Source organism: Candidatus Colwellia aromaticivorans, assembly GCF_003333305.1.
GTDB classification, from domain to species: Bacteria; Pseudomonadota; Gammaproteobacteria; order Enterobacterales; family Alteromonadaceae; genus Colwellia; species Colwellia aromaticivorans.
The window spans coordinates 1-57671 of record NZ_QOLD01000098.1 but is presented as its reverse complement, the minus strand read 5'-3'; the positions used below and the strand labels follow the sequence as shown (position 1 = coordinate 57671).

Annotated in this window: 45 protein-coding genes (1 of these 45 running past the window's edge); 14 read left to right on the top strand and 31 right to left on the bottom strand. The window is 36.6% G+C overall.

Annotated elements, in window-relative coordinates; all coding sequences use genetic code 11:
* The 3 genes in view from DWA31_RS16280 to DWA31_RS16270 are tightly spaced (at most 26 nt apart) and all read right to left on the bottom strand, a layout consistent with a single transcriptional unit that may run on beyond the window.
* Positions 1–22 carry the 5' portion of a GNAT family N-acetyltransferase gene (locus DWA31_RS16280; RefSeq protein ID WP_114327621.1) on the bottom strand. Its footprint begins 2237 nt before the window's first position, so 22 of the gene's 2259 nt are visible here — the first part of the coding sequence; its start codon is at positions 20–22; the stop codon falls past the left edge of the window.
* A 26-nt stretch (positions 23–48) separates the two neighbouring features.
* On the bottom strand, positions 49–996 hold the full coding sequence (locus DWA31_RS16275; RefSeq protein WP_114327620.1) for a polysaccharide deacetylase family protein: 948 nt from the start codon (positions 994–996) through the stop codon (positions 49–51).
* Complete coding sequence (locus DWA31_RS16270; RefSeq protein WP_114327619.1) at positions 990–2750, bottom strand: asparagine synthetase B family protein; 1761 nt, start codon at positions 2748–2750, stop codon at positions 990–992. The genes DWA31_RS16275 and DWA31_RS16270 overlap by 7 nt, the downstream gene beginning before the upstream one ends.
* A gap of 634 nt (positions 2751–3384) precedes the next feature.
* Here DWA31_RS16270 and DWA31_RS16265 point away from each other — a divergent pair.
* Positions 3385–4632: a carboxylate--amine ligase gene (locus tag DWA31_RS16265; RefSeq protein WP_114327618.1), complete on the top strand. Its 1248-nt coding sequence runs from the start codon at positions 3385–3387 to the stop codon at positions 4630–4632.
* Between the two features lie 651 nt (positions 4633–5283).
* On the opposite strand, the gene DWA31_RS16260 is transcribed toward DWA31_RS16265, so the two are convergent.
* Together DWA31_RS16260 and DWA31_RS16255 are read right to left on the bottom strand one after the other, a co-directional pair.
* Positions 5284–5838, bottom strand: a complete 555-nt coding sequence (locus tag DWA31_RS16260; protein WP_114327617.1) for an arsenate-mycothiol transferase ArsC — start codon at positions 5836–5838, stop codon at positions 5284–5286.
* Positions 5839–5863: 25 nt separating this feature from the next.
* On the bottom strand, positions 5864–7147 hold the full coding sequence (locus tag DWA31_RS16255; protein ID WP_245942657.1) for a glycosyltransferase family protein: 1284 nt from the start codon (positions 7145–7147) through the stop codon (positions 5864–5866).
* A gap of 90 nt (positions 7148–7237) precedes the next feature.
* Between DWA31_RS16255 and DWA31_RS16250 the strand changes: the two genes are divergently transcribed.
* Positions 7238–7882, top strand: a complete 645-nt coding sequence (locus tag DWA31_RS16250) for a tetratricopeptide repeat protein (protein WP_114327616.1) — start codon at positions 7238–7240, stop codon at positions 7880–7882.
* On the opposite strand, the gene DWA31_RS16245 is transcribed toward DWA31_RS16250, so the two are convergent.
* The 16 genes from DWA31_RS16245 to DWA31_RS16170 form a co-directional block, all read right to left on the bottom strand.
* Positions 7866–8870, bottom strand: coding sequence for a polysaccharide deacetylase family protein (locus DWA31_RS16245; protein WP_114327615.1), 1005 nt, complete (start codon positions 8868–8870; stop codon positions 7866–7868). The two genes, DWA31_RS16250 and DWA31_RS16245, sit on opposite strands and share 17 nt — an antisense overlap.
* A 214-nt stretch (positions 8871–9084) precedes the next feature.
* On the bottom strand, positions 9085–10356 hold the full coding sequence (locus DWA31_RS16240) for a phenylacetate--CoA ligase family protein (protein ID WP_168427380.1): 1272 nt from the start codon (positions 10354–10356) through the stop codon (positions 9085–9087).
* 71 nt (positions 10357–10427) lie between these two features.
* Complete coding sequence (locus DWA31_RS16235) at positions 10428–11714, bottom strand: putative O-glycosylation ligase, exosortase A system-associated (protein WP_114327613.1); 1287 nt, start codon at positions 11712–11714, stop codon at positions 10428–10430.
* Positions 11715–11717: 3 nt separating this feature from the next.
* Positions 11718–12779: a glycosyltransferase family 4 protein gene (locus tag DWA31_RS16230; protein WP_114327612.1), complete on the bottom strand. Its 1062-nt coding sequence runs from the start codon at positions 12777–12779 to the stop codon at positions 11718–11720.
* Positions 12776–13984 carry a TIGR04063 family PEP-CTERM/XrtA system glycosyltransferase gene (locus tag DWA31_RS16225; RefSeq protein WP_114327611.1) on the bottom strand — a complete coding sequence of 403 codons (1209 nt, stop codon included), beginning with the start codon at positions 13982–13984 and terminating at the stop codon, positions 12776–12778. Before DWA31_RS16225 ends, DWA31_RS16230 begins: the two co-directional genes overlap by 4 nt.
* Positions 13985–14980 carry a hypothetical protein gene (locus tag DWA31_RS16220; RefSeq protein WP_114327610.1) on the bottom strand — a complete coding sequence of 332 codons (996 nt, stop codon included), beginning with the start codon at positions 14978–14980 and terminating at the stop codon, positions 13985–13987. It lies immediately after the preceding gene.
* Positions 14980–16296 carry a nucleotide sugar dehydrogenase gene (locus tag DWA31_RS16215; RefSeq protein WP_114327609.1) on the bottom strand — a complete coding sequence of 439 codons (1317 nt, stop codon included), beginning with the start codon at positions 16294–16296 and terminating at the stop codon, positions 14980–14982. The genes DWA31_RS16220 and DWA31_RS16215 overlap by 1 nt, the downstream gene beginning before the upstream one ends.
* Before the next feature lie 590 nt (positions 16297–16886).
* Positions 16887–18083 carry a TIGR03087 family PEP-CTERM/XrtA system glycosyltransferase gene (locus tag DWA31_RS16210; protein WP_114327608.1) on the bottom strand — a complete coding sequence of 399 codons (1197 nt, stop codon included), beginning with the start codon at positions 18081–18083 and terminating at the stop codon, positions 16887–16889.
* Positions 18083–20005, bottom strand: coding sequence for an asparagine synthase (glutamine-hydrolyzing) (gene asnB / locus DWA31_RS16205; protein WP_114327607.1), 1923 nt, complete (start codon positions 20003–20005; stop codon positions 18083–18085). The genes DWA31_RS16210 and asnB overlap by 1 nt, the downstream gene beginning before the upstream one ends.
* 1 nt (position 20006) lies before the next feature.
* Complete coding sequence (locus DWA31_RS16200) at positions 20007–21896, bottom strand: XrtA/PEP-CTERM system amidotransferase (protein WP_114327606.1); 1890 nt, start codon at positions 21894–21896, stop codon at positions 20007–20009.
* 33 nt (positions 21897–21929) lie between these two features.
* Positions 21930–23024 carry a glycosyltransferase gene (locus tag DWA31_RS16195; protein WP_114327605.1) on the bottom strand — a complete coding sequence of 365 codons (1095 nt, stop codon included), beginning with the start codon at positions 23022–23024 and terminating at the stop codon, positions 21930–21932.
* A complete protein-coding gene (gene xrtA, locus DWA31_RS16190) occupies positions 23021–24517 on the bottom strand; it encodes an exosortase A (RefSeq protein WP_114327604.1) in 1497 nt (498 codons plus the stop codon). The genes DWA31_RS16195 and xrtA overlap by 4 nt, the downstream gene beginning before the upstream one ends.
* Positions 24518–24524: 7 nt before the next feature.
* Positions 24525–25577 (bottom strand): FemAB family XrtA/PEP-CTERM system-associated protein, encoded by a 1053-nt coding sequence (locus DWA31_RS16185; protein ID WP_114327603.1) that lies wholly within the window; start codon positions 25575–25577, stop codon positions 24525–24527.
* 421 nt (positions 25578–25998) lie between these two features.
* On the bottom strand, positions 25999–26193 hold the full coding sequence (locus DWA31_RS16180; RefSeq protein WP_342766964.1) for a GIY-YIG nuclease family protein: 195 nt from the start codon (positions 26191–26193) through the stop codon (positions 25999–26001).
* Positions 26194–26372: 179 nt separating this feature from the next.
* Complete coding sequence (locus DWA31_RS16175) at positions 26373–27227, bottom strand: XrtA system polysaccharide deacetylase (protein ID WP_114327602.1); 855 nt, start codon at positions 27225–27227, stop codon at positions 26373–26375.
* 136 nt (positions 27228–27363) lie between these two features.
* Positions 27364–28767, bottom strand: a complete 1404-nt coding sequence (locus DWA31_RS16170; protein WP_114327601.1) for a TIGR03013 family XrtA/PEP-CTERM system glycosyltransferase — start codon at positions 28765–28767, stop codon at positions 27364–27366.
* Positions 28768–28982: 215 nt separating this feature from the next.
* On the opposite strand from DWA31_RS16170, the gene DWA31_RS16165 reads away from it, so the two are divergent.
* The 5 genes from DWA31_RS16165 to DWA31_RS16145 all read left to right on the top strand — a co-directional run bounded on the left by DWA31_RS16165 (position 28983) and on the right by DWA31_RS16145 (position 34780).
* Positions 28983–29621, top strand: coding sequence for an XrtA/PEP-CTERM system exopolysaccharide export protein (locus tag DWA31_RS16165; protein WP_114327600.1), 639 nt, complete (start codon positions 28983–28985; stop codon positions 29619–29621).
* 129 nt (positions 29622–29750) lie between these two features.
* Entirely contained in the window at positions 29751–31340 is a 1590-nt protein-coding gene (locus DWA31_RS16160; RefSeq protein WP_114327599.1) for an XrtA system polysaccharide chain length determinant, read from the top strand.
* Positions 31341–31343: 3 nt separating this feature from the next.
* Positions 31344–32249, top strand: a complete 906-nt coding sequence (locus tag DWA31_RS16155) for an XrtA-associated tyrosine autokinase (protein ID WP_114327598.1) — start codon at positions 31344–31346, stop codon at positions 32247–32249.
* Entirely contained in the window at positions 32209–33726 is a 1518-nt protein-coding gene (locus DWA31_RS16150) for a TIGR03016 family PEP-CTERM system-associated outer membrane protein (RefSeq protein ID WP_168427379.1), read from the top strand. The genes DWA31_RS16155 and DWA31_RS16150 overlap by 41 nt, the downstream gene beginning before the upstream one ends.
* Before the next feature lies 1 nt (position 33727).
* Positions 33728–34780, top strand: a complete 1053-nt coding sequence (locus DWA31_RS16145) for an XrtA/PEP-CTERM system-associated ATPase (protein WP_114327596.1) — start codon at positions 33728–33730, stop codon at positions 34778–34780.
* 176 nt (positions 34781–34956) lie between these two features.
* Here DWA31_RS16145 and prsT read toward each other — a convergent pair whose 3' ends face one another.
* Positions 34957–37731, bottom strand: coding sequence for an XrtA/PEP-CTERM system TPR-repeat protein PrsT (gene prsT / locus DWA31_RS16140; protein WP_168427378.1), 2775 nt, complete (start codon positions 37729–37731; stop codon positions 34957–34959).
* Positions 37732–37995: 264 nt separating this feature from the next.
* On the opposite strand from prsT, the gene DWA31_RS16135 reads away from it, so the two are divergent.
* Positions 37996–38703: a PEP-CTERM sorting domain-containing protein gene (locus DWA31_RS16135; RefSeq protein ID WP_114327594.1), complete on the top strand. Its 708-nt coding sequence runs from the start codon at positions 37996–37998 to the stop codon at positions 38701–38703.
* A 183-nt stretch (positions 38704–38886) separates the two neighbouring features.
* Here DWA31_RS16135 and prsR read toward each other — a convergent pair whose 3' ends face one another.
* Together prsR and prsK are read right to left on the bottom strand one after the other, a co-directional pair.
* Positions 38887–40236, bottom strand: a complete 1350-nt coding sequence (gene prsR, locus DWA31_RS16130; protein ID WP_114327684.1) for a PEP-CTERM-box response regulator transcription factor — start codon at positions 40234–40236, stop codon at positions 38887–38889.
* Positions 40237–40286: 50 nt separating this feature from the next.
* Positions 40287–42311: an XrtA/PEP-CTERM system histidine kinase PrsK gene (gene prsK, locus DWA31_RS16125; protein WP_114327593.1), complete on the bottom strand. Its 2025-nt coding sequence runs from the start codon at positions 42309–42311 to the stop codon at positions 40287–40289.
* Between the two features lie 393 nt (positions 42312–42704).
* On the opposite strand from prsK, the gene DWA31_RS16120 reads away from it, so the two are divergent.
* Genes DWA31_RS16120 through DWA31_RS16105 form a run of 4 tightly spaced genes read left to right on the top strand, consistent with a single transcriptional unit; the run spans position 42705 to position 45743 of the window.
* A complete protein-coding gene (locus DWA31_RS16120; protein WP_114327592.1) occupies positions 42705–43313 on the top strand; it encodes a hypothetical protein in 609 nt (202 codons plus the stop codon).
* 27 nt (positions 43314–43340) lie between these two features.
* A complete protein-coding gene (locus DWA31_RS16115) occupies positions 43341–43616 on the top strand; it encodes a hypothetical protein (RefSeq protein WP_114327591.1) in 276 nt (91 codons plus the stop codon).
* A gap of 44 nt (positions 43617–43660) precedes the next feature.
* Positions 43661–44578, top strand: coding sequence for an HprK-related kinase A (locus DWA31_RS16110; protein WP_114327590.1), 918 nt, complete (start codon positions 43661–43663; stop codon positions 44576–44578).
* 1 nt (position 44579) lies between these two features.
* A complete protein-coding gene (locus DWA31_RS16105) occupies positions 44580–45743 on the top strand; it encodes a nucleotidyltransferase domain-containing protein (protein WP_114327589.1) in 1164 nt (387 codons plus the stop codon).
* Positions 45744–45798: 55 nt separating this feature from the next.
* On the opposite strand, the gene DWA31_RS16100 is transcribed toward DWA31_RS16105, so the two are convergent.
* The 6 genes from DWA31_RS16100 to DWA31_RS16075 form a co-directional block, all read right to left on the bottom strand.
* On the bottom strand, positions 45799–48846 hold the full coding sequence (locus DWA31_RS16100) for an efflux RND transporter permease subunit (RefSeq protein WP_114327588.1): 3048 nt from the start codon (positions 48844–48846) through the stop codon (positions 45799–45801).
* A gap of 5 nt (positions 48847–48851) precedes the next feature.
* The gene (locus tag DWA31_RS16095; protein WP_245942656.1) at positions 48852–49868 is read right to left on the bottom strand and encodes an efflux RND transporter periplasmic adaptor subunit; all 1017 of its coding nucleotides are present in this window, start codon (positions 49866–49868) and stop codon (positions 48852–48854) included.
* A gap of 498 nt (positions 49869–50366) precedes the next feature.
* Positions 50367–50765: a CBS domain-containing protein gene (locus DWA31_RS16090; protein ID WP_210725624.1), complete on the bottom strand. Its 399-nt coding sequence runs from the start codon at positions 50763–50765 to the stop codon at positions 50367–50369.
* A gap of 574 nt (positions 50766–51339) precedes the next feature.
* Positions 51340–52704 (bottom strand): sigma 54-interacting transcriptional regulator, encoded by a 1365-nt coding sequence (locus DWA31_RS16085; RefSeq protein ID WP_114327586.1) that lies wholly within the window; start codon positions 52702–52704, stop codon positions 51340–51342.
* 6 nt (positions 52705–52710) lie between these two features.
* The gene (locus tag DWA31_RS16080) at positions 52711–53214 is read right to left on the bottom strand and encodes a hypothetical protein (RefSeq protein ID WP_114327585.1); all 504 of its coding nucleotides are present in this window, start codon (positions 53212–53214) and stop codon (positions 52711–52713) included.
* Positions 53215–53282: 68 nt separating this feature from the next.
* Entirely contained in the window at positions 53283–54761 is a 1479-nt protein-coding gene (locus tag DWA31_RS16075; RefSeq protein WP_136038009.1) for a HAMP domain-containing sensor histidine kinase, read from the bottom strand.
* A 375-nt stretch (positions 54762–55136) separates the two neighbouring features.
* Between DWA31_RS16075 and DWA31_RS16070 the strand changes: the two genes are divergently transcribed.
* Both DWA31_RS16070 and DWA31_RS16065 read left to right on the top strand, forming a co-directional pair.
* Complete coding sequence (locus tag DWA31_RS16070) at positions 55137–55421, top strand: EF-hand domain-containing protein (protein ID WP_114327682.1); 285 nt, start codon at positions 55137–55139, stop codon at positions 55419–55421.
* 124 nt (positions 55422–55545) lie between these two features.
* Positions 55546–55881, top strand: coding sequence for a hypothetical protein (locus DWA31_RS16065; RefSeq protein WP_114327583.1), 336 nt, complete (start codon positions 55546–55548; stop codon positions 55879–55881).
* Positions 55882–56079: 198 nt separating this feature from the next.
* Here DWA31_RS16065 and tnpC read toward each other — a convergent pair whose 3' ends face one another.
* A complete protein-coding gene (gene tnpC, locus DWA31_RS16060; RefSeq protein ID WP_114327582.1) occupies positions 56080–57588 on the bottom strand; it encodes an IS66 family transposase in 1509 nt (502 codons plus the stop codon).
* Between the last annotated feature and the right edge of the window lie 83 nt (positions 57589–57671).

Here is a 57671-nt window from a genome sequence, read left to right as displayed (position 1 = left end):
TATGATTATTATGATCATTCATCAATTACTGTCTACGTCCTTTAATTGCTATGGCTTGCCATTGATGTAATTCATAGCTATTCGTGCCTGAAATTTCCATGGCGTATTGTCCCACGGGGTAAATCGGTTTAGCGTGTAACGATTCGATTGCTGATTAACGTATCCCCATTCTGTAGATACGGCATAGTCAAATCCTAATTCTTTTACCACGTTAACTGTTTCTGCACTCAGATCTATACCCACTTTGCCATTTGGATAAGCAAAGCCTGTAACTGCTTTATTGGTCCAATGCGAGAGTAACTCTTGATTCTGTTTAATTTCTTGATATTGCTCTGCAACGGTCAGCGTATTCAAAATTGGGTGATTATGTGTATGCGCCCCTATTTCAATTCCCGCATCACTTATTTCTTTTATTTCAGAGGCGTTCATCATTTTGCGCGCTTCAACATATCCGCCGTTGCTCGTAATAAGTCGCTCTACTTTTTCATCACGAACTGATGGTTCAAAGTACTTTAGCTCTAGCACTGTTTTTTGTGCTGTTGCCAATTTTTTTTCTGGCGCTGAAACATCAACATGCCCCATTCCTGCAACTGATAGGTCCATCATGTCATTGTGCTGCGCAAACAGGTCAAGAATCCGATCATTCCACATGTTCTTCCCTTCGGAAAAAGCGCTAGCAATAAACACCGTTGCGGGGATCTTATGTTTTTTCAAAATTGGCAAAGCAACGGTTAAATTATTCAAATAACCATCATCAAATGTTACCGCTACAGATCGTGAAGGAAGCTGACCAGATTCAAGTAACTTCATACCTTGGCTTAATGATATCGGCCTAAAATACTTACGTAACAGTGCCATTTGCCAATTGAATTTTTCGCTGTCAGGCTCCCAAGGTCTTAATGCGTCTTTATGCGCTAAGACTTGATGAAAATTAAGAATAGTCAGTTTGTTTCTACTAATAGGACGCGAAAAGAAGCTAATGATATTGCTTAGCATAGTTCATCGTCTCTTTGGCCTAGCCATAACTCCAATACCGTCAGTATCCATATAAGTTCACCATAATAAGCTGAGTGCTCATTTTTCTGCATTTCAAGTACTTTATCGATGAACTGTGCTTGGATAATATTTCGATGTTTTAGCTGTTGCAAACTTTGCTCTGTTAGTGCGATTAAACTTGGCGTAGTACGCATCCAACGACCAAACGGCAAGCCAAAACCGTGTTTAGGTTTAGACAGCGTTTCATCTGCAAGAAAGTTTTTCATTGATTTTTTAAAAAAATCTCTGAGTTTATTTCCGGGTAATTTTTCTGAGGCAGGTATTTTACAACTAAAATCAACGAGTTCTTTTTCAAGCAATGGATATTTAACCGTAACACCAGCCATTTCACACATCTTGCTCACTTTAATCAAATCATTGTCAGCTAACGTAAATTTCCAATCCATATATAGCATACTATCAATAGCATTACTTGAACCGCTTTGCTGATAACGCTCACGTAATTGCTCAAGTGGCAAGCCTTGATCAACGTCTTTTAAAAAATCAGCAGTAAAAATTTCACTTGGCGAAAAACGATGTAAAAAGTTATAACTTTGCAACCTATCAGGCAACGGTGTGTCAGCTTGTTCAATATAACTTGCTAGTTTTTTGGCCACGGGCACTTTCTTTAATGGCGTATTCAAAAAAACTTGTTTGCACAAAGATTGACCTATGTTCGGAAGAAGCTCATAAGGACGAAATAGCTTCTGTTTTGCATAGCGACTATTACCCGCAAATATCTCATCGCCACCATCACCAGCAAGCAGCGTTGTAATCCCATGTTCTTTGGCAAATGAAGCACAATAAAACGCAGCAAGTGCTGAAGAATTACCAAAAGGTTCATCAAAGGCACTAGCCACTTTAACAAAGTTCTCGCTGATGTACTCCGCTTGTAAATACGACGTTTGATGCTCAGTAGCAAAGTGTTTGGCTGACAGTTCGGCAAAGTAAGTTTCATCATAACCTTGCTCATCAAACCCTACAGAAAAGGTACGGGCTTTTTCGCCAGTTTTACTCTTAATATCTGAAAGTACTCCAGCCACTGTAGAGCTATCTAATCCACCACTTAAAAATGCGCCTATATTGGCATCGTCACCATGGAAAGCGACCATATCCCTTACGGTATCTAAACAACGTTCATGCGCCGAATCTATAGTGGATTTTTGAGCAAAGTGAGGACGATATAGCGTGCCTTTTCTCGTGATTGAATTTTGCTCAATCGCGAGTAACTCACTGCTATCAAGTTTATAAACTGAATGATAAATAGTTGTTGGCGCAGGAATACAATGGAAGTAGCAATAATTAAATATCGCTTGATTAGAAATAACTAAATTATCTTTGGCGATATTCTTAATATATTGAAGAGATAAACTAAACCAAATGCTATCGTTTTCTTTATAATAATAACAAGGCATGGTCGCCATATGATCATTAAATACAAACAACTGGTTAGTTTGTTTATCGTAAATAAAGACGATAAATTGACCTGCTATTTTCTCATACAAAGCGTCAATGTCGCCTTGATATAATGAAGCTACATATTTAGCGTCAATTTTCTGCGCTTGATTGTATGCTCTTAAATGGCCTAAGACCGTCACTTTATACTTGTCATTTTCAAAACAATCTACCGTATTATCTGCTAGTAAAATACATGAATGCTTTTGAGTATTTGTTAGCTCGACTTGGCTGATCTTTACGTTATTATTTAATGCCATTTGTTAAAATCCGTTTACTGCTTTTATTTTATATAACCAGCACAATATTCGTGTTGGTTATTACGCTAAATGATAAATATGGACATGTGGGTAAATAGCTAATTAATTAGCTAAACTTCTTAACTTAACATGCCTATGTAGATTAATCAGGAATAATTCAAAATTGCTCGAAAACGTCATTCCAGTGATATTTTAGGCTGACGTCACATGGATGTGACTTATTCGAGAATGCAGGATGCACATTCTCCTGAACCCAAACTAAAGGACAATGGATCTTCGACAAAAGACTTCGAAGATGACGTTATACCAACCTCACTAAATATGTGACCATTTATACTGGTTAAAACAACCTACTACTTCGTTATTTATTTAATAATTAACGCTGCATGGTTGCAGCTTATTAGCAAAACAGTGGCTACGCCCCAACCATCTACTAGTAACATTGCTATAAGCATACACCAAAAATTTACGTCGTCATCCTCGTGGTGTTTTAATCGAGGATCCAGTTTTTAAGCACTATGGATTTCCGATCAGAGACTTCGGAAATGACGGTTACATCTAACTTAATTGGAATATTTAATTATTTATTTTGTCTTTGAGAGCACGAACATGCTTTAATATTACCAGCATAAATATGGATACAGACATTAGAGCTAAAAACCAGATGAGTACTTCAAAAACAACAGTCTTAATACTAGGTGCTGACTCACCTATAGGATTAACCATAGTCAGAGATTTAGGACGCAATGGCTATACTGTTGTTGCTTTAGGCCGGAATAAACGCGCAATAGGTCTATATTCTAAATATTGTCATCATGGTTTTATTCGTGAAAAGTCAGACGCTGATCTGCTTACTCAAATGGAAGCACTTAGTCGTCAATATGATGCTAGTTTCCTATTAACGGTTTCAGAATCAGATATCCAATGGTGTAATAACTATCGGTCAAAAATTTCTGACTTTATTACGCCATTAATGCCTACTGAAGCTCTACTATCTCTCGTTATAAATAAAGAAAAAACTCAAGAATATGCTGAATCTGTCGGTATTCGCGTACCAAAAACATTGCAGCTAGTAGACTTTTCTGAATTGGCTTCTTACCAAGATAAATTGCAATTTCCGCTAGTATTGAAATGGTCGAATCCACACCAGGTTATTAAGCAACTTAATGAACAGCGCATTGTATTAGAAAAATTTGAGTATGCTAATAATTGGCAAGAGCTAACAAAAATTTTAGAAAAATACAAAGTAATCAGCCATTTTCCTTTAATTCAAGAATATTGTGCAGGTAAAGGATTTGGTCAATTTTTTCTAGTGAATCAGGGAGAAATTGAATTGGTTAGCCAACATCAACGGGTACATGAATGGCCGCCGGAAGGTGGCTCTTCGACACTTTGTCAGGCGTTACCACTAGATAAACATCAGGCTTGTATGGAACGTTCTAAAGTACTTTTACAGAAGTTAAATTGGCAAGGCGTTGCTATGGTGGAGTACCGCTACGATGAACTTACTGACCAGTATAGTTTTATGGAGATAAATGGACGATTTTGGGGAAGCTTACCGCTTGCCTATTATAGCGGCGTATCTTTTGCCGCAGGACTTGTTCGGACCTTAGGCGAGAAAAAATGTCTAGAAGCAACACCTTATGAACTAAAACAATGTCGCTATATGATCCCTGAAGTTCATCGCTTAGTTCGCATCCTTTTCCAACCTAATAAAATTGTAGATCCTAACTTCAAGGTATCAAAAATTAAAGAAATTGTACGTTTTTTTACTTTGTTCTTTCAGCCTAATTGTCGGTATTACCTATTCTCATTGTCTGACCCAAAGCCGTTCATTATGGATACCTATTTTGCTATAAAAAAACTTTTTGGTGCTAGCTAACCTGAGTTCGCACGGCAAGATCATTATAGGTAATATTATGAATATTTTAAGGCACAATAAGCCAAGGCGTCATTTTCCACAGAGAAGAGAATGGAGCCTCGATCAGAGACTTCGAGGATGACGGGGTTGGAGACCTCGAAGATGACGGGATTGAGCGCATGGGTAAGGAGGGATGTTATATCACTTACGTCATTCTCGTAGTTATTACTCGCGTCATTCCAGTGGTGACTTAGGCTGGAATCCACAGAGAAGAGAATGGATCCTCGATCAGAGACTTCGAGGATGACGGGGTTGGAGACTTCGAAGATGACGGGGTTGGAGACCTCGAAGATGACGGGATAATCGCCGTCATTCCCGTCATGGCTTGGGCTGGAATCGAGGGCGACGGCTTGGATACTCTAGGTTCCGTGTTTGAGCGCACGAGGAAAGCGTAGTGTTATATCACTTACGTCATTCCAGTGGTTATTACTCGCGTCATTCCAGTGGTGGCTTAGGCTGGAATCCACAGAGAAGTGAATGGATCCTCGATCAGAGACTTCGAGGATGACGGGGTTGGAGACTTCGATGTCGGGTTCACTGTTATTACCCTAAATTAGCACGTTAAATTTAAAACGCTCTTGCCGTGCCTGAGCTCGGTTTCACTAAAACAAATTAATTGAGTTTAGCTTTGGCTAAAATGTTATCTACTGCATTTATGATACGTTTAAAGCAAGTATCGAAATACTCGTCACTTAAATGATGCGGATCATAAAGTAGGGGGAAACGTTTATTTCCCCATAAACCTAACATAGTTATTTGTACGTCGTCAGATTTAACTAAGTTACCTAGTTTTGCTAAGTGACGATCTTCAACCATTAACAACAAATCCCCCTTTCGAGCTTGGTAATCATCAATATTGGTCGCTATATGCGTCGTCATATCAACACCATTTAGCTGAGCCACTTTTATCGCTTGTGGATCAGCTGGCGCGCCAGTAGTTGTTGATACGCCAATAGACGCGACGCTTTCGATAGATTTTGCTGCATAATGATGTCCAAATGGACTTCGACAAATATTGCCTAAACAAACAAAAACAAGTCGTTCAACGCGATCCCATTGTACATTTTCATATTGTCGATAATGACCGAGATGAAACTTTATTAGAGATATCCACAACCGAATAATCCCTCTATGCGTTCCGTAGTTACTATCAAGCCAATTTTTCATCTATGTTCCTTAATTTTTGGTTGTCTTAGCTATGATGCATTTCCAATAAACTCTCTAGCTTAATTGCTTGATAGTCTCGTGAGTATTGACGAATGATTTCTGGAGAAGCGGGCTCAATGGTACCACTTTGAACTTGGTCAACAAGCTGCATAATGCTCTTTTTAATTAACATTTTATCATCAAGTGGCGCAATTAAACCTGTTTTTGCTTCTAACAATAACTTAGCCGTATCACCTTTTGGATCCGTTAGCGCTAAAACCGGTCTAGCACTTCTTATGTACTCGTAGGCTTTCGCTGGAATTTGATAGTTGCAATTACTCGCTTGCAGCAACAATAATGCATCTGCATTTAACATTTCTTCCAATGCTTGTTTGTAAGGAATTGGTGGTGCTAAGTCAACAATATCATCAATCCCCAATTCAGCTAATCGAGGCTGATATAGGTGGTCATGGCCTGTAGCTCTTAATCTCAGAGAAAAAGAGTCACTAGAAATGTCTCCAGACTGTTTTAAATCAGCAAGAGCGAGAAATAATTGACTAGGATCTCTTTCACTCGGGTAAACAACACCACTGTGTAATAGCGTCAAATGATTTTCATTCTTGTTTTTTTTATCTGAAATAGATGATTTATTGTTTTCAGATTTATTGCCTTCAACTTCTGCAAAAATTTGCTCATCATAACCATTAGGGATCACTTGCCAGAAATCTTGATGAGTTTGTGGATATTTACTCAAATAATAGGCTTTTGCCCCTGCAGTAGTGACTAAAGCATAACGACAGTGCTTGATAATTTTACTTTCTAGCCAAAGAAATATTTTTTTCTTCGTTGGTGAGCTTGGGTAATTTTCTTGCGCCATTGGATCACGAAAGTCTGCAATCCAATCGGCGTTAGTCAGTTTTTTCAATACGTAAGCGATGATATGGGCAGACGCTATAGGGTAAGTAGAAATAATCGTTGAGGTATTATGTTTTTTTATAGAAAAATAACCCCGAACAATACCTGCTGGGATCCAACTTTGCCAACTGTCGGGCTGGGCCATGAAAGAAAAATATTTCCCACCAATAGCATAACTTTTCGCCACGTCCCTCGCATAGGCTCGAATGACACCTATCTCTTTTGGAATAAACGCATATTGATCCGCAGACCATTTGTTATATGCTTTAACAGAAGCCGTAAGGACATTTACTTGCCAATGCTGAGTTGACAAATAACGAGTGAATGCTAGCGATCTATGAACACCGGTACTACCGACGATTGGAGGATAATGAAAGGCAATATATAATATTGATCTGTTCTTTTGTTTGTCCACAGTGACCTTCTGTTAAAGCGGTATACGTTGATAAGAAAGTATAATAAACTGACTAGAGTTTTGTATATAGTATTTTTAAAGGTAGTTTTCATGAAATTAGGAATTTACATTGCATTATTGAGCTTGATTTCGTTTTCAAGCATAGCTAGAAATAATCAAACTTGTGATCTTCAAAACGTTTTTGATAACGTTGGGTATGGTCCTTTTGATTATACAACAACTAAAGGTAAGCAAAAGCTAGGTGTTGTAGAAAAGGCTCACTTTAACCGCAATGTAAAGAACCTTGTTCATGGTAAAAGTGGTGCAGACCCTCTGCCCGACTTAATCTATGTGTTGTCCAAGTTTCCAAACCACCACCCCGCTTTATATAGCATGAGTAAACTGCTCAGAAAAAGAGACGCTAATAGTACTTTACGCAATAATAACAAGCATTATACTGCAAGGTGTTACTTTGAACGCGCCAAAACATTCAGTTCTAAGGATGCAACTGTACTTGCCCTATATGGTATCCACTTACACAAATCCCTTAAATATACTGGAGCAGAAAAACAATACTTAAATGCGCTGCAGTTAGCACCACATAATCCTGAAATAAATTATAATTTAGGTTTGCTTTATATTGATATGAAAGAATACACACAAGCTAAACATTATGCTGATATCGCTTACGAGCAAGGATTCCCTCTACCCGGTTTAAAAAACAAATTAGAAAAGCTCGCTAGTAGCGCCAAATAGTATCATTTAGTTTATTATGCAGTTTTCTGCCAATTGCAAATCTATTTGGAATAGCAAATTTGATTTGTTCATGCTCTACAGACTGCCATTCTTTTTGTTCACTAGTAAATGTTGCACTGGTAAAATCTTGGTCATGCTCAGTAATAAAAGCACATAACTTAGTCAATCGCTGTTGATTTACACGATTTTTTGTTACTTTGTGATATTGAAAATCCGCTTTTTTGATGTATTCAAAAGGATGGGTGAGAATAACCACGTTATCAATGCCTAGCTTTCTGCATTTCCATAGAATATGTTTCATTTCTGGCCAAGAACAACTGGTTATTTGTATCGATTTTTGATGTTTTTTACCTAAGATATTTACATCTTGATAGGTAAGAATGGGCACTTCCATCACATTTGCCACTTTGCGGCGCCCTGAGACAAGCTGAAGTTCATCTTCCTTCGGCTTAAAGACACCTAGTCCAATATTACTCGCCATAGGAATACCAAGCGCATTCATAACTTGATATACATTTTTGTCTGCCCACAGACTTCCCGTTCTTAGTGCTAGGGGTTTGTGGCCTACCCAACGTTCAAATACTTCCACGCACAATTTAAAAGCTTTGAATAAATCATCAAAACTACGTTGTGCACAATCATCGTTACGAGGAAAGCTGCCTAACTTGCTATCTTGTATAAATGACAACCAAACAGGATGCACATGCAATTGTATATCTTGCCCAGCATCTACAATACGCTGTACTAAAGATTGCATAGGTTGGTCGCCAAAATAAAAGTAATTTGCACATTCAACAAAAAAGCTCGCTTTGATGTCAAATTTAGCAAATAGCGCTAGCATAAACCCTAATCCTTGCTCTTGTCCGTCAACAGGACAAGTCACTACCGGCGTAGAAAGGGGTTTATATTTTTCAGGATTGTCAAAATGACCCGCAATACTGAATTCTGTATCAATGGTAATCGTAATTTTTGTAGGTTTTTGAGACAAATTTAGTCCTTTAATTTTATTACATGCCTATGTAGTTAACTCAGGAGCTTTCTGTAAACGTCAGGACAATATGCTCCTGCATTGTCTAATAACACCATCCATGTAGCGTATCTTCGAAGTCTTTGATCGAAGATCCATCACTTTTTAGAAACTGGATCCCCGATTAACACACCACGGGGATGACATCCTGAGCCATGTACATAGGCACGTTTTATTATTGACACTTGTTGATTATATATTTGTACTTTCCCGTTTGTTCGCTGGGGATTTCTGACATTACCTCTATATGTATCGATATATCTTGACCTAAAACGGTTGTCAGTTTGTCAATCAAGACTGGCTCCAATATCGTTGTATTGGGATAGCAGACTATGTTGAGCGTAAACGCTAAAGGTTGTTCTTGAATTAGCTGAAAATGGCAAATGGCTTCGTCTTCTCGAATAATATTACCGATATAGGCACCGTGAACTGAAGCTCCATTGCTTGCAGTTAACACATCATTAGAGCGCCCGACTACTTCGGCCAACATTTTTAAGTTTCGACCACATTGACATTTTCCAGACTTGGTCGCCGCTAAGTCTCCTGTTTGGTAACGTAACATAGGGAAATCTCGTGTGGTTAAATTTGTCACAACCAGATTCCCTATCATACCATCAGAACATGGTTGGCCATGATCATCAAGCACTTCAACAATGATATCTTCCTCACTAATATGCAAGTTACCAAAGGGGCATTCGTGTGCAATAAAACCCGCATCTCGGCTACCATAGCCATTCGCTACAGGTGCTTGAAATACTTCTTCGATTATTGCGCGCTGGTGTTCATAGAGCTTTTCTGCAGTGCAAAAAATAACTTTCAGCGCACCTGGTTTAAATACCAATTGATGTGTTTTGGCGTGTTCTGCAATTAAGGTGAGTATCGACGGGTATCCATACATCATACTCGGTTGATATTGCTGTAAGCCATTAAAGAGTGATGCTATGCCTGCTTTATCTAATTTTTGTGCCGGGAACAACTTTGTTCGAAATAGCAAATCTCTAATATTTTTAACCAAACCTTGACCAGAAAGTTCAATGTTTGATCCCCAAATAACCGCTTCTTTTTCACCTAATTCCACCCCCCACCAATTCGTTGCGCGCCATTTAGCTGCAACATCATGGCTAACACGTTCATTACCAACGGCAAATTTAAGTGGCTGACCGCTTGAGCCAGACGTACTCAAAAACTTAGCATTGTTGCTATTATCTGATAGAAAATCTTTGGAATGTTCACGTATGACTTTTTTATCAAGTAGTGGTATTTTCGATAGCACATCAGCATTTTTGAAATCTACAGGTTCAATGTCAAAATTTTCAAAAATATGGCGATAGAACTGGTTGCTTTCGTAGATATCAAATAAAAAACGCGTCAATTTCTCCTGTTGAATTTCTTTAATTCTGTCATGAGAAAGCCATTGAGACTCTCCAAGACGGCGTTTAATATCCATCGTCACATGACCCTTGAGTTTTTCTTGCAATGGGAAAAGGATCTGACTGACAAATTTAGTGTATAAATACATTATACTGACACCACGTTAATTTTCGTCATTGGAGCTGTTTCTTCCGCTAACTTTTTCTTAACAATATTATTGACCGCCACAACAGTAATGAGGATATGGTATGGTAAATCAAAATAGGCCAAACTTAAAAAAGTAGCTCCTGTAGCATACGCAATAAGGCTAACCTGTAACATTTTCGATAGCATTCCTGCCCAAGCTAAATCAGATTTATGTCGAACTAATTTTATCGTTTTACTTGCTAACCGCCATGCAGAGAACCACATACTTAAGAAAATAATCAGTCCTATATAACCATGTTGACCTAAGATCTGAAAATAAATACTATGGGCCGCATGCACATCTCTTGGATTCGGTGCATACAAATAAAAGTTTGCACCTGTCGTTACATTAAAACCACCACCAAAAACATTATGCGCCGCCAAGTTACTTGCCATACGCCAGGCATTAAACCGCCCTTGAACCGAGCCATCATATTCTTCTTCATTTGACACTACAATGGTACTCATGCGGTCAAACCATTTATCCGGCATTACGCTTAATGCCAATGGAATAGCTAAAATTAACAAACCAGCCAGTAACATTTTTTTATCGCTTTTAAGCCATAAAAAAGCACAACAGGCAATACCAGCGACCGCTGCGCCTCTTGATTGTGTACCCAAAACGGCAACTGCACTACCACCGATGACGGCAAGGCATAAATACTTCAACCATTTATTGTCAGTACTCCGCATTAAATAGACAAGTAATGGTATATCCATCAACAAAGCCAGACCAAGTTCATTATTACCACCAAAGAATCCTCCTGGTGGTCCCCATACATGACTAGAACCACCAGTTAAAATAGTAAAAACCCCACCCTTAAGACCATAGAACCCAATACTTAAGGCTACTACCCACAACGTAAGTTCAATACGTTTTTTTGACGTTAACATCATCAGGATAACAAAAGTTAATACTAGAATTTTCATCACTTTAATTAAAGAAGACACATTGCCACTATGCATGCTATTTGCTAAGAATGTGATGAGCATCCATGCAATGAAAATAATTAACCACGTTAATGGAGGACTTGCCTTAAACGATTTAGGCTCTTTACTGAATAAATATCCAACCAAAAGAGAAAGCCCTATCAATTGAGCAACGGGGAAGTGCGTAATAAAGCCCCAAGCTAAGCGATGAGGAACCATATAGCTGATCCAACACCACATCAGTACACCAATAAACGGTCGCTTTAGTATGAAAGGTATACTACCGAATATCACAATAAAGAGTATTAGGTCACGCATGTTTTATCTTACCTTACGATAAAGTTTTTCTAATAAAGGAACTACTTGATGAGGCTGGTACGCCTGTACTTTTTCATATCCGGCTTGTGCAATATTTTCTGCTAATTCGTTCGACTTTAAAAGTGAATTGATGGCTCGGTACATTGGCTCTGCTTTACCGGGTTCCACTAATATCGCCTCCTTTTGATGGTCAACCATGTAGGGTATTCCTCCTACATTTGTCGTCACAACTAACACTCCACACGCCAGCGCCTCTAGTATCGAATTGGGCATGTTATCTATGGTGCTTGGATTAATCATGATATCGGCAGATTGATATAAATGTGCCATCTGCTCACGATCCAGTCTGCCTGAAAAGGTTACGCTGTCTATTAGTTCAAGTTCATCGACAAGTTTGACCAATTGGCTTGCTAATGGACCAGAGCCAGCAATGGTAAGTTTAGCTTTAGGAAACTGTTTTTGGACCAGTGCAAATGCTCGAATTGCGGTTGCATTATCGTATATTTCCTCTAAATTTCGAGTCACAATAATATGTAAATTTTCTGATGATAAAGCTGGAGCCTTAAAAGTAAAAAGGTCCATGTTGATTATATTTGGAACTATGGTTGCTTGTACCCCAAATTCTGCAAAAACGTCTTTCAAAAACCCACTTGGCACAAGTATCTTTTCGGCACTATTAATATCCTTTTTAATATAAGGCCACGCAGAAGAAAAAAAATCTCTCGCTTTTCCGCCTCTATAATTGATAAAAACTGGAACTTTACACCAGTTTGCCATCCAAATAGCTGGGCGCACAAATAAATGAAAAGCCCATCCAGAATTTGCCATAAGATGTACAACATCTTTACCTTTTATGCCGACATACAAGGCGTAAAAATAGGGGATTATCCGAAAAAATGCTCTTAATAAAGGAATCCTACCTATCCAAGTTGGTTTATAGGGTGCATTCACCGCGATCATGTCAACCTGATGTCCATGTGATAACAACAACTTATATAACTGGAGAGTTTGCATTGCCATACCTCCATTAGGTGGAGGTATAGGCCCTATCAGCGCGATATTCATCGTACTTTTCCTGCTATCAATTTTTCATACACAGGTTGAATTGCTTTAACACTGTTTTCCCAACAACGCTCTTCCTCAACGTAGGCCCTTCCAGCCGCTTTTATTGCAGGCCAGTGAGTTTTGTCTGCTATGAGAGAGCATATCGAATTAGCAAGCTCAGATGATGAATCAGGCGTAAAAAGAATACCTGTTTTATTGTGCTGCAACATTTCGCGGTGTCCGCCGATATCCGAGGCTACAACTAAACCTTGTTGGGCCATTGCTTCCAATGGTTTTAAGGGGGTGACTAATTCAGTCAAACGAATTGATTCGCGTGGATAAACAAAAATATCGACGAGTCTATAATAATCGGCAATATCTTGATGAGGCACACGCCCGGTAAAAATCACTCGTTGTTCAAGACCCAATTCTTTAACTTGAGCTTTCAAATTTTGATCTTCATCGCCACCACCTACCAATAACAATACGCAATTATCATGTTGCTTGCTTATCTCGACAAGGGCTTCCACAAGTAAGTGCAAACCTTCATAACGATAAAATGAGCCTAAAAAGCCAAGTACGAGTTTGCCTGCCAACTGATATTGAGCAATCAAGTCAAAATTCTTGTGATCGATTAACGGAAATTTTTCTATATCAACAGCATTGGGGATCACTGTAATATTATTCTCATCGACTCCCCATTGCTCAATTTGATTTGCGAGTCCTTGGCAAATGGTTATGACTTGATCTGCACTTCGTAGTGCTTTTTTTTCTAACCATTGTCCTAGCTTATAGCGTAAACTACCTTCTTTACAGGTGCCGTGACTTACGGCTGCATCCTCCCATGAGGCTCTCATTTCATAAACAAAAGGTATCTTCAGTTTGTTGGCTGCACGTTTTGCAGCTAGTGCATTTAGAGAAGGTGAATGCGCGTGAATGATATCAATATTTAAATTGCGTGCTTTTTCAATTATTGCTTTTTCTAAGGTATAAATCACATCAAATTGATTTAATACCGGAAATTTGCTCCGCCATGTTGGCTGAGTACGATAAAAATTAAAACCATCAAAAGACTCCACTGCACTTTCTCCAGCATAGTGCTTAATACTAGTGATATGTTCAGTGTGGTAGCCCAATTTACGTTGCTCTTTAAGAATAGCTAAACTTCTAAACACATAGCCACTATGCAGCGGAATTGAATGATCAAAAACATGTAGAATCCGCACTTAAACCTGCCCTCTCTTTTTTAATGTTTTTCGACGTTTAATTAGTAAAATAAGCAAATAACCGCTAAATAAACCAAGTAAACTTAATATAACGACTATACTTATTAGCTTTATTTTCAACCTATAAATCTTCGTTCGCATTAACTCATTCGTGACTAAAGGTAACGCTTTGATTTTTGGGTGAGCCCCAATAATGATCGCGGTAAGTTGTTCTACTGGACGACCAAATTGTGCTACCCATTGAATAACAAGATGCTCGTCATAACTTAAGCTATCATTTGCCCACCATAAGTAGAACTGATCAACACCTCGAGAGTAGTAATCCAAAAGTGCTTGGTCATGCTTAAAGCCGAACTTTCCTTTTGTACGAATGACTACTATCTCATTTGGCGAGTTTTCAAGTAGTTGACGAAACTCTAGCACAGAGAGAGGTTCTGTTTGCCCTTGTTTTCGTACATAAAATCCATTGTATACATCAACGAAAACCCATTTATTCCATTCTTCAATGTAAAATTCACTAAAAGCGTGTCCCCAGCCACCATAACCGTCGAATGACATTCCCCACTCTCTGGCAAAGACTTTGTTTTGGTATGATAGTGCGTTAATCACTTGTGTATAATCAGCGCAATAACCTCGCCCTTCATTAACAATAAGTGCTAAGGCTTGCTCCGTGCTCGATTGAATAGCTCGACCAAACAGGGTGTTTTTTCGTAATTTATCAACCGTATTTAAGGTTGTTTTCCATTGCGAAGAGGCCTGCTCAGTCGATAGTTGGAACTGCACAATGCCATTTGGAACTGTCGTATGCTCCTGTCGATAATCATTTGGAACCTGACTTGGCGTCCACGTAAAGTCGTCCATTGTTCCAACGCTAAATAATAAAGCATTACGTAAACGTGTCATTTCACTTGCAGAGTTTGCCTGCAAAGCTATCCACAGCAATATGACAATTATGGCAATGACGTTTATCGTCAATGCCAATATTGACTTTTTCATTACCAACATAAACCTTGATAAATACAATTCAATTGGTCTTTGTTACTCATGTTTACCAAATCAATCACTATTTGTCCTGGCTTGGCATGAGTTACTACCGCTTCAAGCAAATTTTTATCTCCTATACCCACAACAATGACATCGTTATTTTCAATAACGGCATTTACATCATCATTCATCAACTCACCAACATGGGGGATTGATTCTTCTATATATCGTTTATTGGCACCAATCAAAAATGACAAATTGACTTCAGGATCATAAATAGATAAATCCATTCCCTTACCAATTAAAAGTTCAGCAAGGTTAACTAAGGGGCTTTCACGTAGATCATCAGTACCTGATTTAAAACTTAATCCAATCATGCCTACTTTACGCTTTCCTGTAGCTAAAACTCTCTTAACAGCAAGATGCAAATGTTCTTCGTTTGACTTTAAAACATTCGCTAACATTGGAATTTCAATGTCATTCATTTTAGCAACATATTGCATCGCTCTGAGATCTTTTGGTAAACAAGATCCCCCAAATGCAAAGCCTGGCTTTAAATAAGCGGCTGATATATTTAGCTGCCTATCTTCACACAAAAGAGCCATAACTTGATGAGCATCAATTTCCATTGCGTTACATAATCGGCCCACTTCATTTGCAAAGGTAATTTTTAGCGCATGAAAAATATTACAAAAATACTTTACTGTTTCTCCAGTACGAATATCTGCTCGGTGATATTCAGCAGGCAAGTGACCAAACAAGGTATTCATCGTTTGATGAGCGCGCTCTGTTGCCGCACCAACAATAGTAAAGGGAGGATTGTCATAATCTTTAATTGAGGTACTTTCACGTAAGAATTCAGGCTGAAAACATACATCAAAATCAATATTCGCTTTTTTACCAGAGTGTTTCTCTAGTAATGGAATAAGGGTTTCTTCGACTGTACCTGGCACCAAAGTAGAACGAAATACAATGGTATGTAATGAATTTTTCGTTGATAGAGCCGCACCTAACTGTTCTGCTAAACGTAATACCGCGCTTTGATCTTGGCTGCCATTAAGCTGTGATGGGGTACCAACACAAATAAACGATATGTCCGTGTTGTCTATCGCTAGATTGATATCATCAGTAACTTCCAATGATCCATCAGTTACCACCGCTTTCATTAATTCAGGCATGCCCTCTTCTATAATAGGTGAATTACCTTTTCGAATTAACGCTAATTTAATTGGGTCAATATCAACCCCATAAATTTTATGCCCATCTCTGGCTAAACACGCCATCGACACCGCACCAACATACCCTAATCCGAAAATACTTATATTCATCAACTTACTTCCATATTATGTTTAATTTATCGTATCTATTCACCTATCGTCACTCCCGAGGTCTTTAAATCGGGAGTCTAGGTTTTTAAGCACTGAGATTCCAGCTTAAAACATAACTGGAATGACGTGAATACTAGGTATGGTGAATAGTTACAATTTATCTTGCCTATGTACTTTACTCAGGTGTGCATTAATAACGTCATCTTAGAAGCATCTCAACGGCTTCGCTTCAACCATCTACTAGTAACATTGCAAGCATACGCCAAAAATTTACGTCGTCATCCTCGTGGTGTTTTAATCGAGGATCCAGTTTTTAAACACTATGAATTTCCGACTAGACACTTCGGAAATGACGGTGTCGAAGATCCATTGCCTTTTTTCTTGGATTCAGGAGAATATGCTCCTGCATTCTCCAGATAAATCACATCCCTGTGACGTCAGCCTAATACACTACTGGAATGACGAAAGCCTTATACACTACTGGAATGAAGGTAACTACTCAACACATTGGAATGACATTCTTTGTTAATAGTAAACTGTTCCTGATTAATCTACATAAGCATGTTCTTATCTACTTATCACTTATCTACTTATCTACTAAACCGAGCGACACATTTATCCACTATCGACTCGAGTCTTTTCATAGAATTCTGCCAGTTGTGATTAGTTAATACTCGCTCACGACCTGAATTACTTAAACGCTCTCTTTCATTAACATCTTGCATTAACTTTACCAATGATTCTGCATATTCTTTTGGGCTTTTAGCCGTTAAAAAATGCTCACCACTAATAGCATCAATACCACCTGCAGCCATTTCACTGCTTACAACGGGCACTCCCATTGCCATCGCTTCCAATATTTTGTTTTGCGTACCACGTGCGATATTAAGTGGCGCAACCATTGCGGCTGTTCTTAATATATAAGGACGAACATCATCAACTGACCCCGTCACCGTGACGCCATCAATGTCGGCGAGGGTTTTTACTTTTTCAGTCGGTTCGGCACCAACAATAAACAATTCAACATCGGGTATGGCAGCTTTTATCAATGGTAAAACATTTTTACAAAAATCGAACATACATTCTTGATTTGGGTAATAATCCATTCGTCCAATAAATGAAATCGCTTTAGAATTATACCCCTCTCCATCAGGTTTGAAAAACTCTGCATTTACCCCATTTGGAAACCAATCTGTTGTAACACCCGTTTGATAATCATCTAAGGTTTGCCATTCCATTTTAGTCGTGGCTGTTCCCATAGTGAACTTCTTTGCTAAGCGCTTTTCTTCACGCTCCATTTTCGTTCCTTCAAGCCAATAACCTAAGTTTAATGGGAAAGGTTTAAAACTGGTATAACTAAGCCATTTTTGAGAGTCCATATCACCATAATCCAATATTTTAGGAATATCAGTAACGTCCTCTACGTATTGAGCAACAGAAGAACAATGCACAAAAATCAAATCAAATTTAACAGTGGCTAGCAGTTTATTAATATGCTGCTTTAATGCTGCGGAATGAAAAAACCCCATACTCGATGGAATAAGAGTTGGAAGACGAAAAATCATCTTGGCTGTTTGTATTTTATCATCTACTTTTGCCATAAAATGTTTATGACAAAACGCTTCAATACCTACTGTCTCATTTTGTTCTTCTACTGTTCTCACTAATGAGTTAACCCATACTTTATGACCTTGATTATGAAAATGTTGGATCATATTGAACGGGCGAATCTTCCCTCCTCTTTTAGGAGGAAAAGGAAAACGATGACAAATATAAAGAATATTCATTAAATGGCGTCCTTAATTGACTGGGTGATATCATCACTTGATCGACCATCAAGGTATAATTGGCACCAAATCTCTAAATTCATTAATGCCGAAAGGTGATCCGTATGATCTTCTTTACTCGTGTTATGGTCATTAATTGCTTTTTCAATCACTGGCCAATTAAATAGCCCTCTACTTTCAACGGTCACTTTATTCAGTAAATAGTTCATTAAACCTGACAATTCTTCTTTTAACCAAGCTCCCATTGGTGCACCGAAACCTCTCTTTTTACGGAATAAAATACTATCCGGTAAGGTGTCTTTTAAACTCAGTTTTAATAAATGCTTTAACTCACCGTTGGCCATGAGTCTTTCTTGGGGAATTTTAGCCGCTAGTTCAACAAGTTCGTGGTCCAAAAATGGTACTCGGCACTCTAACGATGTGGCCATAGTCATTTTATCAGTCAACATCAACAAATCATCTGGTAACTGACTTTGTCTATCAATATCAAACATTTGCCATACTGCTTGTTTCGTAGTCGTCTTTGAAAATAAGGATCTAACATCATGATTATTAGTTTTATTGTCTATTAATAACTGCTCTCTAAAGTCTGACGAAAAAACTTCCATATAACTGTGGTAACGTTTAGCAAACGGTAGCTCCGCACTTTCAATAAATGATTTAGCTAATCGAGAATAGTTTAACCATTTATTTCCTCTATCGGCAGGAAGAAACTTAGCTAATGGCGCAATAATACTTTTTCGAATAAATTTAGGAACTTTGTGATACATTGCTGCATATTTTTCACCTTGATAACGGCGATAACCCGCAAATATCTCGTCACCTCCTACACCTGAAATAATAACAGTAGAGTCTTCTCTAGCAAATTTTGACACTAAATAAGTTGTGATAAATGCGCTGTCTGCTATTGGTTCATCCATATGCCATAATAATTTAGGTAGTAAACTGACCACATCTGGACGAACCACTATTTCTTTATGGTCGGTACCAAACAACTCTGATACTTGTTTCGCATAGGGTAATTCATTATAAAATTCACCCGCTTTACCGGTATCAAATCCGATTGCATATGTTTTAACGGGTTTATCACTATGTTTTGCCATTAAGGCAACAATAGCACTAGAATCAATACCACCTGATAGGAATGCACCAATTGGAACATCACTCACCATTTGATCTTTAACTGATTTTTCTAATTGTTCAAAAATATCAGTAGCCCATTTATCATCACTTTGTTGAACAGGCGTAAATTTAGGTTGCCAATAGCTATGTTGTGATAATTCGCCATTTTCTACAATGATATAATTTGCCACTTCTAATTTCTTTATCCCGTCAAATAAAGATAAAGGTGCGGGTACATACCCTAACTCAAGATATTGAGAAAGAGCGGCTTTATTTATACTTGGATTAACATCATCAAGGGCTAATATTGCTTTTGCTTCAGTAGAAAATGCAAGAGTATTATTAAATTTAGAATAATAGAGTGGCTTAATTCCTAAACGGTCTCTCGCAATTAACAGTCTTTTTTTCTTTTTATCCCATAACGCAAAGGCAAACATTCCATTAAGGTGCTGAAGGCATTCATCTCCATACTCTTGATATAGATGGATAATAACTTCAACATCAGAGCCCGTTTTAAAAACAGACCCTTTATCGATAAGATCTTTACGCAATGATTTAAAATTATATATTTCACCATTACATACCAACCAAATAGAGTCATCCGCGTTACTAATAGGTTGATGCCCACCCGCTAAGTCAATAATAGACAAGCGCCTCATACCGATTGCGATACCCTCTGAGACATATTCACCACTATCGTCAGGTCCACGATGAATAGTAGCATCTCCCATTTGAATCAATTGTTCTTGAGTAAATTGTGTATCATCATCAAGAGCAACTAAACCATGAATACCACACATTTTATTGTGTCTCCTTCTCAAGAAAGCGCTCAAACATCAACAATGTCCATAATGATGCACTATTATCTCGCTGACCTGACATATGACTAGTTACTAGCCATTTCAATGTTTTTGGATTAAATATGCCACAATCGTTCATTAATGGAGACATAATAGATTGTTCAATTTTCTCTTTTAGTGGGCCTCTAAACCATTTAGCTAACGGTACACCAAACCCCATTTTTTTCCTATAAAGTACATCATGGGGTAAGTAAGGTTCTAATGCTTTTTTGAAAATTGCTTTGCCTTGACCATTTCCATCGATTCGTTCTTCATTACTGATATTTGCTGCCCATTCAACAAAATGGTGGTCAAGTAAAGGGACACGAACTTCGAGGCTATGAGCCATACTTGCTCTATCAACTTTAGTGAGAATATCCCCTACTAAATACGTTTTCATATCAATATATTGCACTTGTGATAATGGGTTGTTTTTAGGTGCATTTTTCGCATGTTTTCTGAAGACTTCCACGGAGTTATAACCCGATAGCTTATCTTTAAATGAGTCACTGAATAACTTTGCACGTTCATCTTTTCGCAGAATTGACATACTATTTAAATAAGCTTCAACCCAATCATAAGACATTGACTGAAATGTAGTTTTTGCACGAAGAAAACGAGGAGCCCAATCTAATTTTGGATATATTTTACCTAACAAACCAAAAATAGGCTTTCGAATGGCGAGAGGAATCATGGAACGCATTTTCTCTTCTTGAACATGCCGTTTATAACGACGGTAACCTGCCATCAATTCATCACCACCATCACCCGATAATGCCACTGTTACATTTTTTCGTGCTAACTCACAGACTCGATAGGTTGGCATTGCTGAACTATCTGCATAGGGTTCATCATACAAATCTGCTAATTTATCTATTAAATCAAAGTCATCGGAGCTTACTTCTTGGCAAACATGATTGGTTTGATATTTATCAGCTATTTCTTGTGCGTATTCAGTTTCATTAAAACTTTTAACATCAAAACCGATTGAACAAGTGTTTACTGGATCGTCTTGTAATTGTGCCATCATGGCAACAACACCACTAGAATCGACACCCCCAGATAAAAAAGCACCTAAAGGCACTTCAGAAACTAATCGAACATCAACAGCTTCTTTCACTTTTTCAATAAGCGTGTCTTGATTATTTCCTGTTAATGTTTCTTGATCAAAGCGCACGTCCCAATATTGCTTCGGTGTAATAGTTTTATTACCCTTATTAATCAGTAAAGTATGCCCTGGCTCTAATTTATAAACATCATTGAATATCGTTTTTGGCTCAGGGATATACCCTAAAGAAAAATAATCTTCGATCGCTTGATGACTTAACTCCCGAGGACATTCAGGATGCGATTTTAATACTTTTAATTCAGATCCAAAGATAAAAGAGCCGTCAGGAAGAAGTGAATAAAATAATGGTTTAATACCTAATCGGTCACGAACGACAAATAAACTTTCTTTATTTGCATCCCAAATTGCAAATGCAAACATGCCACGAAATTTATTAACACAGTCTTCACCCCACTCAGACCAAGCATGAAGAATAGTTTCAGTATCACTACGAGTTTTGAATAGATAACCTTTGGCTATAAGCTCATCTGCTAGTTCTGAATAATTATAAATTTCACCATTAAAAACAACAGCAACACTATTATCGCCATTGAACATAGGTTGATGTCCGCCACTTAAATCTATAATAGATAAGCGTCTGTGAGCTAAACCTAAGCCAGGTGTAAAATAAAAACCATCATCATCAGGACCTCGATGATTTTGAATATCATTCATATTTCGCAGAAGATCTTGGCTTACATCATTGTTATCTGCCAATCTAAATATACCTGCTATACCGCACATAAAATTGTCCCAACCCTATAATTCGTTCAATATTTATCTCATTATATTGAGATAAAGTTCCTTATATTTTTCCGCCATAGTGTCAATACTAAATTGATTAACAGCTTTTTCTCTACTACATGAACCATGTAAGTCTAATAAATTTTTATTGTTGATATACTCAAGCAATATGTTTGCTAACTCTTCTGGAGAATTTGTTTCAAAGAGCTTACCATTTTCATCTTGAGCAACTAATTCAGCATTACCACCAACGTTGGTCGCAGCAATCGCTAATCCAGATGCCATCGCCTCTAAAATAGTATTCGAAATACCTTCTGCAAGCGACGGTAAAACAAAAAGATCGGCTTGCTGCATTAACTCAGGAATATCTGTTCTATCACCTAATAACTGGCAATTCCCTTGTAGTTCATTTGTTTGAATGTATTTTTCCAACTCATACCGACAAATACCTTCGCCAATAATAGTGACTTTTATATGCTTATTTTGTTTTAAAGCAATTGATAAAGCCTTTAAAAGTAATAGTTGATTTTTTACTCCCGCTAACCTTCCAACCGTAAGCACTTCAAGAGCTTTTCCTTGAGATTTACTCTTATTGGGTTGAAATCGTTCAATGTCTACACCATTACAAATATGACTTATTTTTTCTTTTTTAATATTGATATGATGTCGAAGGTATTCGCACCCCTCAATTGATAGTGCAACATATTGATTAACAAATACGCTAAATAACTTTCGAATATTTTTACTTTTATTATGATTTTTTGCTTGCGGGGAATCCCAACCATGTTCACCATGAATTCGATACTTAACACCGGCTAATAAAGTAACTAATTGGCATTCTAGTGATGTAAGGTTACGTGTATGAACTATATCCGCTTTTATTTTTTTTAACTGTTTATATAATTCAAAAAAGTATCGGATACTTTTCCCTTCAGGTTTGTTCAATGCATAAATAGAGGTGTCAGTATTAGTTATTCTTTCAAAAAACTGTTGATCAAAGCTTTTTAAACATATTATTGAATGCTTAAACTCTTCATTTGGTAAATGGTTTATAATGTTTACTAAGCCATTCTCAAGGCCACCTGTTGAGAAGTTAAAAACAATATGAACGATATGTATCTGCGTCATTTTAATAATTCATCGTTATTGCTAGCTAATACAATTGCAGCGAAGTTATCTTTTAACCATTGTTCTATCATCGCATTTTCTGATGCTTTTCCGTCATGTTCATATGAAACAATATTGACATAATCAATACTACTAGATCCTAACAAACTAAGTATTGCTTGCTTTGCTTTAACTTCTAATCGGTTATTAATAACTTTACCATCAATTTGATACCAATAATAAGTATCCCTCATGCTCCCTCTTGCTGTCACGATCTGTTCATGAGTGACTACAATATTATTACCTTGGTAGTTAATATCTACTGAGTCACGATTAACAATTGACCAACGAGAATTATTATATGTTTTATTAGAAGATGAAATTAATTCACCTTGAGTTTGTCGATGAGCAAAAGCTGCAGTGTAAATTTCGATATTATCAGCATTTTTTCCAAAAAACTCTGCTATTGGGTTATCAAAGTTCACGCCCCAAGAAGGATTATTCTCTACAGCCTCAAAATCTAAAAAAACATTAACCGTTTTGGGTGAAGATGGTGGGGCAGTTTCAACAATATTAAAATTTAAAATTAATGCAGTAATCAACGAGGAAATAGGGAGAATCAACCAAAATTTAAAGGTAAAGCTTCCGTCGTTCTCTTGCACCGCATTATTTTGTTTTTCATTATTTTCTGCCCAAAAACCACCGATATAAAACATCAAACCAATAACAAGTCCAAAAAACAACCAACCATATATCAAGTGATCAAAACCTGTGGCATATTTCAATTCTGATAAATGGGCAATAAGTACAATCAAATATGCACGAATTCCATTTGCTAAAATAGGAACAAGTGCGGCGAATATAATAAAAATGATCTGCTTTTTGAGTGTTGAATAGGTAAGGTGTGCATATAAACATCCTATCGTCACACTTGCTATCAAATAGCGAATACCAGAACAAGCAACCGCAACTTCAAAAACTCCAGTAGGAATTGTGATATACAGCCCTTCATAATAAACAGGAATACCCGATAGCTTAATAAAAAACACCGTTATCTCAGCAGTTACCTCTTGTAAAATGGGGATCAACTCATTCCCCATGGGTACCGAAAACATAACAAAAAACAAAGGAAATTTTAATTTCCAAGCGAATGTATTACCAAAGATCAACCAAAAAGAAATTGGCAGTAATGCAAAGCTAGCAAATTGGCTTACTACGCTAATATCTGCAGCTTGGCCAATTAGCCACAGTACAACTGCTGCTAAGAAAGGAAATAATGCTAATGAACTTGGTTTCACCATACTAGAACACAAAAAAACACGTTCTTTAGAAAAAAGCCATATAACTATTGGGAGAATAAAAAAACCGTGAGCAAATGTATCTGATTTTTGCCAAATTTCCACTGCTGAAAATATAGTGTTGTAAAATGAAAGCCCCCAAACTATAAAAATAGTAAAACAAATAGCTATATTTCTATTGATATTAGTCATTTTTGTGTTTGTTACATCATTCATGGAAAGTTCATCCTAAATACTTAGATAAAAAAGGACCAATAAGTTGGCTAACTTTCAACGGCAACTTTTGCCACAGTTTGATAAAAACTTTGTACTTAGGATTGTTTGGACTTAGGTTTGGTAACTCATCTGCATTAACCAAATGATAATAATAATGCAGTGGCTGTGGCTCCATACCCCAATTTTTTTTGTATTTATAAGGGCCACTTTCATTTTTACTGCGACCAAAGTCAAACCAGGTTTTACCTTTTTCTTGTGCATGACACATTACTTGATAATACATAAAGTCTGCACTTTTCAACCCACGAGCACTGTCGTTCCCGCCGCCATAATAAGGCGATACCTGTTCATTAAAGTAAAAATTCATCACTGCAGAGGAAGGCTGATTATATTTATCACGAATAACAGCAATATCACTACAATCACCAAAGATTTCGATTAGATTTTCAAAATAACGTTTAGTGAATATTGGTGTGCCTAAGTTGCGGTAGCTAGTAGAAAGTAGTTGGTAAAAATCAGTACAATCCTGACCTTTAGCCGTTGAACTAATAGAATAAGAAAGTTCATTTTTTAAGGAATGACGAATAACAGCACGCTGTTTTTTCTTAATTGAGGCTAGAATTTTGTCGCTATCTTCAGCAATTTCACAACCAAAAGTACTGTGTGCTTGTTTTAATAGTAGATCAGATTCTTGTTTTTCTTTATATCTCAGCTCAAGGTAATCAACGCCAAGCTTTTCAGCTAGCCGACAGGCTTCACCTTCTAACTGGCGAACTACTTCCGAAGAATCAGCAATCGCGCCACCATAAACACAAAATGGCGTAGAAACTAAAGCATGACCAAATAGTTTGCTTTTCACTTCAACTAAAGGCAAAACGCCGCAAAACTTACCATTTTTCTGAGCATATAAAAAATAACAGGCATGATTGAAGCTCTGTTCGATAACCCTTTGCCAACCGCTAAGATGAAAAAAACTCCCTTGCTGGTGAGCTTTTACATAATCGTCCCACAAAGTAAATTGTGTTGGCGATAAGGCTTTTATTTCACAATTATTCGTCAAGTTTCCGTTCTCTTATAATTATCAATTATTTTCAACTTTTCCATGTTGCCCCAAAGTATTTTATTGAAAGGCTATTTGGCTAGACTATGGATTCTAGCCTAATACACCTCTGGAATGACGATAGAACAACACATCACAAATCACAATGGATTCAGGAAAATATGCTCCTGCATTTTCTAATAAGTCACATCCGTGTGACGTCAGCTTAAAGCACTACTGGAATGACGATAGAACTACACCGCCCGAATGACAATAAAGTCTATTACCACGTCACCTCGAAATTTCATCCAACGTCATCCTCGAAGTTTCTTGTCGAGGATCCAGTTTTCTATACTATCTCAGAATATAAATCCCGCCACTGCGGGTTATTCTGCTCAATCAATCTTATTTTCCAGCTTCTCTGCCAAACTTTTAACTGCTTTTAACGTGTAATAGCATCAACGATACTGTCGTATTGTTCAAAATATACTAATCGGTGAACATAATACTTACTGGTAAATCCTTCCACTACGTTATTTTTATGTTGCCAAACTCTTCTTATTAAGTCGCTTGTGACTCCAATATATAATGTACCATTGCGCTTACTTGCTAGAATGTAAACCGCAGGGGCTTTCATTATTATCATCCTTGATTCGTTTAATAGTACTAAGTATATCTCTTTAGTTAATGGATTCCAGTCCTAAACACCACTGGAATGACGCAAAACAACAATAGATTCCAGCCTAAAACATCACTGGAATGACGGAAGTGCTTACTGCCACCGCGTCATCCTCGAGGTCTCTGATCGAGGATCCATTACTTATTCAAATAAACACTTTTCATCGTGTCCCATTGATAATCTTCTAGAAGGCGTACTACCTTGCCTTCCATACGAGATAAATTCAAGTAATGGCGTAATTTTGATTTTATTGGTGCACCTTTCACTTTCGGTTGTTGTGGATCAATTTCCCACGGATGAAAGTAAAAACTATAAGGTTGTTGTTCAGTTTTTAAATAGCCGTCAATACGCTTTTTTGATAACCAGTAAGGATATAAACGAAAATAACCACCGCCGCCTATACCGATATTTTTATCACCTTTTCGAGATGTAGGTACAGGGATTTCAATGATAGTTTTACCGTCAATACTTTCTGGACGGGTATACTTAAAACGGGGCCAATTTGGCACACCGTATAAATCATGTTCGATAGGGTAAGTACTTGAGCTATATTCAAAATCAAGTTCCATTAAAATATCATAGACCCAAGTATTACTATCATTTATAGAGAAACTTGGCGCACGGTAACCAATAATGGCTTGTCCTGATGCATCTTCTAAAATTTGCTTACTTTTAACTAAGTCATCACGGAATTCTTGTTGCGTTTGAGTGAAGGCTCGTTGATGTGCATAGCTATGACTAGCTAACTCATGCCCTTGTTCAACAATAGCTTTAATTAAATTTGGACAGCGTTCAGCAACCCAGCCCAAAGTAAAAAAAGTACTTTTTACTTTATGTTGCTCAAACAACTCAAGTAAACGATAGGTATTTCGCTCAACTCTTAACTCTAAATTAGCCCAGTCAGAGAGTGTGATATTTTTTTCGAATGCTGAAACATGGAAATAATCTTCAACATCAACAGTCATCACTTGTTTTGTTAACATACTATTCATACAACTTGCCCTTCCTTCGACAAGCCCAGGATGAACGGAAGCATCTCGCTTGCCCATCCTTTGACAAGCTCAGGATAAACGGAAGCATCTCGCTTGCCCAGATTATGCAGAAAGGTTGAATAATCGTAAGAAATCATTAACGCCCCTTACCAAACAAAACAATTTCAACCGTTCTGATCAATATCAGTAGATCTAATAAAAAACTACGATGCTTAATATAATAAAGATCATATTTCAATTTTTCTAATGAGTCTGCCTCTGTAGCACCATAAGGGTACTTTAATTGTGCCCAACCGGTTAAACCTGGTTTAACATTATGGCGTTCATTATAATAAGGAATATTTTTAATTAAGCTTTGAACAAACTCAGGACGTTCAGGCCTAGGGCCAACAAAGCCCATATTACCACGAATCACATTGTACATTTGTGGTAACTCATCAATACGATATTTACGCAGAACATTACCTATTCTAGTAATTCTGGGATCACCTTCGCTCGCCATTTGCGCACCAAATTCTTCGGCATCAAGGCGCATACTTCTAAACTTAATAATATTAAACGGTTCTCCATCAAGACCTACCCGTTCTTGATAATAAAAAATAGGAGCACGCAAGCCTTCATCAAGTTTCATAATAATAATAGTAATCAGCATCACAGGCCAAGTGATAATAAAAAGTACTATCGTCATAGCGGCATTAAAAATCCAATCTAAAGAGTTTCGCAAATGATTGATCGAGGCAAAGCCATTAGAATAAATCACCCAACTAGGATAAATAAGGTTTACCGCTATTTGCCCCGTTTCACGTTCGATAAAGTCTAAAATTTCGGTGATTTCGACACCACGAATCTTACATGCAAACAATTCATCTACCGGTAAATTATTACGTCGCTCATCACTGGCAACTACAATTTCATCAATACAATGTTCTAGCGCATAATTAACCAGTGAGCCTTCAAGCGTTATACGCGTTTCTTCTTTAATACCTTCTTCTAAATCACCGTCCATAATAACGTAGCCATGCACAGAAAAATTTTGCCTATCAACATCACGGCGCATTCTTCTTTCAATGATAGAAGCTCGCTCACCTGAACCAAGTACTAAAACCACTCGTTTATTAAACCCAAAAAAGTCAACTTGGAAAGTGAAATAGCGGAAAGAACTGATAACAATAAAGCTCACTAAAGAAGCAAGTGCTAATATCTCAATCGGCAAAACTTGCTCACCATAAAAAGGGTTTATCATGGTTAAAATAAAAAAGGCTACCGCAACACACATTAGCAATCGGCGAATGACACCACGAAAATTCACTCTCAGCTTGGAGTTATACAAGCCCAATGCTAAAGAACTCAATTGATTCACTAGGGCAAAAACGAGGGAATAAACAAATAAATAATTATCAGTAATTGGAGTAACACTGATAAATGAAATGAAATCATTTAAATAAAGAGCCGATGGCAATGCGACAACCAGCAAAATAAACTCAATGATAATCAGAGTCTTATTGGCTAGCGGTAAGTCTTTAAAATTCGGGCTAGACATAATGAGACTAGTTTCCTTGATAAATTATATTAAAGCATAATTAATAGTAAAATAGATAGATTGTAAACACATAAAACAAAGGAATGATTCTAACAAAAATACTTGTAAAGTTAACGTTTTATTTACGGTTGTTAAAATGTGTGCATCTCAGAAAAAAATACAATACAATCAGCAGCTGAATTAAAAATAAATTTTGATATTAAAAGGTAGGAACCATGGATATAAAAATTACCAAGTCACTGAAAGTAGTCGTTGCTTTGCTTTTAGTGCAAATCATTTCTGCCTGCTCGACTTCTAATAATTTACCAACAGCAACATTGCACCCATCTAATACTACTGACATCAATTCATACAGGTACCTGATTGGTGCTGGTGATTCTCTTAATATTTTTGTCTGGCGTAATCCTGAAGTGTCGGGTTCCTTCACTGTTCGTCCTGATGGCATGATTACCACCTCATTAGTAGAAGATATTCCTGTCACTGGTAAAACACCAACAGAATTGGCACGTTCAATTGAAGAAATTTTGGCTACTTATTTACGCGACCCTATCGTTACCGTAACGGTAGGTGGCTTCGTTGGCCCTTTTAGCGAACAAATACGTATTATTGGTGAAGCCGCCAATCCAAAAGCAATTAGTTATACTCAGCACATGACGTTGTTGGATGTCATGATTCAAGTGGGTGGTTTAACAGAATTTGCTGACGGAAATGGTGCTGTTTTAGTTAGAATAGAAAATGGCCAACAAAAACAATACAACATTATGATTGATGAATTAATAAAAGATGGTGAAATTAGTGCCAACATTGATATGCTTCCAGGAGATATTATCATCGTTCCTGAAGCTTGGTTTTAAGCGTAGTAGGCTAGAATTTAAAAACTGAACACCACAACTAGATCCTCGACAAAAACCTCGATGATGCCAATGCATTTTAATAAAATGCTCAACATTAAAAATTTTTGAAGTCTGGAGTTAAACCGAAGAATGCAAGAAATACTCAAAGAGATAATTGATTATCTAAAAGGAATTTGGATAAAACGTAGATATATTATTATATCCACGTGGCTTATCTGCCCACTTGGTTGGTACTTTGTTGCTGAAATGCCTGATGTGTATCAGTCTCAAGCAAGAGTTTATGTAGATACTCAATCTTTATTACGTCCTTTATTACGTGGCCTAACCGTTGAAACCAACCCCAACACTCAAATTCGTTTAATGGTAAAAACCTTATTAAGTCGGCCTAATTTAGAACGAATTTCTCGCATGACTGATTTAGATGTGCAAGCAACTACCCCTGAGCAGTATGAGTCCATAATAAAAAGCCTAAAAAATAATATAAAAATATCTGCTGCAGGACGAGAAAACATTTACACGCTGAGTATTAAAAATAAAAACGCTGAAATGGCAAAAAGCATTGTTCAGTCTGCACTAACCGTATTTATTGAAAATACTTTAGGCGAAACTCGAAGCGACTCTGATAGTGCCCAAAAATTTTTAAACGCACAATTAAATGAATATGAAAATAGATTAAGCGCTGCAGAAGCCCGTTTAACTGATTTTAAACAAAAGTACAGTGGAATTTTACCAGGTCAATCTGGTGGCTTTTATAGCAATTTAAAAAGCGAAAAAAACAGATTACAAGAAGCAGAGCTTCAGCTTAAAGAAGTTGAAACTCGCTTGGCTTCTGCAAAAGCACAATTGGTTGGTGAAGAACCTGTTTTTGGATTATTTTCAAATTCAGTACAAAGCAATAGTTCTGTAACAACTTCTTTTGACGGAAGAATAACCCAGTTAGAAGCACAGCTCGATGAGCTACAACTTAGATATACAAATAACCACCCAGATGTGAAACAAGTCACAAGCAGAATTGATAGTTTAAAGAAACAGAGAGCTTCTGAAATAGAACAATACTATAAATCCATCAGTGCAGCTGGCGAAAAACCACAATCATCAATTGATAAAAACCCTGTTTATCAAGAGATGAAAATCCAAGTAAATAGCCTTGAAAATGAAGCAGCATCCTTAACGGTTAGGGTGAATAACTACCGTGAACGTGTACAGAATCTTGAAAGTAGAATTCACTCCTTGCCCGAAATTGAAGCAGAGTTAGTTGCGCTTAATCGAGGTTATGGAATTACCAAAGGAAAATACGAAGGCTTACTTTCACGCAAAGAGACCGCTCTATTAGCTCAACAAGCAGATGAAACAACTGAGAAAATTCAATTTAAAGTACTCGATCCGCCAAGAGCTGCATCTGCACCTTCAGGTCCAGATAGATTTGTATTCTTTGGTATGGTGGCAGTATTAGGTGTTGGTGTTGGTCTTGCTTTGTCCTTGCTAATGAGCCAGATAACTCCGGTTGCTACCTCAACCTTTCAATTAAACAAAGCAACGGGTGTTCCTATATTTGGTGTAGTATCTGCCAATAAAAACTTAGGCTTACAAAAATGGCATAGAAGAAAAACGTTGATTTTTATTGGCTCCAACTTATTGTTGCTTTGTCTATTGATGATGATTATGAGTTATTTTTTATTTCCTGACGCTATTCAAGCACCACTTAAAAGGATATTTTAAACTGTGAGCACTATCGAAAAGGCATTAGCAAAACAAAAAGAATCTGCTCAGAAAAAACAAACTGAATCCATAGTAGCAACGGGGGCTGAAAAGCAACCGCCTAAAATTAGAACAGAAAACTTATCTCCGGTATCTAAGGAGAACAACAATAATGCAGAGCTTCCTAACTCTGCTCAAATTATACTTAATAGTGAGCGATTAACTGAGCGTGGTTTTATTTATAGTTCTACTAGTGCTCACCACATCCAGGAAGAATTTCGTCATATAAAGCGTAAATTACTAAACAATGCTTTTGGTCCTGCCGCTAAAACGTTAAAACATAGCAATTTGATCATGGTTAGCAGCTCTAACGCTAATGAAGGTAAAACGTTTATTTCTATTAATTTAGCGCTTAGTATCGCGCTTGAGCAAGATAAAACCGTGCTCTTAGTTGATGCTGATGTACTTAGACCAAGTTTACATAAAGAATTAGAGTTTGAAAGTAAAAAAGGTTTGTTAGAGTATTTACTTGCTGAGGTAGATTCGCTTTCTGAGGTTATTTATAACACTAACATACCTAATTTAAAAATAATTCCTGCTGGAAAGCCTCACCATCTAACCAATGAATTATTAGCCAGTGCACGCATGTCACAATTAGCTGAAGAACTTGCTAAGCGCTATCCAGACCGCATAGTTATATTTGATTGTCCGCCAATATTAGGGGTAACTGAAACACCTGTACTTTCTAGTTTAGTTGGTCAAGCGATCGTTGTGGTTGAAGAGTCTAAAACAAAAATTGACGACGTAAAGCGTGCTGTATCTCAATTAAATGAAGATATAGCAATTGGCTGTGTAATGAATAAAACGATTAGATCTAATAAGGATGTGTATGGCTATTACGGCTATGGTTATGGTAAAAAACACCAATAACAATAGAAAAATTTACCATTTAAATATAATAGGCTTATTATATTTAATGGTAGTAGCACCTTCTTTAGTTTTTGCTGGTGACTGGACGTTAATACCTAACATTTCCTTAGATGAAACATTTACTGATAATGTAGAGTTAACCCCTGTAGAAACCACATCAAGCTTCGTAACACAAACCATTGCAGGGTTAGATGCAGAATATAAATCTAGTTTAACAACTTTACACTGGTCAGGTACTCAAATTTACGCTCTGTACAGTCATGACAGTGAACTTAACGATCATTTCAGAACCTTGAGTGCTAATGGGCAACACTCTTTTTGGAATGGTGGGCCTGCACTCACCGCCAGCGCTAGCATAGCTAACATTAGCCAAAATAATGCCCGTAATGGACAGGCTGATATAGTTTCAGGAGGCACTGTTCAGCAAAATAGCTACTCAACCGGTTTACAGTATAATTTTGGCAATAGCAGTTATTCTGTAACATCGTCGGCTAATTATGACATTACTAGAGTCGAAGATAGCATTGGTGAAAGCAATGGATTCACGGCTCAGCTTGGTAGCGAAAATGGCAATAATGCTCGGCACCTATACTGGCAACTGAGTACAGGTTATACTAAGCGAATGCAGCAAAGCACTGACAATAACGGTGAGAATTATACCGTAGAAGCACTTTTAGGTGCTATTACTCCATGGAATTTAAATCCATTTATTCGCTACTATGATGAAAATGTTCAGGGAAGCGGAGTTAACCAAAACCTAAATATAACTTCATCTTGGGGTCCAGGGATAAGGTGGCTAGCTACCCCACATATTATTATTGACCTTTCCTATAATTTTGTCGCTGATGAAACAGCAAGTGATGACTATGTTGATACGTCAATACAATGGGAGCCTTCTGCTAGAACGTCTTTAACACTCGGTTTTAGCCAACGTTTTTTTGGTCATGCTTATAATCTAAATTTCAGCCATCAAACCAGAAGGCTCACTAACTCCATTAGCTACGATGAGACTTTACAGGTTTTTGATAGAAACACATATCAAGATATAACACCTGGAGTTCCTGAATTAGTCGAAAGTGATGAATTCTCACTAAATAAACGTTTGGCTTGGTCATCACAATTACAATTATCAAGAACATCATTTAACGTGACTATTTCAGCAAATGAAAGAACGAGTTTAGAAACTGATATTGTAGATGACACTTTTGGCACAAACATAAGCGTGACACGTACAATTAGCGCTAAAAGTAGCTTGTCGTTATCAGCAGAGTTTAACTATTCAATTTATGATAACGACAACCCAGAGGGTAGTCGCCAAGAAGACTATTACCGTTCTATTTCAGCAAATTTCACAAGAAATTTAGCCTCTTCTTTATCTTGCTACTTTACTGTAGAACATATCAATCGTGACTCGACTATTGACAGCTTTAGTTACGATGAAGTTCGCGCAATAATTAATATAACAAAAGAATTTTAACATGTATGAAAGTTACTACGGCTTCACCGAACGCCCTTTTCAATTAAGCCCAGATCCACGGTTTTTCTTTGCCACTAGCCATCATCAACGCGCCTTATCTTATTTACAATATGGTTTAGACCAAGGTGAAGGGTTTATTGTAATTACTGGCCCAATTGGCACAGGGAAGACCACCATAGCACGAAATTTATTAGCAACTATTGGTGACGAAAACATAGTTGCCGCACAATTAGTAACGACTAAGTTATCCCCTGAGGAGCTTCTTGAATTAGTTGCCTCTGAGTTTAAAATACCAGTTAAAGGTAATAACAAAGCTGAAGTGCTTCGCAGCATTGAATCCTTTTTAATAGCGCTAAACAAACAGGGTAAAAGGGCTTTATTACTTGTCGATGAAGCACAAAATTTACCCGCAGAAACTATTGAAGAGTTGCGGATGCTTTCCAACTTCCAGTTAGACGACAAGCCGCTAATTCAGAGTTTTTTATTAGGGCAGGAAGAATTAAAAGATATCATTCAAGCCTCTAATATGGAGCAATTTAGACAACGCATTATTGCTTCTGCTCACTTAAAGCCGTTATCTGCGGAAGAAGTGAAAAATTACATCAATCACCGTTTACAGCAAGCAGGCTTCGAAAAAGAGTCCTTATTTTCTGATGATGCTTTTGATTTGATTCATCAAAAAACCTTAGGTGTTCCACGGAAAATTAATATATTTGTTGATCGCTTGTTACTTTTTGGGTTTTTAGAAGAATTAACTTCTTTTGGCATTGATGCTATTAATGAAGTAGCGTTAGAAATGTCTGGTGAGCTTACTGGGTCATTAAGCTCGCAAGTATTGCCGAATAATCAAGTAAGTACATCACAAACGCAACAAGTGGTAATAAATTCGAATGAAAATGTTGAAAACATTAAAAATGTATTAAGAGAAGTTGAAGAAATACTAGAAAGTGATATTAAACAGAAAATAAAGATGGCACGTTATGTAGATAAACTGCTGAAACAGAAAAGCCGACAGTATGCAAAAGAGCAAGTGAGCCACAGTAGCGAGAAATAAAAGTAACGAGTATCGAAAAACCTACACGCCCAAGAGTTTTTCTTCGTAACTATAACCTCTCAACCCCTAACTTAAAATTGCCAGACTGAAATCTAACCTACAAAACTTATAACACCTGTAAGGGGTAATTCATTACCCCTTAGTAAAGCTAAATTATAACTTATCTGTAGTGCCCCTTATTTTAACCACTGCTTCAATAATGCATCAGCCTCAGCTTTTTGGGAGTAATCTGAATTCACTACATCAACCATCATTTTTATTGCCTCTTTATCTCTATTAAGAGCCTTGAGCGTTAACGCTAAATGATACTTCACAGCCGGATTTGAATTATTGATGGCTAACGCTTTTCTAAACAGAGGCAAGGCTTCATTGAATTCTTTCGTGTGATAATAAATCCATCCTAGTGTGTCTAACGAGTCAGGTTGGTTATCCACAATAGCCAATGACTTTTTAACCAACACTTCAGCTCGTTGGTAATCAGATATACTCAAAGCTACATAACTGGCATTATTTAATATTGCTGGGTGATTGGGGTACAGCTTAACTAATGTTTGATATATCCCATCTGCATTGAACCATTGGGATTGATCGATGTAAAGCTCGGCTAATGCCGTATTTAATAATAAACTGTTTGGGCTCTCATTTAGCGATTTTGTTAACACGTCAACAGCTTCATGGGCTCGATTCGTCGCTCTGTATACTAAATTTAAACCTACTACACTACTGTCATTACTCGCTAATTTAATACGCTTTTTATAATATATTTCAGCTAGACTATATTGATTTATACGTAAATATGAATTAGCTAACAGTTCAACTAGTTGGCCAGATAACTGATGATTAGCTTCAAACGCTTTAATTAATTTTATTGCGCTAGCAGTATCATTTTCTGCATTATAAAGTTGCGCTAATCCCATGATTACTTTACCGTTATTTTCATCCCAAGCCATCGCTTTTTTATAGGCAGTGATTGCCTCAGGTACTTTAGAAAATTGCTGATAAATATTAGCCATCAACAGAAATATTTCGCCTTTATCTCCGCCTTGTTTTATCGCCGATTTATAAGCATTAGCTGCAGAGATCACATCTAAATTTATCGTCTGTAAACTGGCCAGTATAAGATAAAGCTCAACTGTTTTTCTTTGATTCAACAAATAAGTATTCAATGTTTCAATGGCAAGTATCAGCTGCTTATTGCCAACATAACTAACAATTAAGTTTTTTAATAACTCTTCATTTTTATTATCAAGCTTAAAATGTTCTTCTAGTAAGATGACGCTAGCCGCTGACTGATTAGTACGGTTATATAATTTAGCTAAGGCTGTAACTAAATAAATATCATTTGCTGATATTGTTAATGCTGTTTTTAAACGATTAATAGCACTGTCTACTTTACCATTTTTATAATCGAGGTTAGCTAAGCTAACTAAAGATTTAGCATGGTTTGGGGCAATTGCCAATGCTTGTTCAAATTGCTTTTTTGCCTTCTCAATTTCACCTGAAATTTGGTAAATATAGCCAAGATGATGCTGAATATTGGCGTTACCAGGCATGTTTTCAGCTAAGTTTTTCGCAACACTAATGCCCTTCTCGATTTCTCCAGACTTAATATAGGACTCAACCAACAATAAACCCACCATTGTTGGGTCATACTCCGCTGCAGAGGCCGTTAATAAATGTTCAATCGCTTTTTCTGGCTTACCTGTCGCTAAATAGCTTTGTGCAAGTTGAGTGTCGACGATTCCTAAACCAGGCTTCAGCTTTTTAACTTTCGCAAAGTGGAAGTGAGCTTTTTCATACTGCTTTAGCTCTAAGTAGGTAATGCCTAGCATAGATAATATTTTTGGGTTATTAGGCTCTAAAAAATTAGCCCTGTTTAACAACGTTTTAGCTTGTGCTGGTTTTTTTCTTACTAATTCAATGGTAGCTGCAAGTGTTAAAGCGTTAATATTATTTTTATCTACAAATAAATATGCATCTATATATTGTCTTGCTGCTTCATATTTTTGTTGGTGAAATAAAATAATACTGGCTAAATAATAATAAGAAGGGTTTGACCGCAGCACATCTTCACTCAGGTGTTCTAATACTTGTGCAACTTTTTCTATTGAATTTTCAAGGCCCGTATTTTGATTTTTTCTAACTTGTACCATTGCTTTGAGAAATTCAGCTTTAGGCTCATTAGGCACTTGCTTCAATACGGTATCTGCGTATTGTTCTGCTAACGTAAACTGCTGTAATTCGAGGTTTATAGTACTTGCAAAAATTAGTGATTGAATATTATTTTTATCAATCAATAATGCTTGGTTAATTGCAGTAAGTGCAAGTTCGTTATTACCTAAACTTTGCTGAATACTCGCCTTTAAATTCCAAGCTTTGATTGGCGGAATATACCCAGCCAACACTTCATCAACTAGCTTATCTGCCTGACGATATTGAAAAAAGTTAACAAAGATTTGCGCTAACCCTAACTTAGCATCCCTGTTTTTGGCATTAAAAACTAACGCAGTATTGTAATCGTTTTGTGAAAGTTTTAATTGTCGTAGCCCCAAATGAGCATCACCTCGAAGGACATAAATTTTCGCCGCTAATTTATCGTCATTAGTGTGCTCTGGTAGGTAGTCCAAGGTTTTATTATATTGCCCTTGCATAATGTAGGATTCTGCAAACAATAGTTGCAACTGCTTCTTATTTGCACCTAAGGCAGTGGCTTTGGTTAATGCTACGTCTGCTGCACTAGCGCTACCATTAGCAAGTAATATTTCCGCCAATAAAATATGTGAAGCCAGGTGCTCTGGGGAGGTTTTTAATATATTCTTTACATGTATCAGTGCCTCATTATATTTATTATCGTTTAATGCGCTACGCGCTGTTTCATAAAGCTTATCTTCTTGTGAAGCAGCCAACGAAAAAGAAATAAGTAGTGAAAATATATACGGATAAGCTTTCAAACATCTATCCAAAATTGCAAGTGACATTAGAGAGTGATTATGTCAAAATTATTGGAATAAAGACATAATAGTATTAATAACCTTTTTACACTGTCTATAAATTTTACACTTTTCATTATTTTAAGAGTGGCAACTTACAAAAATAATAATAAAACCATAAAAAACAGCCGGATACATAACTGGTATGTTTTTTGCTAATAGACTGTGTTATTGGATAATTATGCTACGTGTATAATTGAATTATTCCTTCTTCGGGTGAATATTATGTTTTCAAGAAAAAATTTTTCAAAGGCAATGTTAATAGGGGCTTTTCTTTTTACGAGCTTTTTTGTTAATGCTTCATTAACTCCTGTCGGCGATCTAGTTCAGGTTTCAGTTAATATTACAGAATATAAAAACAATGGTGACATTAAAAATATCAATGATTGTGCAGGGTATTTTGGTTCGGGTTTTACTAACTGTGAAATAACTCATGTCCCCACATCTGGATCTGACATTTTTGCAACAGTAATGGCAAAGTATGATGCTGAAAATTCCGCTAATAATGAATTTATTCTTGGTTCTACCTCCTCGACTGACTGGAGTTTTTCTAATTCTATCAACGGAGCTACTGAAGGAAATTGGACTTATTCAGGCTCGTCATATCCGGGGATTTCTTTCTGGGTATCAAAAGGCGGTAGCGAAGGGTTTATATTAAATTGGATGGTTAGCCAAGACAGTATTGATAATAACGATTGCCAAGCAGGAAATGAATTTACAATAAGTTGTTTAAATGTTTCTGTTGCTGTGACAAGCGGCTATTGGGCTGCTCCTGAGCCTCATAACATATCGCACATCACCTTTTATGGAAACAAATGTGATAATAACTGCGGAACAACGCCACAGCAAGTTCCCGAGCCAACATCTATCGCATTATTTGCTTTAGCCTTATTAGGTATTGCAGGTAGGCGTCAAAGTTCAATTTCAAAATAAATTTATTTGAAAATTATTTATCTAAACAAAACGCCTCTCTTGAGGCGTTTTTTGTAGGGGTAATTTATTACCCGCTTTTTTGTCAGACTGGAGCAACGTTACGAGTAAGAAAGTCACTAGTTTCAAAAACATCTACACCACCTGCCTTCTTCACTATTAACTCGCAGCTTGTAACTTCAGTTGCTAACTATTAATATTCAATTCATATTTTTCAATTAATGAGTACAATGTTGGCCTAGTTACGCCTAATAGTTCTGCTGCTTTAGATATATTCCCTTCAGAAAGCGCATAGGCCTTTTGAATAGCAATCGATTCTGCCTGTTCTCTTACCGTACGTAAATTTAATGATAGTTCATAGTTGCTATAATTATGGTCAAAGAATCCTAAGTCAAAAGCAGTCACCTGCACTCCTGTACACATCACTACAGAAGATTTAACTTTGTTTTGTAATTCACGAATATTTCCTGGCCATCTATGAGCTTTAATAGCACTAATAGCATCATCCGAAAATGATTTAGCATTACTTTTATATTCTGTAGCATAAAGTTGCAGAAAATATTGAGCAAGAATTAAAACATCTTCATCGCGATCACGTAATGGCGGAATATTTAGGGTTATCTCGCTTACTCGGTAAAACAGATCTTCTCTAAATTCTTTGTTTGCAACCATTTGTTCTAAATTTTGATTCGTTGCACAAACGACTCTAACATTTACTGGAATTTCTCCTCTGCCGCCTAGTCGTTCAATTATTTTTTCTTGTAAAAAACGTAGCAATTTAGCTTGTAAATTAAAGGGCATATCACCTATTTCATCAAGAAATAAAGTGCCTCCCTCTGCACATTCTATTTTTCCTTTAGTCGTTTTATGAGCGCCAGTAAATGCGCCCTTTTCAAAACCAAACAATTCACTTTCTAATAATGTTTCAGGAATAGAAGCACAGTTAATTGCGACAAAAGGCTTGTTTTTTCGATCGCTCGCCAGATGAACAGCCTTGGCGGTTACTTCTTTGCCAGTGCCACTTTCACCTAACAATAATGCCGTAATATTTGTTGGCGCAATGCGTTTTATCATGGTACATAAACGTTCAACTGCTGCGCTATTGCCAATAATGCCAATATTACTATCTGTAACAGCGCGCATTGTGCGGTTTTCACTTTCAATGTTCGCTAAAGTCAACGCACGTGAAATAATTACATTAATAACGTCTGCATCAATAGGCTTTTGATAGAAATCATAAGCGCCAGCAGAAATGGCCTTTAATGCATTAGTTCTATCCTCATTACCGGTGATGACTATGATTTTTGTGTGTGGTGCTATAGCAAGAATTTCTTCTAGTGCTTTTAATCCTTCACTCGCATTAGCTGCATCTGGCGGTAATCCTAAATCTAAGGTGACAACCTTTGGCTCATAACGTCTAACTGCTGCGATAGCTGCCTCCCTATCTCCAGCAAGGATCGGGCTGTAATCAGACAAGCTCCATTTCAGCTGTTTTTGTATACCTAAATCGTCATCAACAATTAATACTTTTTCCATAGCTAAGCTATACCCTTTCATAATCTCAATGTTTTATTTATTCACACGCTTTATCCGCATGGAATTGTTAAATGAAAAATACTACCTTCACCTTCAAAGCTAGTTACTTGCATTGTACCACTAGAATTTTCAATAAATTGCTTAGCTTCATAAACACCAATCCCCATGCCTGCATTACCCTTAGTAGTATCAAAAGGCTTAAATAAGCGGTTTTTAATGAAATCGTTGGACATACCGCAGCCATTATCAAGCACGGCTATATGCAAACTTTCAGCTATGATGTCTGCTCTAATTTTAACCCAGCCATCATCTTTAGTCGCTTCTTGCGCGTTCTGCACTATATGATTAAGTACAGAATAAAAGGTTTCTTGTTCAATAACAATTTCAATTTCTGCTGATACCTCAAGTATAACCTGAGGCATCATCACATTACGCTGGAGCGCTATTTGCTTTAACAATTTTCCAACATTAATGCACTTTTTGGTTGATTCAGCAACTTGCTTATTACGTAACTGCGTTAACACCTTATCAAGTTTGTCCGTGGCTGAATCTATTGTTTCAAAGACATCACTAATAAATTCAGGATTATCTCTGTGTCGTTTAGCATTAGCGTTAATTAGTCCCAACTGTGCTTGAATGTTCTTCAAGTCATGAACTAAAAATGCTGACATACGATGGAAAGCTTCAAACTGCTTAGATTCTGCTAAGCTATCATTTACTTCATTCAACGACATATAGTTGCTAAGCTGCTTGGACACGGCAAATAACAAGTCCCTGTCTTCCCAATTAAGAAAACTGCGACCATTAGGTAATGACAACAAAAAGAAGCCGCTAACTTCTTTCTTTTTAAAGATAGGAATAATAATATCAATTTGTTGAGTACGACAATAATCAACATCAAGTGCTAATTCAGGATAACTCTTTTCTACATTGGCATATTCTCGAACATCAATAATCCACCCTTTCTGTTGACAAAACTTATCAGCAGCCAATAAATGATGTAATAATCGTTTTTCTATGTCTAAATCTTGTTGATACACACAAGTATAATTGCCCTGTGATACTTTAATAACCAAGGCACCTTGACTCACATTTAAGGAAGAGCAAATGATTTCAGTTGCCGTTTTATAATAGTTTTCATTGCTTGAGCTACTTAACTGATCAATTGATTTTAACCACTCAAGGCGATAGTCATACTTATTAGCAAAAAAGTGCTTGCTAATAAACACCTTCACTTCACTTCGTACCCTTTCTGTCATTAGCAATGCTGCTAATACGGTACCACCGAGTAATAGAAAAGCGATACTAATAACACTCCCCCAAGCCCCACCAAAATAATTAATAACATAGCCCGCAAAAGCTAACAGCAATAAATAAAGGCCTGAAATAAGTAACATTGAGCTATAAAAAACCACATCTCGAGAAACAAAAACATTAACAGACCAATTTTTTATACGTCGTGTACTTACTAGGATTAACGGCATACCAATAGCCGTAACAAACCCTCTAGCATACCAATAACTAAAATCTAATTGATTTACCATGACGGCTTGTGCAAATAACACAAAATCAAAAACCGTACTCGTACCTAAGGCAATAATCAACGACCATAAAGCCCATTTAACTTTCACATCTGCGTTACGATAAAGCTGTTCAAGCAATACCATCAACCACAAATTTAGCAATAGAAATAAAGAAAATAGATACTTATTGCCTTCCGGCTGAAACAAAGCACCTGCCCAACAAATTAAAGACAAAAATAACCAAGTAAGCAGGTACTTTTTAATTTGTGGTTGCCCTAAAGCTGCTTTAATAGAGCTCACATTGGCTTGGGTAGATAAAATTAGTAATGACCAAATAGCCAGTTTGAAGGTTTCTATTAGCAAAACCCATTGTAATGAAAAAGCCTGATCTATTTGTAATGCGGCAGTAACTGAGGAAGCCAGTATTAGCACACTGCCTATTAATACTAGTTTTCCTGATAATGTGTTATTCCGCGCGGCAAATAACAATAAAATAAACACTAAATAAGCGCAGGTCGCTAATAAATATCCTGAGATTCCCGCTAATGCCATTAATATTATTCCTTTTATTATTAGTTGCTTATCTCGACATATTCGAGAATTTTATCGAGGTTATAATTTATTTTTGGATTCAGGAGGTGAGCATCCACATGATGCCTATATAAGTCATTATCCATGCAATGTTACCCAGGGCATTACAGGAATAATGACGAAATAACCAAACCATTGTACTCACTCAGAAAATATATTTCGACAAATGTAAGAATTTTTTACACCTTAATATAAACAAAACGCCACACAACAACTAACTAATTGTTTCTATTCAACTAAAATAACTAGGCACAAAAAGTGCAGGCAACGCTATATATTGATATAATCAACGCTGTTTGTAAAAATAGCTGACAGTCTGTTAGTAATCACTGTTAGTAAAAAAGGATTGATAGAATGTTAGAGCAAAATAATAACTCTTCAGAGCAAAACAAAGGTTCACAAAAAACAAACACTTGTACTAAAGACGCAAGACGTAGTTTTTTAAAAAAAGCCGCTATTGGTGCACCTATTGTTATTGCTAGCTCAACTAAACCAGCTTGGGGCGCGGCTTGTATGTCTGGTATGATGTCAGGAAATGTTTCTGATCATAATGCTCAATGTGATATTCGTAGCGGTAGAAATCCGACTGATTGGGAAAACTCGTATGTCGGTGCAGATGATTCACACTACACAAATAATGATCCAAGTAAAAAATTGCTAAACTGGTGTAGAGGTTATGAAGACCAATATTTTGTAGTAGTTGATATTGACGATCCCGCTAATTTTTCAGGATCTTTGAATACAACAAACTCTGTATTCCAGGGGATAACAATTCATAACCGTCTTACAGGTATTGACGAATTTAGTCGACAAATTGCTGCTGCTGTTTTAAATGTTGTTACACCAAATATTCCATATGAATACGATATTTTAGAAATTCAAGAGATCTATGATAACGCTGAAAGTGATCAAAAGACACGTGAAAATGTAGCACGTATATTAGCAGACATTCACGGTTCATAATATTTGCTAGCGACCTTCAATACGACAATGCGAATAATAAAAACCTGTAACTTAGTTACCAAAGACTTCAGTGAACAAGTCATCGTATTTGACCCGAATACCGGTCAAACACATTGCCTTGACAGTAATGTTAACGAAATACTGAACCAACTCACCGTCGACATACCCAAGCCATTATCGCAATTAAAACAATTCTTTATACAAGATTGTCTTGATGACGAAAAAACGATGCTAAAAGATTATATTCAGGATATGATTGATAACCTCTTGCAATTAAAATTAATTCGCGTTTATTCATCGTAAAATCTAGTAGTTACGCGTCGAGTTAAAAATAGTAACAAACTACAGTGCCTATAAAAAAAACGCTTCGTAGCCTAAGCACCAATGAAATTATTCAACAATTAAAAAATGACGGCTTAGTTCTCGCTGTAGGGCCTTTTGTTTTTTGCATTAAATCATCATTATCTAGTATCGCTAGCAATGTACAAAAAATTTATGGCGACTTCCAACTGCTAAGCCACGATGATTTGATAGATTTTTATGTTGCCATTAAAAAGCCGCGCGGCTTACGTTCGTTTATAAAACCACAAATTAATTTTTATTGTAATGATTCCAGCCCTTTTTTGCCTTTACCTGCCAGCCAAGCTTTTCCACTTTTAGAATGGGGAATGAACTGGTGTATAGCACAACATGCTCATCATTATTTACTACTGCACAGTGCTGTTTTAGAGAAGAATGGAAAGTCCGTAATATTACCCGCGCAATCTGGCTCAGGTAAAAGCACCTTATGTGCTTTGTTGGCATTAAACGGTTGGCGTTTACTTTCAGATGAAATGGCTTTAATTGATCTAAAAAGCAATCAATTACATGCGTTAGCTCGCCCTATTAGTCTTAAAAACGAATCTATTAATGTCATCCTAAATCAGCCTTGTGCAACAATTCTAGGTGAAGTGGTTGATGACACAACTAAAGGAACAATAAGCCATTTAAAGCCTTCAACAGCTAGTGTGCAGCAAGTTGCAAAAACAGTTGCGCCATTTGCAATAGTGTTCCCTAAATATCAAGCCAACCAACCAATAAATACAAAAACGACTGAGAAAGCAACCGCTTTTATGGCTGTCATAGAAAATAGTTTTAATTATGCCATTTTAGCCGAGGCAGGGTTTAACGCGGTTGCACAACTTATTGATAATACACAATGCCATACCCTTGCTTACAGCAGTACAGAAGAAGTACTCGCTTTTTTTGAGGAGCTAGCCAGTTAATATGCACACTTCCCTACTCGTTAAAGTATTAAAATCGCCAAAAATAATTAAAAGCTTTAACTCAAAAGATTGGAACTTATTATTACGCCAAGCCAGCAGCGCAAATATGCTAGCACGACTTGCTTATACTTTTAATAACCATGGCTTAATGAATGCTGTTCCTGACAAAATTCTCAACCACTTTAATAGTGACCAAGTAAAAGTTGCTCATTTGCACACGCAAGTAAACCAAGAGGTGCAAGAGCTAAATCAGTTGTTTAATAAACTTGATATCAAAGCAATTTACTTAAAAGGTACCGCTTATTTATTAGCTGACTTGCCTTTAGCACAAGGGCGATTTTTTTCTGACATTGATCTTTTACTCAATCAGAGTGATATTGCTAAAGTAGAAATCGCACTAAAATGCCAAGGTTGGAAGTCACAAAAAACTGACGATCACGATCAGGCTTATTATCGTGATTACATGCATGAAATTCCTCCTATGCAACACATTATACGTGGCACAGTAATAGATATTCATCACAATATTTTACCGGTTTGTAACAACAATATAATTGATATTAGTTTATTAAGTGCCGACGCGTTAAAGCTTAATGTCAATACCACTCATGGTAACCATAGTTATGTACTAGCACCTGCGGCTATGTTTTTGCACAGCGCAATACATTTATTTCATGAAGGTGAATTAGAGCAAGGATTACGTGGCTTATCAGATCTTGATCTTTTATTAAGCCATTTTGATGAAAGTGAAGCAAACTTTAGTCAACAACTCATTGATTTAGGAACAAAGATAAATCAACAACAGTCATTATTTTATGCTTGGCGTTATCTAAACAGAATATTAAACAGAGAGTTATCCAACACTGCACAAGCATTTGTAGAAAGTTATCAACCGAAAATCACTAATCTTACCACTATTGATTTCATCTTCACTAACCTATTTACAGTCCATCACAGCACCACGGCATCGTGGCGTTTTTCATTAGCTGCGCAGCTTGCGTATTGGCGTGGTCACCTACTGAGAATGCCTCTGCGGCTGCTCATTCCTCATTTGTTAACAAAGTCTTGGCTACAGTTAAGTGGTCTAATTAAAAAAGATTCTGTAAATATTAATAAGGTTAATGCTCTAGATCCAAGGTTTCATCAGCTTGACGAAGACAAATAGCTAACGCTGATAACTATTTTCTGAATCATCATCTTCGAAGTCTTTAGTTGAGGAGCTAGGCTTTTGTAAATGTATGTACTTGCTCATTATGAGTAAAAATTTCAGTTAATATCGGTACGAGTAAAAAACTCGATACAGCCGAAACACATAACCCAGAGATAAGTACCACACCTAAAGGCTGCCATAAGGCCCCACCATACAAGGTTAAGGGTATAAGCCCACCAATAGTGGTTAACGTTGTTAATAATATTGGTGTAAACCGGGTAGCACTAGCCGCTAACACAGCTTGCTTTTTAGATAAACCTTCCGCCAAGTTTCTATTGGTACAATCGATTAAAATAATGGCATTGTTTACCACAATACCAAATAAACTAATTAAGCCAATAAAAGCCATCATAGAAAAAGATAAACCCATTAAATACAAGCCTATAACAGAGCCTGCCATCGCAAAGGGTATTGAACTAAAAATAATAAGGGGCTGTATAAACGATCTAAATTGCAACACTAGAATAGCAAAAATGCCAATAGCTGTTATTAACATTATTTGTGTTAAACCCGCAAAAGATTCTTGTCTAGATTCTTCTTGTCCCCCTAATGTGTAATACATACCCATGGGTAAACCATTTTGCTCGATATATTGAATAAATTCTTCTGTTAAGGCTTTAACTGAATAACCTGATGCTGCATCAGCAGATACTTTTGCCATCCGTAATTTTTTATGATGAAAGTAGTTTGTTTGACCTTTTTGTAACCGAAGATTGACTACTTGCATTAAAGGGATTTGCTGCCCTGTTAAACTCGTTATATAAACATTTGACAAGGTATTAATATCAGGATTTTTATTCCGTACCAATATTGGATAGTTTTCACCATTAATATCATTGAAACGTCCGATGTTAATACCAGATAAAACTGACTGTAGCGTTGTATCTAACGTGTTTATATCTATATTTGATAAGCCCGCTTTATCGTAATCAATTTCCAGGTTCAACTCAGTATTTGCTACACCTATGGGGTTATCAATATTGATAGCACCCTCAGTGTTGGCCATTTTATCAGCTAAATCATTAGCAACTTGCTCTAAATCATCGAGTGATTCAGAAATAAGCCTAATGGCTATAGGCTGATCTGTTACCGGCCCTTGAGTAAACTCTTTCACCGTTATGTTAGCTTGTTGCCACTGGCTAAATTCACTACGTAATACACTGACTAAAGACGATACTTTTTCGGGATCATATTCTTTTAATACTACCAATACTTGACCGTATTTTTCAACGCCCCGTTTTGGTATTTCATTATAGTAAATTCGAGGATTTGAATTACCAACGTTAAGGGCAACTTTTTCAACTAACGGCTGTTTTTCTATAAATAGTGTCATTTTCTGCATGACATTATTGGTAAAACTTAATGATGAATTAGGCGGTGCTTCAACATTTATTAATAACATTGATTTTTCAGCTTTGGGGAATAAACTTAAACCCACTTGACTAAAAAGTGACAACATAGCAAGTAAACTAGCTATAGCAATAGCAATAACTAGCCAACGAAATTTAAATAACTTAACTAACCATGATGAATAAAGAGTTTCCGCAAAGTGATTAATATAATGTTGTAATGTTTTAACTTTAGTTGGCTTTAAGCTAAAGCTCTTACTTGCTAATAAAGGTAAAACTGTTAATGACAAAAGCAAAGATGCTAGCAAGACTAATACAACGGTAACTGGCATTGATCGGAGAAAGTCACCTGTATCACTAGCAATCATTAGCATAGGAAGAAAGGCTAACATAGTAGTCACTGTGCCACTAACTGATGCCCAAGCAACCTTTTTAGTGCCATTAATAGCCGCTTCAACCATGTTTTTTGATTTGCTTTTTTCTCGATGAATACTTTCAGTCACCACAATAGCATCATCAACTAACAATCCTAACGCGATAATCAAACCAACTATCGACATTTGCTGTAATCCAAAGCCAGCAAAATCTAACCAACCGATTGCGATAAGAAAAGAAAGTGGAATAACAAGAATTACAACGATTGACTCTCGTAAACCTAAAAACAATAAAGCTAATACGCCAACTAAAACAAGCCCTTGCCAAAGGTTGTCAAAAAAGCCATTCACTCTAGTTTCAACACTGTCTGCCTGCTCAAACAATACTTCTATTCTTATATCTTTTGGTATTGTTTGTTTAAATAGCGCTATTTCTTGTTGAATAGATTCTGTTAATGAAAAAATATTCGTACCTATTTGCTGTTCAACCGTAACAAATATCACTGGTTTTTTATCAAAATAAGCTAAATAACTTGGCTCTTGGCTAGCAAAACTAACTTCTGCTACATCTTTAAGCCGTATCAAAAAATCCTCGCTAGAGACAACAATAGTGTTTTCTAATTGTTCAAGTTTTTCAAAATTACCACTTGCTTTCACATTGAAGCGACGAGTATTGGCGTTAACAAAGCCTGGAGTGATATTTGTCGCACGCCCCTGTAAAACCTGCATAACTTGCGTCGTCGATATATTGTGGTGTAAAAGTAAATCTAAATTAAGATCGACAGCTACAACTTGTTGCGGATAACCCCATATATCAGCTTTTTTAACACTCTCTATCGTCTCTAAGCGCTTTTCTAAAAGCTTTGCATAAAACTCCATCTGTTTGTAATTAGTTGGTTCGGTCCACAAGGCAAGTTGAACGATAGCCACCGCAGTAGGGGTTGCTTTTAAAACTAAGACATCTTGTACGCCATCCGGTAGTGTGGGTTTAACAGAAGAAACCGCAAGTTGTACTTTATTAAAGGCTAATTCAGGATCTGAACCATAATTAAAGGTAATTTCAATGCGAGTGCCACCATTTTTAATTTGAGATTCAATTTTTTTAATATTATCAATATCTGCAAATTCTTCTTCTAGTGGGTCAACCACCAAGGTTTCAATATCCGTAGGTGATGCTCCAGGGTAAATCACTTCTATCAGAGTTATTGGAATATCAAACTGCGGGTCTTCACTGCGCGGCATATTAAAATACGACACTATACCAACCAGCACCAATAAGGCGACGATAGTAATAGTAAATTGTGCATTTTTAAGCGCTAAACTAGGTAATTTCATACCGCTTATTTCTCGGTAGAAATAAGCGATAACTTATTCCAGCCTTGGGTGATCACTTTTAAAGACAAATCACTTTGAACAGCTTGTAGGTATAAATAATCATTATCTATTTTATATATAGGAAAGGCTTGCTGGATAGGGTTACTCTTTTTTTCAAGCACAATTAATGCTTGTCCTTGATCGTTCACTGCATTTAGCGCTTCTATTGGTAAACGGTAAACAAAATCATGACTTTGCGAATGAATTAGAATTTTCGCTAACTGACCCACAATTAGCGGCCGAGTAAAGCTCGTTTCGGGTAATAACACTTCAATAGTAAACAAGTGGTTGCTGCTATTTGATATTGCTGGAATTTTACTTATCACGCCTTCAATTAAACCAAAGCGTGCTATATGTACTTGTACTTTTTGATTTAACCTAACAAAACCTATTTCGTCACTCGTTAGCGCAACACTCACAATCAAATTATGCTCTAACGCAGCTACTTGTAGGGCAGCTTTACCGGGCGATTGTAATTCACCTAATTCAGTATTACGTTGAACAACAACACCAGAAAAAGGCGCAAACACCTGTGCTTTATCTAAATTATAAACAGCAATTCGATATACTGATCTTGTTGTTTCAACAGCAGTAAGCGCATCATCAAGCTCTCGTTGTGAACTTAGTTTTTTTGCTAATAATGTTTGAATACGATTGACGTTACGCTTTGCTTGCAATAGACGAGCATAAGTTGAATTTTTGTTCGCTTTTAATTCTGATGTGTCTAATGCTGCTAACAGTTGTTCAGCCTCAAAAGTATCTCCTTCATCAACGTTTAATTTCGTTAAAAAACCTGCCGTTTTAAATGATAAATTTAACGTATGCCTAAAATTAACTTTACCTGTTCGTTTAATAGCTTGAATATAAGGCTCAACATCAACTTGCGTGACTTGATAGCCCTCATTAGACATGCTTTGCGCAAAAGCACTGGCGCTAAAAAATAAAAAAAGACCGGTAAATACAGTTGGTAAAAGAGAATGCATGCGTATTTTCATCAAAATAAAATAATAAAGTGTTCCATATTGCTAATACTCTAGGCAGTTTTTCTAATAAAGTACATAATTATCGTGCGCTTATAGCAAAGGAAGTGGTTTAAATAATATTTGATTTAAAAGAATAGATAACAATAGGGCTCTCGGCAGGAATCGAATATAGCCGTAAAAGCTGTTGAGACGGGAGTTATATAAAGTACAACGCAACAATGCTAACACTTAGTGCTTTTATCATTCATTAGAGAAAATGGCGCAATAACAGTTTGTTTCCTACATTAACGCCATGGATCACGTTAGAACCACAAATATAATTCAAGGCGGGTTTGTACCGCAGAATAATAAGCGAGATATGCTTAGTTTTCTTTTCGGTTCATCATAGCAATGAAAAAGAGATGAATACCTGAAATATGAGGTAAATCATATTTTTATATTACGAAAAAGGATGTTTATTCACCTATACTCTTTTGCGTAGCATAGGTGAGCTAATATTTATTTATTGAATTTTTTAACAGCCGTTAGTAATTGCCGACAAGAAACCTGTCCAACTAATTTACCATCTTCAACAACAGGTCGACGACGTTGACCTTTGAGTAACATGTCTTGAGCGACATTAATAATACCTTCGCTAGGATGAGCAACAATTACACCTTTGGTCATATATTCATTGACCAAACCAACACCAACATTATTGTAAGTACTTTTTAGTACGGCTGCTAAACAATCCATTTCCGAAAGCACACCCACTAGGGTTTTATTTTCATCGATGACGCAAACCCCTGACACCTTATTATCTATGATGATTTGCATCGTATCGAATAAATTGGCATCATCCTTCACCTTGATCGGGTTAGTAATCATATAATCACGCAGGTCAACAGAATGAAGCATGGTAAAATTCCTTATAATTTAAAAATAATATTCATTATGCAAAATGTTAGACCGTATATTTTGACTGAATCTGAAATACGGGCACATAACGTAAGTAGAATATAAACACCATATTTGATCCAAGTCAAAGAATACTATAAATATTTATTAACACTAATCGAATATGAATTTATAAAAAAGTTAATAAACAAGGATAACGTGAATTAAGTTCATTAGAACAATAGATTAATATTTTATTGATTATCGTTTAATAACTTGTTTATTACTTTTTCATCACACTCGATAAAGATCTAACGCTAACAAATAAAATGTCAGTGAAGTGTTATAACTCATTACTGTTTTAATTTTTTATGTCAACAATGTACTTATACCAATTACACTAACTAAGTGATCATTTTCAAATGGCTTAAATATCCAATACATCGTTGCTTTCAATCCCAATAGCCAGCTATTACTCAATCAAGCGCCTTGCTTACATGGATGTAGGTACTTAGGTTTTGTCTGGAACTAAAAACCTGTGTTCTTGAACATTTATTCTCATTGAATTTTGTAACCTTAATTAATGTAAATGGTATTACTCTTCCCTAAACGCTTCAGCATTAAGATGATGTCTATTCAATAGTTTATAAAACTCGGTTCTATTTCGTTGCGCTATTCTCGCTGCTTGGGAAACATTTCCGGCTGTAATTTTTAATAAGTTAGCTAAATAGTCACGTTCAAATTGATCTCTAGCCTCTTGAAAAGAAGGTAATTGAGTTGTTTTTTCACGTAATGCACTCATCACTAAAGATGCATTTATTAATGATCCTGTTGATAAAGCAACACTTTGTTCAACCACATTTTGCAATTGACGAATATTACCAGGCCAAGGTGCGCTAATTAATAACTCCATCGCTTCAGCTGAAAAGCCTTTAACTTTATTGTGTGACTTCACCTCAACATGAGAGAGAAAATGTTGCGCCAATAATGGTATGTCTTCTCGTCGTTGCGAAAGTGGTGGCAATTCTAATTCAACCACATTGAGGCGGTAATATAAGTCTTCTCTAAAGGTTTTATCAATTATTGCTTGCTGCAAATTTTTATGAGTAGCCGAGATAATACGAACATCTACTTTTATTGATTGAGTACTGCCAACAGGGCGAATTTCCTTTTCTTGTAATGCTCTTAATAGCTTCACTTGAAAACTCATTGGCATATCGCCGATTTCATCTAAAAATAATGTACCACCATTAGTCGCTTGAAATAACCCAACATGATTTTTACCTGCACCGGTAAATGCTCCTTTAGCATGTCCAAAAAGTTCTGATTCTAATAACTGCTCAGGGATTGCAGCACAATTTATCGCGGTAAAGGGTTTATCATGGCGATGGCTGGCTTGGTGAATAGCTTTTGCTAACAACTCTTTTCCTGTACCACTCGCGCTGTGGATTAATAAGCTAAAATCACTTTGCGCCACTTGATTAGTTTGTTGTAAAAGAGACTCCATTATTGCACTACGGCTGATTATATTTGCCCGCCAAGACGACTCTTTAGGGGTGTTTTGAGTAATTGAAGGTTGCAGTTGTATCGCTTTTTGGACTGTTTCTAGTAACTCTTGGCTTTCAAACGGCTTTGTCAAAAAACTAAATACACCTTGTTTTGTCGCATTGATAGCATCTGGAATAGTGCCATGGGCAGTCATAATAACCACCGGCATATGTGGGTGTTGCTTTCTAATTTGCTCAAACAGTGCCATGCCATCCATACCCTCCATACGCAAATCACTAATAACCATATGAGGCTGAAAACTTTTTAATATACCCAACGCTATTTTTGCGCTCGCAGCAGACTCTACGTTATAACCTGCAGCAGAAAGCCTAATGCCAAGTAAACGCAGTAGATTAGGATCGTCATCAACGATTAATATTTTTTTCTTTAATTGGTTATTAACATTTGTCATTTGCAGTTATTGTCCACGATTACTAAGTGTTTTTTCAATTTTTTTAAGCTGAATGATTTGTTTATTAAGTTGGTCAATTTTTAATTGCTGCTCTAAATTCACTTTTTTAGATTGTTGATAAGCACCTTTGTAGTTGGTAAGTTGTTCTAATAGTAGCAATTGTTGATTAAGTTGATCCTTTAACATAACAACAAAAGCTAAATCTGTAGTACTAAAAGTAGTTTCGCTATAAGGCACTAATGGGTAATCGTTGAGCAGTGTTTTTGCAGTGTAAGGATTATGAATTGGAGAATCAGGCAAGCTATATAACATGATTAATTGAACATCAGCTTGTGCATAGCCTGATTGTTTATTGCTTTTTTGTTGGAATATTTCTTCTACTATTTCGTCATCACTTAAGCTCTTTATCCACAAGTAGTAGTCGCTAAAATCAACCTTATTACTATTTGAATCGCTCAATAACTGGCAGCCACTTATAGCAAAAAGCATTAGAATAGTGGATAGCGGCATGCCCTGTTTCTTTATTTCATTTGTTATTCGACAAAAGCACGATGATAACTTACAAATTAGTCGCTTCACTATTCCTCTCCCATCCTTTGAGCTCTAGGCAACGTTATTTGAACCCTTGTTCCCTTGTTATTGTACTGTTTACTTTGGATACTTATCTCGCCGTTAAGGCGCATCAGGAGTTCTTTGACAATGGTAAGGCCAAGGCCACTGCCCTTAATTTGGCTATTCTCTGGTGCCTGACCTTGATAAAAAGCATCAAAAACTTTCTCTTTGATATCTGGGTTAATACCTGGACCATTATCCACTATTGAGAGCTGTAATTGTTTATTTTTAAATTCACTGTAAATACCGATTGTGCCCTGGTCTGAAGAGTATTTAATTGCGTTTGATAATATATTGTCTAACACCACTTTTAACTGCTTAGCATTACTGTAAATAATAACCTCTTCAACCATTTGAATAATCTCTAGCTTCTTGCGCTTAATATCTAACTTATGATCCGCAAGCACATTTTCAAATAATGGTTGTAAGGCGATTTTTTCCCTGTCTTGTAAACTAGTAGAGTCTAAAACAATATTAAAGTTGAGTAGATCTTCAATAAGTCGTTGTAATCGGTTTACACTCTCTTTAATTATGTAGCAGACCTCTTGTTGCTCATCGTTCAATTCACCTACACTGTTATCGTAAAGCAACTCTGTGCCTTCTCTAATAGCAGCTAACGGTGTTTTTAATTCATGTGAGATGTGACGAATGAAACTGGATTTTTGTAACTCTAATGCGTGTAATCGTAAACGCATAATTTCAAGCGCATCCGCTATTTCTCTAACTTCAGGAAAACCTTTTAACTTTATTTCGTTTTCAAAATCACCTTGCTCTAAAGATTGTATTTTTGCTATTAATAATTTTAAAGGTGTCGTAATTAAATATAAAAACACACCTGCTATGATTAATGTCATTGGTATAATCAATAGGCTAATCAGCATTGTACCGCTGATTTGCTTCGCCGTTTTATCAATTTTATCCGCTTGATTATTGATCAAAACATCACTTCTTAAATGTATTTGTCGGCTCACCTCAGTTAACGAAACAAACTGATTTTGTATAAATTCTAAAGAATTATCATCAATAGATTTAGTGGTAATAAGCTCATGAACTTTTGTGATGATAGAAGAAAAGTTATGACTTAATTGCGCTAACCGCTCATCTTTATAAACAGCAAGATTATCATTAACTAATGCTAAAATTTGTACTTCTTGGGCTAAATAATCGACTTTAAGCTCTACGTCTTTCAACACTATAAATTGGCTAGCATATCGTTCCAGTTTTAGTTGATTTTCATTTAACTCACGATTCACTTTTGTCAAGGCTACTACCGAAAATATTGCTTGTGCCGACTGCTTAGACATTAAGTTAACTTGCATAGTGCTGTAGATTAAAGCAAGCACTAAAGGGAGCGCAACTAGCGTAAAACCCAACAAAGTTAATTTTTTAATTGATAATGCACCAATAGTAAAATCACTATTGAGCAAAGGAAGACTTTTCGGCATTTTTGAAGGCACTATGAGCTTTTACCCCAAAGGATTATAAAATAAAAAATGATGAATTACGCCTTTTTAAGCGATAGGACTATAAAATGCAAGTCTGTCGCCGGTTAGCGACAGATACGTTCTTTAATACTAACACTACATTAACAATTGATTATTAAGCAATTTAATCTTTTATTTAAGACCATATTTCTAATTAAATTATTTTCCAAAATATATCTGTCTCTCAATGGCAACACATTAGCTCATACTATTCAGTGTTATTTATTTTTATCCTATATAATCAGCAACTTATTAACATGGCATGACTTGTGCTTATTCAACATGAAATACAAATAATACCTAATTTTTACATTATATATTTAAAAGGAAGAGAAAATGAAAAACATGAGTTTAATAAAAGTAACATTCGCTGTTATTGCTACAGCTTTAGCTTCTTCACTTGTTAACGCAAAAGATGTTATGACAAAAAGCATTCCGGCTATAGCTACTCCTGCACCTACAAGCACCCAATTTGACCAACTTGATTTAGATAAAAATGGTTTACTTAGCCTTGCAGAAACGCAAGAAGTTAAACTAATTAATGATGCTTTTACTACAATTGATTCAAATAGTGACGCTACTATCAGCAAAGATGAGTTTACCAAATACATTACAAAATAATAAGTTTACATTGAACAATAATGTTAGCCACTTTCTTAAAAACATTATTATCATTCTAATTTGCTCGCGCAACTTTCCGGCTACTGCCTAATTGAGTCAGCCGGTATTTCTTTGAGGTACAATAATGACAGATACAACATCACGCTTTATACAACTAGACAATTGGATTTTTGAAGTAAAATCAGTACGTGCTATCAAGGTCAATAGTTATGGAAAACCCTATGATGCCATTGCAAATGTTTCCTTTAATGGCAATAGCGCCTATATTGATGGCCTTATGACACGTGAAGATGAAAGCTTCAACAAAGAAGATTATCAAGTGTTTATGCGTTTGTGCCAGAAAATGGGGATGAAACAGATGCAATTTGATCGTTTTAAAAATAATCAATTTAAATTAGAAACAGTTAATCTTCAACCCATTGAAAAAGAAGAAACGCCAAAATTATCATTGGTACGTTAATACAATCATTATAATAAATAGACTTTTCTTCGCTGATAGTGTGCTACTTTTATTTTTATCTAGTCAGTTACTGGCTATTGGGATTGAAAGCAACGATGTTATTGGATATTTAGACCATTTAAAAAGATCACTTAGTTAGTCTGATTGGTATTACACATAGTTTGAGTTACATACAAGGTGAAGGTCTGGGTAAAACACTTAGCTAAGTTTTACATTCCAGGGCAATAATGTTTCGATATCAAGTGCAGAGTTGGTCAATTGCTCTAGGCAATGCATGAGATAGTCGAATGGTATTAATCCATTCGCTTTTGCCGTTTCTATTATCGAGTACAGCATAGCACTGGCTCTTGCGCCATTTGCTGTATTTGAGAACATCCAGTTTTTGCGACCAATAACAAACGGTTTAACCGCTCGCTCTGCTCGATTGTTGTCTATATTGAGTTCACCATCTTCAATATAACAGTTAAGTTTATGCCACTGATTTTTACAGTATTGGATAGCTTTGCCTAAGGCTGTTTTGGGGGGGACATTGGTTTTTTCCAGCCATTGATAAAATTGTGCGAGTAAGGGCTTAGCCTTTTCTTGGCGACCTTGGTATTTTTCCTCTGAGGTTTTATCTTTTAATTGGATCTCTAACCGATATAATTTTTGAATATGATTGAGTGCCATATTCGCTTTACCCGTTTTGCCTTTAGGTTGGGCGATTTCTGCTTCTTTAAATTTTCGACGTGCATGTGCCCAACAACCCGCTAACGTTGCTTTTGTTTTTTCATAGCCCACGTAACCATCAACTTGCAAATAACCCGTGTAGCCGTCGAGATAATCTACCGCACATTGCCCCGCACGACCGGATTGGTAATCATATAAAACAATATTGGGGATATCATTTTGTGTAGGCGCATCACTGCCCGTGCAGTAGAGCCACATATAGCATTTGGCTTTATCTTCTTTAATGACTTTAAGCGTGGTTTCATCTGCTTGAATAACACGCTGCTGCAAGAGGGTTTTCTGTAATTGTGCATAAAGTGGCTTAAACAGCTCACTGCATTTCATCATCCACTCACTCATCGTCTTTCGACTTAAGGCTATACCGTATTGCTTAAATAAGCTTTCTTGGCGATAAAGTGGCAGCGCATACTGATATTTACTGGTAATTATTTGGCTTAGTAATGAAGGCGTAGCAAACCCTTTAGGGATCGGGCTGGGTGGAATAGGTGCACTCTTTATTTTAGTGTTAATGCCTTCTTTTTCACACGTTCGGCAACTGTACTTTAATCGAACATGTTCAATAACTTTAACTTTCGCGGGGATAAACTCAAGCTTTTCACTGCGTGACTCACCCATTTGATGCAATTGATTACCACAGCAATCACAGGACTTTTCATCATCGCTCAAATCATGAATGATAACTTCGCGCTCAAGGTCTTTCGGGAGTTTTTGTCGAACAGGCTTTTTCTTAACCGTGGTTGATGTTGATTCAACCACGTCTTCAATAACATCAAGCTCAACTTCGGCTTCGTTAAATAAATCACCTTGCGCGGGATGACTTTCACTCTGTGCACCAAAGCGTTGCTGCTGAGCAAGGCGAAACTGCTCTTCGAGAAACACTAATCTAGCCGCTTGTTGGGCCGATTGCTCTCGCTCAGCTAAAAGCATCGCTTTTAACTGTTCAATATCATTGGGTAGGAATTGCTCGTCATCAGTCATGAAGCTATTTTATCAATAATTCACGCTAACTTATTGGCTTTATTCAGATTGTTTGGTGATCAATAAATCCTGCTTATGATCAC

Excerpts from the sequence above, each read along its gene's own strand:
- DWA31_RS16275 (WP_114327620.1), bottom strand. The coding sequence starts at position 996 with ATGCTAAGCAATATCATTAGCTTCTTTTCGCGTCCTATTAGTAGAAAC.
- DWA31_RS16270 (WP_114327619.1), bottom strand. The coding sequence starts at position 2,750 with ATGGCATTAAATAATAACGTAAAGATCAGCCAAGTCGAGCTAACAAAT.
- DWA31_RS16265 (WP_114327618.1), top strand. The coding sequence starts at position 3,385 with ATGGATACAGACATTAGAGCTAAAAACCAGATGAGTACTTCAAAAACA.
- DWA31_RS16260 (WP_114327617.1), bottom strand. The coding sequence starts at position 5,838 with ATGAAAAATTGGCTTGATAGTAACTACGGAACGCATAGAGGGATTATT.
- DWA31_RS16250 (WP_114327616.1), top strand. The coding sequence starts at position 7,238 with ATGAAATTAGGAATTTACATTGCATTATTGAGCTTGATTTCGTTTTCA.
- DWA31_RS16240 (WP_168427380.1), bottom strand. The coding sequence starts at position 10,356 with ATGGATATTAAACGCCGTCTTGGAGAGTCTCAATGGCTTTCTCATGAC.
- DWA31_RS16235 (WP_114327613.1), bottom strand. The coding sequence starts at position 11,714 with ATGCGTGACCTAATACTCTTTATTGTGATATTCGGTAGTATACCTTTC.
- DWA31_RS16230 (WP_114327612.1), bottom strand. The coding sequence starts at position 12,779 with ATGAATATCGCGCTGATAGGGCCTATACCTCCACCTAATGGAGGTATG.
- DWA31_RS16220 (WP_114327610.1), bottom strand. The coding sequence starts at position 14,980 with ATGAAAAAGTCAATATTGGCATTGACGATAAACGTCATTGCCATAATT.
- DWA31_RS16215 (WP_114327609.1), bottom strand. The coding sequence starts at position 16,296 with ATGAATATAAGTATTTTCGGATTAGGGTATGTTGGTGCGGTGTCGATG.
- DWA31_RS16210 (WP_114327608.1), bottom strand. The coding sequence starts at position 18,083 with ATGAATATTCTTTATATTTGTCATCGTTTTCCTTTTCCTCCTAAAAGA.
- asnB (WP_114327607.1), bottom strand. The coding sequence starts at position 20,005 with ATGTGTGGTATTCATGGTTTAGTTGCTCTTGATGATGATACACAATTT.
- DWA31_RS16200 (WP_114327606.1), bottom strand. The coding sequence starts at position 21,896 with ATGTGCGGTATAGCAGGTATATTTAGATTGGCAGATAACAATGATGTA.
- DWA31_RS16195 (WP_114327605.1), bottom strand. The coding sequence starts at position 23,024 with ATGACGCAGATACATATCGTTCATATTGTTTTTAACTTCTCAACAGGT.
- xrtA (WP_114327604.1), bottom strand. The coding sequence starts at position 24,517 with ATGAATGATGTAACAAACACAAAAATGACTAATATCAATAGAAATATA.
- DWA31_RS16180 (WP_342766964.1), bottom strand. The coding sequence starts at position 26,193 with ATGAAAGCCCCTGCGGTTTACATTCTAGCAAGTAAGCGCAATGGTACA.
- DWA31_RS16175 (WP_114327602.1), bottom strand. The coding sequence starts at position 27,227 with ATGAATAGTATGTTAACAAAACAAGTGATGACTGTTGATGTTGAAGAT.
- DWA31_RS16170 (WP_114327601.1), bottom strand. The coding sequence starts at position 28,767 with ATGTCTAGCCCGAATTTTAAAGACTTACCGCTAGCCAATAAGACTCTG.
- DWA31_RS16165 (WP_114327600.1), top strand. The coding sequence starts at position 28,983 with ATGGATATAAAAATTACCAAGTCACTGAAAGTAGTCGTTGCTTTGCTT.
- DWA31_RS16160 (WP_114327599.1), top strand. The coding sequence starts at position 29,751 with ATGCAAGAAATACTCAAAGAGATAATTGATTATCTAAAAGGAATTTGG.
- DWA31_RS16150 (WP_168427379.1), top strand. The coding sequence starts at position 32,209 with ATGGCTATTACGGCTATGGTTATGGTAAAAAACACCAATAACAATAGA.
- DWA31_RS16145 (WP_114327596.1), top strand. The coding sequence starts at position 33,728 with ATGTATGAAAGTTACTACGGCTTCACCGAACGCCCTTTTCAATTAAGC.
- DWA31_RS16135 (WP_114327594.1), top strand. The coding sequence starts at position 37,996 with ATGTTTTCAAGAAAAAATTTTTCAAAGGCAATGTTAATAGGGGCTTTT.
- prsR (WP_114327684.1), bottom strand. The coding sequence starts at position 40,236 with ATGGAAAAAGTATTAATTGTTGATGACGATTTAGGTATACAAAAACAG.
- prsK (WP_114327593.1), bottom strand. The coding sequence starts at position 42,311 with ATGGCATTAGCGGGAATCTCAGGATATTTATTAGCGACCTGCGCTTAT.
- DWA31_RS16120 (WP_114327592.1), top strand. The coding sequence starts at position 42,705 with ATGTTAGAGCAAAATAATAACTCTTCAGAGCAAAACAAAGGTTCACAA.
- DWA31_RS16115 (WP_114327591.1), top strand. The coding sequence starts at position 43,341 with ATGCGAATAATAAAAACCTGTAACTTAGTTACCAAAGACTTCAGTGAA.
- DWA31_RS16105 (WP_114327589.1), top strand. The coding sequence starts at position 44,580 with ATGCACACTTCCCTACTCGTTAAAGTATTAAAATCGCCAAAAATAATT.
- DWA31_RS16100 (WP_114327588.1), bottom strand. The coding sequence starts at position 48,846 with ATGAAATTACCTAGTTTAGCGCTTAAAAATGCACAATTTACTATTACT.
- DWA31_RS16095 (WP_245942656.1), bottom strand. The coding sequence starts at position 49,868 with ATGCATTCTCTTTTACCAACTGTATTTACCGGTCTTTTTTTATTTTTT.
- DWA31_RS16090 (WP_210725624.1), bottom strand. The coding sequence starts at position 50,765 with ATGCTTCATTCTGTTGACCTGCGTGATTATATGATTACTAACCCGATC.
- DWA31_RS16085 (WP_114327586.1), bottom strand. The coding sequence starts at position 52,704 with ATGACAAATGTTAATAACCAATTAAAGAAAAAAATATTAATCGTTGAT.
- DWA31_RS16080 (WP_114327585.1), bottom strand. The coding sequence starts at position 53,214 with ATGCCGCTATCCACTATTCTAATGCTTTTTGCTATAAGTGGCTGCCAG.
- DWA31_RS16075 (WP_136038009.1), bottom strand. The coding sequence starts at position 54,761 with ATGCCGAAAAGTCTTCCTTTGCTCAATAGTGATTTTACTATTGGTGCA.
- DWA31_RS16070 (WP_114327682.1), top strand. The coding sequence starts at position 55,137 with ATGAAAAACATGAGTTTAATAAAAGTAACATTCGCTGTTATTGCTACA.
- DWA31_RS16065 (WP_114327583.1), top strand. The coding sequence starts at position 55,546 with ATGACAGATACAACATCACGCTTTATACAACTAGACAATTGGATTTTT.
- tnpC (WP_114327582.1), bottom strand. The coding sequence starts at position 57,588 with ATGACTGATGACGAGCAATTCCTACCCAATGATATTGAACAGTTAAAA.